Annotated in this window: 48 protein-coding genes and 2 tRNA genes (2 of these 50 running past the window's edge); 24 read left to right on the top strand and 26 right to left on the bottom strand. The window is 64.9% G+C overall.

What is annotated here, in order from left to right:
• The 3 genes from AC1Q7F_RS21675 to AC1Q7F_RS21665 all read left to right on the top strand — a co-directional run.
• A protein-coding gene (locus AC1Q7F_RS21675; protein ID WP_492510620.1) for a peptide MFS transporter crosses the window boundary here: on the top strand, window positions 1-1,242 show its 3' portion. 126 nt of this gene lie to the left of the window's left edge; the window shows 1,242 of its 1,368 coding nt (coding positions 127-1,368); the start codon falls outside the window, past its left edge; it ends in the stop codon at window positions 1,240-1,242.
• Between the two features lie 11 nt (window positions 1,243-1,253).
• Entirely contained in the window at window positions 1,254-2,642 is a 1,389-nt protein-coding gene (locus tag AC1Q7F_RS21670; protein WP_492510619.1) for an aminotransferase, read from the top strand.
• A gap of 157 nt (window positions 2,643-2,799) precedes the next feature.
• Window positions 2,800-5,154 (top strand): TonB-dependent receptor, encoded by a 2,355-nt coding sequence (locus tag AC1Q7F_RS21665; RefSeq protein ID WP_492510618.1) that lies wholly within the window; start codon window positions 2,800-2,802, stop codon window positions 5,152-5,154.
• 32 nt (window positions 5,155-5,186) lie between these two features.
• Here the strand turns inward: AC1Q7F_RS21665 and AC1Q7F_RS21660 are convergent, their stop codons facing one another.
• The 4 genes from AC1Q7F_RS21660 to AC1Q7F_RS21645 all read right to left on the bottom strand — a co-directional run bounded on the left by AC1Q7F_RS21660 (window position 5,187) and on the right by AC1Q7F_RS21645 (window position 8,296).
• Window positions 5,187-6,536, bottom strand: coding sequence for an APC family permease (locus tag AC1Q7F_RS21660; protein ID WP_492510617.1), 1,350 nt, complete (start codon window positions 6,534-6,536; stop codon window positions 5,187-5,189).
• Window positions 6,537-6,587: 51 nt separating this feature from the next.
• Window positions 6,588-6,821, bottom strand: coding sequence for a hypothetical protein (locus AC1Q7F_RS21655; RefSeq protein WP_492510616.1), 234 nt, complete (start codon window positions 6,819-6,821; stop codon window positions 6,588-6,590).
• Window positions 6,822-6,988: 167 nt separating this feature from the next.
• Window positions 6,989-7,065 (bottom strand) — tRNA-Pro (locus tag AC1Q7F_RS21650).
• 208 nt (window positions 7,066-7,273) lie between these two features.
• A complete protein-coding gene (locus tag AC1Q7F_RS21645; protein WP_492510615.1) occupies window positions 7,274-8,296 on the bottom strand; it encodes a polyprenyl synthetase family protein in 1,023 nt (340 codons plus the stop codon).
• A 160-nt stretch (window positions 8,297-8,456) separates the two neighbouring features.
• Between AC1Q7F_RS21645 and AC1Q7F_RS21640 the strand changes: the two genes are divergently transcribed.
• Window positions 8,457-8,672, top strand: coding sequence for a putative signal transducing protein (locus AC1Q7F_RS21640; RefSeq protein ID WP_492510614.1), 216 nt, complete (start codon window positions 8,457-8,459; stop codon window positions 8,670-8,672).
• A complete protein-coding gene (locus AC1Q7F_RS21635) occupies window positions 8,669-9,415 on the top strand; it encodes a tRNA1(Val) (adenine(37)-N6)-methyltransferase (RefSeq protein WP_492510613.1) in 747 nt (248 codons plus the stop codon). Before AC1Q7F_RS21640 ends, AC1Q7F_RS21635 begins: the two co-directional genes overlap by 4 nt.
• Window positions 9,416-9,419: 4 nt before the next feature.
• Here the strand turns inward: AC1Q7F_RS21635 and AC1Q7F_RS21630 are convergent, their stop codons facing one another.
• Window positions 9,420-10,121: a substrate-binding periplasmic protein gene (locus tag AC1Q7F_RS21630; RefSeq protein WP_492510800.1), complete on the bottom strand. Its 702-nt coding sequence runs from the start codon at window positions 10,119-10,121 to the stop codon at window positions 9,420-9,422.
• A gap of 203 nt (window positions 10,122-10,324) precedes the next feature.
• Between AC1Q7F_RS21630 and AC1Q7F_RS21625 the strand changes: the two genes are divergently transcribed.
• The 5 genes from AC1Q7F_RS21625 to AC1Q7F_RS21605 all read left to right on the top strand — a co-directional run bounded on the left by AC1Q7F_RS21625 (window position 10,325) and on the right by AC1Q7F_RS21605 (window position 16,376).
• A complete protein-coding gene (locus AC1Q7F_RS21625) occupies window positions 10,325-11,146 on the top strand; it encodes a S49 family peptidase (protein ID WP_492510612.1) in 822 nt (273 codons plus the stop codon).
• A 52-nt stretch (window positions 11,147-11,198) separates the two neighbouring features.
• On the top strand, window positions 11,199-11,456 hold the full coding sequence (locus AC1Q7F_RS21620) for a hypothetical protein (protein ID WP_492510611.1): 258 nt from the start codon (window positions 11,199-11,201) through the stop codon (window positions 11,454-11,456).
• Window positions 11,457-11,559: 103 nt separating this feature from the next.
• The gene (locus tag AC1Q7F_RS21615) at window positions 11,560-14,595 is read left to right on the top strand and encodes a DUF2339 domain-containing protein (RefSeq protein ID WP_492510610.1); all 3,036 of its coding nucleotides are present in this window, start codon (window positions 11,560-11,562) and stop codon (window positions 14,593-14,595) included.
• Window positions 14,596-14,674: 79 nt separating this feature from the next.
• Complete coding sequence (gene ubiA / locus AC1Q7F_RS21610; RefSeq protein WP_492510609.1) at window positions 14,675-15,733, top strand: 4-hydroxybenzoate octaprenyltransferase; 1,059 nt, start codon at window positions 14,675-14,677, stop codon at window positions 15,731-15,733.
• Window positions 15,702-16,376 carry a class I SAM-dependent methyltransferase gene (locus AC1Q7F_RS21605; RefSeq protein ID WP_492510608.1) on the top strand — a complete coding sequence of 225 codons (675 nt, stop codon included), beginning with the start codon at window positions 15,702-15,704 and terminating at the stop codon, window positions 16,374-16,376. The genes ubiA and AC1Q7F_RS21605 overlap by 32 nt, the downstream gene beginning before the upstream one ends.
• Before the next feature lie 16 nt (window positions 16,377-16,392).
• Here the strand turns inward: AC1Q7F_RS21605 and AC1Q7F_RS21600 are convergent, their stop codons facing one another.
• A complete protein-coding gene (locus AC1Q7F_RS21600) occupies window positions 16,393-17,286 on the bottom strand; it encodes a LysR substrate-binding domain-containing protein (RefSeq protein WP_492510607.1) in 894 nt (297 codons plus the stop codon).
• Between the two features lie 5 nt (window positions 17,287-17,291).
• Entirely contained in the window at window positions 17,292-18,290 is a 999-nt protein-coding gene (locus AC1Q7F_RS21595) for a sodium-dependent bicarbonate transport family permease (protein WP_492510606.1), read from the bottom strand.
• 201 nt (window positions 18,291-18,491) lie between these two features.
• Here AC1Q7F_RS21595 and AC1Q7F_RS21590 point away from each other — a divergent pair, with 201 nt between their 5' ends.
• Entirely contained in the window at window positions 18,492-20,003 is a 1,512-nt protein-coding gene (locus AC1Q7F_RS21590) for a UbiD family decarboxylase (RefSeq protein ID WP_492510605.1), read from the top strand.
• A 93-nt stretch (window positions 20,004-20,096) separates the two neighbouring features.
• Here AC1Q7F_RS21590 and AC1Q7F_RS21585 read toward each other — a convergent pair whose 3' ends face one another.
• Both AC1Q7F_RS21585 and AC1Q7F_RS21580 read right to left on the bottom strand, forming a co-directional pair.
• Window positions 20,097-21,173, bottom strand: a complete 1,077-nt coding sequence (locus AC1Q7F_RS21585; protein ID WP_492510604.1) for an HD domain-containing phosphohydrolase — start codon at window positions 21,171-21,173, stop codon at window positions 20,097-20,099.
• A gap of 182 nt (window positions 21,174-21,355) precedes the next feature.
• Window positions 21,356-21,958, bottom strand: a complete 603-nt coding sequence (locus AC1Q7F_RS21580; protein ID WP_492510603.1) for an NUDIX domain-containing protein — start codon at window positions 21,956-21,958, stop codon at window positions 21,356-21,358.
• A gap of 85 nt (window positions 21,959-22,043) precedes the next feature.
• On the opposite strand from AC1Q7F_RS21580, the gene AC1Q7F_RS21575 reads away from it, so the two are divergent.
• Window positions 22,044-22,805, top strand: coding sequence for a DeoR/GlpR family DNA-binding transcription regulator (locus AC1Q7F_RS21575; RefSeq protein ID WP_492510602.1), 762 nt, complete (start codon window positions 22,044-22,046; stop codon window positions 22,803-22,805).
• Here AC1Q7F_RS21575 and AC1Q7F_RS21570 read toward each other — a convergent pair whose 3' ends face one another.
• Together AC1Q7F_RS21570 and AC1Q7F_RS21565 are read right to left on the bottom strand one after the other, a co-directional pair.
• A complete protein-coding gene (locus AC1Q7F_RS21570) occupies window positions 22,806-23,531 on the bottom strand; it encodes an RlmE family RNA methyltransferase (RefSeq protein ID WP_492510601.1) in 726 nt (241 codons plus the stop codon).
• Window positions 23,532-23,616: 85 nt separating this feature from the next.
• Window positions 23,617-24,675 carry a Ppx/GppA phosphatase family protein gene (locus AC1Q7F_RS21565; RefSeq protein WP_492510600.1) on the bottom strand — a complete coding sequence of 353 codons (1,059 nt, stop codon included), beginning with the start codon at window positions 24,673-24,675 and terminating at the stop codon, window positions 23,617-23,619.
• A gap of 280 nt (window positions 24,676-24,955) precedes the next feature.
• On the opposite strand from AC1Q7F_RS21565, the gene AC1Q7F_RS21560 reads away from it, so the two are divergent.
• Window positions 24,956-25,029: transfer RNA gene (locus AC1Q7F_RS21560), tRNA-Gln, on the top strand.
• Between the two features lie 47 nt (window positions 25,030-25,076).
• Here AC1Q7F_RS21560 and AC1Q7F_RS21555 read toward each other — a convergent pair.
• A complete protein-coding gene (locus AC1Q7F_RS21555) occupies window positions 25,077-26,027 on the bottom strand; it encodes a nucleoside hydrolase (RefSeq protein WP_492510599.1) in 951 nt (316 codons plus the stop codon).
• A 10-nt stretch (window positions 26,028-26,037) separates the two neighbouring features.
• Complete coding sequence (locus tag AC1Q7F_RS21550; protein WP_492510598.1) at window positions 26,038-26,685, bottom strand: hypothetical protein; 648 nt, start codon at window positions 26,683-26,685, stop codon at window positions 26,038-26,040.
• 103 nt (window positions 26,686-26,788) lie between these two features.
• On the opposite strand from AC1Q7F_RS21550, the gene AC1Q7F_RS21545 reads away from it, so the two are divergent.
• Entirely contained in the window at window positions 26,789-27,619 is an 831-nt protein-coding gene (locus AC1Q7F_RS21545; RefSeq protein WP_492510597.1) for a carbohydrate kinase family protein, read from the top strand.
• A 2-nt stretch (window positions 27,620-27,621) separates the two neighbouring features.
• Here the strand turns inward: AC1Q7F_RS21545 and AC1Q7F_RS21540 are convergent, their stop codons facing one another.
• Window positions 27,622-28,875: a NupC/NupG family nucleoside CNT transporter gene (locus tag AC1Q7F_RS21540; RefSeq protein ID WP_492510596.1), complete on the bottom strand. Its 1,254-nt coding sequence runs from the start codon at window positions 28,873-28,875 to the stop codon at window positions 27,622-27,624.
• 345 nt (window positions 28,876-29,220) lie between these two features.
• Between AC1Q7F_RS21540 and AC1Q7F_RS21535 the strand changes: the two genes are divergently transcribed.
• The 3 genes from AC1Q7F_RS21535 (at window position 29,221) to AC1Q7F_RS21525 (ending at window position 33,789) form a co-directional block, all read left to right on the top strand.
• Window positions 29,221-31,584, top strand: a complete 2,364-nt coding sequence (locus AC1Q7F_RS21535) for a TonB-dependent receptor (RefSeq protein ID WP_492510595.1) — start codon at window positions 29,221-29,223, stop codon at window positions 31,582-31,584.
• 61 nt (window positions 31,585-31,645) lie between these two features.
• Entirely contained in the window at window positions 31,646-32,650 is a 1,005-nt protein-coding gene (locus AC1Q7F_RS21530) for a LacI family DNA-binding transcriptional regulator (protein ID WP_492510594.1), read from the top strand.
• Window positions 32,647-33,789 carry an esterase-like activity of phytase family protein gene (locus tag AC1Q7F_RS21525; protein ID WP_492510593.1) on the top strand — a complete coding sequence of 381 codons (1,143 nt, stop codon included), beginning with the start codon at window positions 32,647-32,649 and terminating at the stop codon, window positions 33,787-33,789. Before AC1Q7F_RS21530 ends, AC1Q7F_RS21525 begins: the two co-directional genes overlap by 4 nt.
• 56 nt (window positions 33,790-33,845) lie before the next feature.
• On the opposite strand, the gene AC1Q7F_RS21520 is transcribed toward AC1Q7F_RS21525, so the two are convergent.
• The 4 genes from AC1Q7F_RS21520 to AC1Q7F_RS21505 all read right to left on the bottom strand — a co-directional run bounded on the left by AC1Q7F_RS21520 (window position 33,846) and on the right by AC1Q7F_RS21505 (window position 38,377).
• On the bottom strand, window positions 33,846-35,183 hold the full coding sequence (locus AC1Q7F_RS21520; RefSeq protein WP_492510592.1) for a S41 family peptidase: 1,338 nt from the start codon (window positions 35,181-35,183) through the stop codon (window positions 33,846-33,848).
• Window positions 35,184-35,194: 11 nt separating this feature from the next.
• Window positions 35,195-35,716, bottom strand: coding sequence for a MarR family winged helix-turn-helix transcriptional regulator (locus AC1Q7F_RS21515; protein ID WP_492510591.1), 522 nt, complete (start codon window positions 35,714-35,716; stop codon window positions 35,195-35,197).
• 105 nt (window positions 35,717-35,821) lie between these two features.
• Window positions 35,822-37,699: an ABC transporter ATP-binding protein gene (locus AC1Q7F_RS21510; RefSeq protein WP_492510799.1), complete on the bottom strand. Its 1,878-nt coding sequence runs from the start codon at window positions 37,697-37,699 to the stop codon at window positions 35,822-35,824.
• A 363-nt stretch (window positions 37,700-38,062) separates the two neighbouring features.
• Entirely contained in the window at window positions 38,063-38,377 is a 315-nt protein-coding gene (locus AC1Q7F_RS21505; RefSeq protein WP_492510590.1) for a winged helix-turn-helix transcriptional regulator, read from the bottom strand.
• A 91-nt stretch (window positions 38,378-38,468) separates the two neighbouring features.
• Between AC1Q7F_RS21505 and AC1Q7F_RS21500 the strand changes: the two genes are divergently transcribed.
• The gene (locus AC1Q7F_RS21500; RefSeq protein WP_492510589.1) at window positions 38,469-39,029 is read left to right on the top strand and encodes a carboxymuconolactone decarboxylase family protein; all 561 of its coding nucleotides are present in this window, start codon (window positions 38,469-38,471) and stop codon (window positions 39,027-39,029) included.
• Here the strand turns inward: AC1Q7F_RS21500 and AC1Q7F_RS21495 are convergent.
• On the bottom strand, window positions 39,002-39,208 hold the full coding sequence (locus AC1Q7F_RS21495; protein ID WP_492510588.1) for a hypothetical protein: 207 nt from the start codon (window positions 39,206-39,208) through the stop codon (window positions 39,002-39,004). The two genes, AC1Q7F_RS21500 and AC1Q7F_RS21495, sit on opposite strands and share 28 nt — an antisense overlap.
• A gap of 151 nt (window positions 39,209-39,359) precedes the next feature.
• Between AC1Q7F_RS21495 and AC1Q7F_RS21490 the strand changes: the two genes are divergently transcribed.
• Window positions 39,360-40,625, top strand: coding sequence for a glycosyltransferase (locus AC1Q7F_RS21490; protein ID WP_492510587.1), 1,266 nt, complete (start codon window positions 39,360-39,362; stop codon window positions 40,623-40,625).
• 163 nt (window positions 40,626-40,788) lie between these two features.
• On the opposite strand, the gene AC1Q7F_RS21485 is transcribed toward AC1Q7F_RS21490, so the two are convergent.
• Window positions 40,789-43,362: a glycoside hydrolase family 3 protein gene (locus tag AC1Q7F_RS21485; RefSeq protein WP_492510586.1), complete on the bottom strand. Its 2,574-nt coding sequence runs from the start codon at window positions 43,360-43,362 to the stop codon at window positions 40,789-40,791.
• Window positions 43,363-44,030: 668 nt separating this feature from the next.
• Here AC1Q7F_RS21485 and AC1Q7F_RS21480 point away from each other — a divergent pair.
• Window positions 44,031-47,000 (top strand): TonB-dependent receptor, encoded by a 2,970-nt coding sequence (locus AC1Q7F_RS21480; RefSeq protein WP_492510585.1) that lies wholly within the window; start codon window positions 44,031-44,033, stop codon window positions 46,998-47,000.
• A 170-nt stretch (window positions 47,001-47,170) separates the two neighbouring features.
• Complete coding sequence (locus tag AC1Q7F_RS21475; RefSeq protein WP_492510584.1) at window positions 47,171-48,670, top strand: tryptophan halogenase family protein; 1,500 nt, start codon at window positions 47,171-47,173, stop codon at window positions 48,668-48,670.
• 6 nt (window positions 48,671-48,676) lie between these two features.
• Here AC1Q7F_RS21475 and AC1Q7F_RS21470 read toward each other — a convergent pair whose 3' ends face one another.
• Entirely contained in the window at window positions 48,677-49,651 is a 975-nt protein-coding gene (locus tag AC1Q7F_RS21470) for a magnesium transporter CorA family protein (protein ID WP_492510583.1), read from the bottom strand.
• Between the two features lie 249 nt (window positions 49,652-49,900).
• On the opposite strand from AC1Q7F_RS21470, the gene AC1Q7F_RS21465 reads away from it, so the two are divergent.
• The 3 genes from AC1Q7F_RS21465 (at window position 49,901) to AC1Q7F_RS21455 (ending at window position 51,404) form a co-directional block, all read left to right on the top strand.
• The gene (locus tag AC1Q7F_RS21465) at window positions 49,901-50,476 is read left to right on the top strand and encodes a septation protein A (RefSeq protein WP_492510582.1); all 576 of its coding nucleotides are present in this window, start codon (window positions 49,901-49,903) and stop codon (window positions 50,474-50,476) included.
• Window positions 50,473-50,943, top strand: coding sequence for a MaoC/PaaZ C-terminal domain-containing protein (locus AC1Q7F_RS21460; protein WP_492510581.1), 471 nt, complete (start codon window positions 50,473-50,475; stop codon window positions 50,941-50,943). Before AC1Q7F_RS21465 ends, AC1Q7F_RS21460 begins: the two co-directional genes overlap by 4 nt.
• Before the next feature lie 116 nt (window positions 50,944-51,059).
• Entirely contained in the window at window positions 51,060-51,404 is a 345-nt protein-coding gene (locus AC1Q7F_RS21455) for a hypothetical protein (RefSeq protein ID WP_492510580.1), read from the top strand.
• A 254-nt stretch (window positions 51,405-51,658) separates the two neighbouring features.
• Here AC1Q7F_RS21455 and AC1Q7F_RS21450 read toward each other — a convergent pair whose 3' ends face one another.
• From AC1Q7F_RS21450 to sdhD, 5 genes are all read right to left on the bottom strand, one after another.
• Window positions 51,659-52,441 carry a succinate dehydrogenase iron-sulfur subunit gene (locus AC1Q7F_RS21450; RefSeq protein WP_492510579.1) on the bottom strand — a complete coding sequence of 261 codons (783 nt, stop codon included), beginning with the start codon at window positions 52,439-52,441 and terminating at the stop codon, window positions 51,659-51,661.
• 327 nt (window positions 52,442-52,768) lie between these two features.
• Window positions 52,769-53,050: an H-type lectin domain-containing protein gene (locus tag AC1Q7F_RS21445; protein WP_492510578.1), complete on the bottom strand. Its 282-nt coding sequence runs from the start codon at window positions 53,048-53,050 to the stop codon at window positions 52,769-52,771.
• Between the two features lie 307 nt (window positions 53,051-53,357).
• Entirely contained in the window at window positions 53,358-54,608 is a 1,251-nt protein-coding gene (locus AC1Q7F_RS21440; protein ID WP_492510577.1) for a lipase family protein, read from the bottom strand.
• Window positions 54,609-54,953: 345 nt separating this feature from the next.
• Window positions 54,954-56,744: a succinate dehydrogenase flavoprotein subunit gene (gene sdhA, locus AC1Q7F_RS21435; protein ID WP_492510576.1), complete on the bottom strand. Its 1,791-nt coding sequence runs from the start codon at window positions 56,742-56,744 to the stop codon at window positions 54,954-54,956.
• A 4-nt stretch (window positions 56,745-56,748) separates the two neighbouring features.
• A protein-coding gene (gene sdhD, locus AC1Q7F_RS21430) for a succinate dehydrogenase, hydrophobic membrane anchor protein (protein WP_492510575.1) crosses the window boundary here: on the bottom strand, window positions 56,749-57,098 show its 3' portion. The gene runs 46 nt beyond the window's last position; the window shows 350 of its 396 coding nt (coding positions 47-396); its start codon lies off the right edge, out of view — the gene reads right to left on this strand; its stop codon occupies window positions 56,749-56,751.

Below are 57,098 nucleotides of genomic sequence, written 5' to 3'. Positions count from 1 at the left end.
CAGGCGCTCCTGGTGCTCTATATGGCGGGGTACCTGTTCCAGCCGGAGGCGGTGGAGCAGGTGGCGGGCTTCCACCCGTTCCGCGCGGCGGTGGAGGGCATCTTTGGCCCGCTTTCCACCCAGGCCCTGGCCACCCAGGTCTTCGGGCTTTATGGCGGATTGACCTATCTGACGCCGATCTTCGGCGGGCTGGTCGGCGACCGCTGGATCGGCCGGCGCCGGGCCGTGGCCATCGGTGCCGGGCTGATGGCGTTCGGCCATTTCGTCATGGCGTTCGAGGCGGCGTTCCTGCTGGCCCTGCTGTGCCTGGTGCTGGGCTGTGGGCTGCTGAAGGGCAATCTGGCGGCCCAGGTCGGGGCCCTTTACGACCGCACCGACAGCCGGCGCGATGCCGCCTTCTCCCTCTATTACATGGCCATCAATCTGGGCGCCTGCCTGGCGCCGCTGGTCTGCGGCACCTTGGGCGAGCTTTATGGCTGGCATTACGGGTTCGCGGCGGCCGGCATCGGCATGTTGATCGGGCTGGTGATCTATCTGGCCGGGCGCCACCATCTGCCGCCCGATGAAATCGTCAAGGCTGACGGACCGCGCGCCAGCCTGTCGGGCAAGGACCGGCAGGTCATCCTGGCCCTGCTGCTGGTGCTGCTGACCGCCACCCTGTTCTGGACGGTGCAGACCCAGGTCTGGACCACCTATGTGCTGTGGATCCGCGACCGGGTGGACCGCAGCCTGTTCGGGTTCGACCTGCCCATCACCTGGTTCCAGTCGGTGGACACGCTGGCCGTGCTGGCACTGGCGCCCGTCAGCCTGGTCATCTGGCGCCGTCTGGCCCGGCGACAAGCGGAGCCGGGTGATCTGGGCAAGCTGATCATCGGCTATGCCCTGTTCGCCGCCGCCTGCCTGTGGCTGGCGCTGTCGGAGCTGGTGGGCGGCGGTGACGGGCGGATCGCTGTCATCTGGCCCCTCCTGTTCCATTTCATCTGCGCGTCGGGGTATCTGCATGTGGCCCCCATCGCGCTGGCTTTGTTCACCCGCAACGGGCCGCCATCGGTGAACGCCATGATGGTCGGCGTCTATTACCTGTCCATCTTCGGCGGTTCCATCGCCAGCGGCTGGTTGGGCCGCTTCTATGAGGCGATGAGCCCGGCCGGCTTCTGGACCCTGCATGCCGCCATCGTCGGCGCCGGGTCCCTGATCCTCCTGCTGCTGAAGCGGTCGCTGGGCCGCGTGCTTGCCCGATAAGGATAGTCCCCATGAGCATCCGCAATCACGACATCGCGGCCCTGCGCCGCCTGGACGTCGCGCACCATCTGCCGGCCCAGCAGGATTACAGGCTGATCCGCGACATGGGCGGCAGCCGCATCATCACCAGAGCAGAGGGTGCGACCATCATCGATGGCGACGGCAACCGCATCCTGGATGCCATGGCCGGCCTGTGGTGCGTGCAGGTGGGCTATGGTCGCGAGGAACTGGCCCGTGCCGCCTATGACCAGATGCGCGAGCTGCCCTACTACAACAGCTTTTTCAAGACCGTCCCGGTGCCCACCGTGGAACTGGCTGCCCGCCTGGCCGGCCTGCTGGGACCCGGCCTGCCGCACATCTTCTTCAACAATTCCGGGTCGGAGGCGATCGACACCATCATCCGCCTGGTCCGCCATTACTGGACCGTGAAGGGGGAGCCGGCCCGCCAGATCATCATCGCCCGCGACAACGCCTATCACGGCTCCACCATCGCCGGGGTCAGCCTGGGCGGCATGGGGCCGATGCGGGCCCAGGGCGGGCCGCTGCTGCCGGGCTTCAGCCACATCATGCAGCCCTATGCCTTCAATGAAGGGTTCGGGGAGGATGAAGAGGCGTTCTGCGCCCGCGCCGTGAACGCGCTGGAAGCCCGCATCCTGGAACTGGGGCCGGAGAATGTCGCCGCCTTCATCGGGGAGCCGGTGCAGGGTGCCGGCGGCGTCATCATTCCGCCCGCCGATTACTGGCCGCGCATCGAGGCCGTGTGCCGCAAATACGGCATCCTGCTGGTCTGTGACGAGGTGATCTGCGGTTTCGGCCGGCTGGGCAGCTGGTTCGGTTTCCAGCATTACGGCGTGTCGCCCGACATCGTGTCCATGGCCAAGGGCCTGTCGTCCGGCTATGTCCCCATCTCCGCCGTGGGTGTGGCCGGGCATATCGTGGAGACGCTGCGCGAAGCCGGTGGCGCCTTCATCCATGGCTACACCTATTCCGGTCACCCCACCGCCGCCGCCGTCTCCCTGGCCAATATCGACATTATCGAGCGCGAGGGGCTGGTGGAGCGCACCCGTGACGAGACCGGGCCCTATCTGGCCATGGCGTTGCAGCGGCTGGCGGGCCATCCGCTGGTGGGGGAGGTGCGGTCCATCGGCCTGCTGGGGGCGGTGGAGATCGTGGCCGAAAAAGGCACCAACCGCCGCTTCGGCGGCAAGGAGGGCAAGGCCGGCCCCATCCTGCGCGACATCTGCATCGATAAGGGCGTCATGGTGCGTGCCGTGCGCGACACGGCAGTGATGAGCCCTCCTTTGACCGTGACGCTGGCCGAGATCGACCGCATCGTCGCGGTAATCGGCGAGGCGCTGGAGGCAGGGGCCGGGGCGCTGGCGGAAATCGAGCCAGCTTGAGCCCACATGGTGACCTGAAGTCACCAATCCTGGCCCCATTGGCATCTGTTTGCGCAGCGCAATATCGCGTCATCATCCGGGTCGAAAGAGATGTCCGTGGCCGCCTGGGCCGAACGCGACGTCCCGCCAATAACAAATTCTGAACAGGGGTATCCTCATGACTGTCATCGACAGAAACCTGTCGCGCGGCCGGCTGTTGCGGGCCACCTCCCTGGCGGCACTCTTCGCCGCCACCTCCGCACCCGTTGCCGCGCAGACCGTGGCCACCGCGTCCGACGGGCAGCGCGTGCTGCTGGAAGAAATCATCGTCACGGCCAACCGCCGGGCGGAGCGGCTGCTGGACGTGCCGGCCTCCATCGCTGCCTATAGCCAGGAGAAGATGGACGATCAGGGTGTGCGCCAGGTCGAGGATATCACCCGCCTGACGCCCGGCCTGAACTTCACCCGCCAGAATTATTTCAGCGGGTCGAACACCAACATCTCCATCCGTGGCATCCAGTCCAACGATGGGGCGGCCACCACCGGCATCTATATCGATGACGTGCCCATCCAGGTCCGGGCCCTGGGCTTCTCCTCGGCCAATGTCTATCCCAAGATCTTCGACCTGGAACGGGTGGAGGTGCTGCGCGGGCCGCAGGGTACGCTGTTCGGGGCCGGGGCGGAGGGTGGTGCCGTCCGCTTCATCACCGGACAGCCCGACCTGGATGACATGCATCTCTATGGCCGTGCCGAACTGGGTTTCACCAAGGACGGTGCCCCCAGCTATGAGGCCGGTGCCGCCGTCAGCACGCCGGTGACCGAGGGCAAGCTGGCCTTCCGCGGTTCGGCCTGGTACCGCCGCGATGGCGGCTGGGTCGACCGCATGAACCCGGAGACCAATGCCCGCGCCGACAAGGATGCCAACAGCCAGGACAGCAAGGCTGCCAAACTCGCCCTGACCTGGGCGCCGAACGAGATGCTGCGCATCACGCCGGCACTTTACTACCAGGACATCGATATTGATGACACGACCGGCTATTGGGAAAGCCTGTCGAGCCCCGGCGACGGTGTGTTTCGCACCGGCTATGCCCTGGCCCAGCCGCAGCATGACCGCTACTACCTGCCGTCGCTGACCATCAATGCCGATTTCGGTGCCCTTTCCCTGACCTCTGTCACGGCCTATTTCGACCGTGACCAGGACGAGGTGCGCGATTACACCAATTTCGACAGCGAGATCGCCATTTCCGGCGCCTACGTCACCCTGCCGGGCCAGAAGGCGCCGGGCTTCTTCGGGGAACGCCAAAAGAATTTCAGCCAGGAGGTCCGGCTGCAATCGAACGAAGGCGACGGGAAGCTGACCTGGGTCGTGGGCGGCTTCTATAGCCATGAGAAGCAGCAATCGACGCAGGTGAACCAGGACAGCTATATCGACCAGCTGATCCGCAATGCCACGGGTGGTGCCTTCAATGTCGCGTCCTGGTTCGGGGCACCCATGCTGCCGGGCGACTATCTCTATGACAGCACGACGCGGTCTAAAACGGAACAGATCGCCGGTTTCGGCCAGATCGATTACGCCTTCACCGAGAAGCTGAAGGCCACCATCGGCCTGCGCGTGGCGCATCTGAAGATCAGCCACGCCCAGGATGCCGCCGGCCCCTTCGTGGGCGGCACGCTGCAAAGCCAGGGCTCCACCTCCGAAACCCCGGTGACGCCGAAATTCGGCCTCACCTATCAGGTGGATCCCGATATCATGGTCTATGCCTCGGCATCCAAGGGCTTCCGGGCCGGCGGGGCGCAGACAGCAGTGCCGCCCAGCTTCTGCGGTACCGATCTGGCCAGCCTGGGCATGACCGCGTCCCCCACCTCCTATGACAGCGACAGCGTCTGGTCCTATGAGGCCGGCACCAAGGGCACCCTGTTCGGTGGCCGCGCCACGGCGGAGGCCAGCGGCTATTACATTGAATGGAAGAATGTGCAGCGGTCGGTCTGGCTGCCGACCTGCGGATCCAGCTTCATCAACAATTCCGGCTCCATCACCTCGCAGGGGTTCGATCTGTCCCTTCAGGGGCGGGTGACGGATGATCTCAGCCTGGGCGTGGTGCTGGGCTATAATGATGCCAGCTTCGACCAGACGGTGCTGGGCGGGGCGGGGGCCGTGCTGGCGGAGAAGGGGGAGGCCGCTTTCGACGGGCCGCGCTTCACCCTGACGGTGACGGGCCAGTATGATTTCATCGTCGCCGGTGACCGCGACGCCTATGCAAGGGCCGATTACACCTTCTCCAGCAAGGCGCCGCTGGACAATCCCAATGTCTATTCCTACGACCCGGTGCTGACCAATGCGCCTGTCGTCAATCAGGTGAATGTCCGGGTGGGTGTGAAGTTCGACGGGCTGGACCTTTCCGTCTTCGCCAACAACCTGACCAACAGCCACCCGGAACTGGGCCGTTTCCACCATTTCTACGGCTCACCCCTGACCACCAACGCCACCTTGCGGCCGCGCACGGTAGGGGTCACAGGGACCTACCGGTATTAATTGAGTGGGGCTGGCGCTTGCCGGCCCCATCCTCACTCCACCGGCACCTCGTCCGCACCGTCCAGGTTGTCGACGCATGTCGGGCGCATCACCAGATACAGCACGACGATGCCGGCCAGCAGGCCGACGGCCAGGGCCGGTGCCCGCCAGTCGCCCGTGACCAGGCGGTTGCAGAACATCAGCGCGCAGATGATGGCCCCGCCGATGGGCACGAAGGACGGCACCTCGAACGCGCCCTTGGCCTCTCCCGGACGGCGCTTCAGCACCAGCAGCGCGATGTTGACGACGGTGAATACCGCCAGCAGCAGCAGCACGGTGGCCGATGCCAGCTGCGCGATATCACCCGACAGCATCAGGGCCGTGACGATGACCAGCAAGGCTGCGATGGCCACATGCGGCGTGCGCCGCCTTGCATGCACCCGGCACAGCGGCCGGGGCAACAGCTCCAGCTTGGCCATGCCATAGGCCAGGCGTGAGGCCATGATATAGTTCAGCAGCGCGGTGTTGGACACGGCGAAGACGGTAATGACCACGAAGACGGCACCGGGGATCCAGGGGGCGGCACGGTTCACCACCTCCACCAGCGGACCGGACGCCGTCGCCAGTTCCTGCCAGGGCACGACGGAGACCGCCGTGACGGCCACGGCCAGATAGATGATGGTGGCGGCCACCATGGCGATGATGATGGCCCAGGGCAGGGTGCGCTGCGGGTCCTTCACCTCCTCGGCCACGTTGAACGTGTCCTCGAACCCGATGAAGCTGAAGAAGGTCAGCACGGCCCCTTGCAGGATCATCGCGGCATCGATGCCGCCCGTCGATGGCGGCACCTCCAGCAGGTCCACCCCACCCCAATAGGGCAGGCCGACGGCGATGACAATCAGCAGGCCGCCCGCCTCCATCGCCGTGCAGGCCATGTTGACCCACATGCTTTCCTTGATGCCGCGATAGACGATGCCGGCGATCAGCAGCAGGAAGCCCAAAGCCAGCGGCAGCACGGGCACCCCGTCGAACAAAGGCAGGCGGGTCAGCGTCTCCGCCACCACCCGGCTCTGCGTGGCGACCGACGTCAGGCCCGACGCCATCACCGTCAGCCCCACCAGATATGTCAGCAGCGGCAGCCCATAGGCGCGCTGGGTGACATAGGCGGCACCGCCGGCGCGCGGATAGCGCGACCCGAGCGAGGCATAGGACAGGCCGGTCAGCAACGCGGCGACCATGGAGACCAGGAAGGCCAGCCAGACGGCGTTGCCCATCTCCCCCGCCGCCTTGCCGATTAGTCCGTAGATGCCGGCGCCCAGCATGCTGCCCAGGCCATAAAGCGCCAGTTGCGGAAGGTTGACGTTGCGCGCCAGGGTCGGTTCGCGCTGCGTCTGATCCGTCATTCAATGCCTCCTGCTGCCCCGCCGCCGGAAATCGCGGCCCCCGACGCCAATCTAGCGTGAAGGGTTGGCATTAACCAGTTCGGCGACGAGCCTTTCCGCCTTCTTTTGCTTGGATATTTTGGCCTTGGCCTGATGCGCCTCGGCCTGCTGCACCGCGTCGGCCTGTGGATCAATATCGCTGAAGGAGGGCGCATGGATCAAGATTGCGGCCGCCAGGGCCGATGCGACGATGGCGGCGATGCAAGATTGGCCGCAGATGCCGTCCTTCCTTTCGTGGGTGGACATGGTGTCTCTCCCGAGGTGACGATAAGCGGGGCCATGATGGCACCCCTCTCCTTCACAACGTATCGGGGGGCACAAAGGTTGCGGCCACATACGGGGGGACTCGTGACAACGCTATGGCCGAAAACAAAAAGACCGGCTTCGACATTGTCGAAGCCGGTCTTTTTGAATGGTCGGAGTAAGAGGATTCGAACCTCCGGCCTCTGCCTCCCGAAAGCAGCGCTCTACCAGGCTGAGCTATACTCCGTCACATATTCCGCAACCCGCGCCGCAGGGCGTCGTTTGCGTGGGCGGCTGTATAGCGTCATCGAAGGGACCATGCAAGCACTAGATCGCACTTTGCTGTCTCTGCCGCCCCGCATGGCAGCCGCGCGCCCGTCAGCCTGTCTTGTGGATATGAAAAGGGCCGGGTGGTGTCCCATCCCGGCCCTTTTCAACGACGTCTCGACGGGGGATCAGTAGTCCCGGTCCACAACGAATTCCAGCACATCCAGCAGGGCGCGCTTCACCGGGCCGGCCGGGAACAGGCCCAGGGCGTCACGGGCGACCGACGCGTAATGGCGGGCGCGTTCCACGCTGTCGCGCAGCGCATTGTGGCTGTTCATCAGGGCGATGGCCTCTTCCAGGTCGCCTTCCCCCTGGTCCAGATCCTCCATGGTCCGGCGCCAGAAAGTGCGTTCCGCGTCGTCGCCACGGCGGAAGGCCAGGACGATGGGCAGGGTGATCTTGCCCTCGCGGAAATCATCGCCGATGCTCTTGCCCAGCCGTGCCTGGGCTGCGGAGTAATCCAGCACGTCGTCGACAAGCTGAAAGGCGATGCCCAGGTTGAGGCCGTAGGAGCGCAGCGCCTCCTCCTCCGCCGCTGAACGGCCGGCCACGACGGCGCCGATGCGGCAGGCGGCGGCGAACAGCTCCGCGGTCTTGGCCTTGATCACCTCCAGATAGGCTTCCTCGCTCGTCTCCGTGTCGTTGGAGGTCATGAGCTGAAGCACCTCGCCCTCGGCGATCACGGCGGATGCGTTGGACAGGATGCGCAGCACGTCCAGCGACCCCGCCTCCACCATCACCTGGAAGGCGCGGGAGAACAGGAAATCGCCGACCAGCACCGACGACTTGTTGCCATAGACGGCATTGGCGCTGGCCTGGCCGCGGCGCAGGTCGCTTTCATCCACCACATCGTCATGCAGCAGCGTGGCCGTATGGATGAATTCCACACAGGCCGCCAGTGGTTTGTGCGTCTCTCCGGTATAGCCGCACATCTTGGCGGCGGCCAGCGTCAGCACGGGGCGCAGGCGCTTGCCGCCGTTGGCGATCAGGTAACCGGCCAGCTGCGGGATCAGCGCGACCGGCGATTGCATCCGGTTGACGATGATCTCGTTCACGTCGGCCAGATCCTGGGCCACCAGGGCCACAAGAGTGTCGAGCGCGTTGGTTTCCGGCTTCCGGCGCTTGGGATCGAGGGTGGTCACGGTGGCCACGGGTCAAGGCTCCATCGCGAGAAGACGGCAAAAGACGACAAGCCCGGTTGACGGGCCTGGGGATCGCGGGGGAGCATAGCGGGGAAGGCTGCCGGGTCAAGGCCCTGCCGCGTCCGCGTGCGGCATGTCCGCCTTGAAACTCCATGGGATGGATGCCCGCATGCAGCCGCTGATCCGCAGCAACGATCCGGTCGAACTCAGTTTCGCGCAGTCGGTTCTGGCCGATGCCGGCATCCTGTCCATGCTTTTGGACCAGCACATGGCGGTGCTGGAGGGCAGCATCGGGGCGATTCCCCGCCGACTTTGCGTGGCGGATGAAGATTTGGTGACGGCGCGTGAACTGCTGCGCGCGGCCGGGCTGACGGTGACGGCGTGACCGGCGGCATTGATATCGATCGCACGCCTCTGTTGGGGGGGCGCGTCACTTTGTTCCAGCCGGTAAAGGGCTATCGTGCCGCCATCGACCCGGTGCTGCTGGCGGCATCGGTGCCGGCCGTGGCGGGAGAGGCGGTGCTGGAGCTGGGCTGCGGCACGGGGGCGGCCTTGCTGTGCCTGGCGGCGCGGGTACCGGGCCTTGCCGTCGCCGGGCTTGAGATCCAGCCGCTGGCCGCCGATCTGGCCCGGCAGGGGGCGGTGGCCAGCGGGCTGGCGGACCGGGTGGCGGTACTGGGGGGCGATGTGGCGGCCCCGCCGGCGGACCTGCGGATGAATGGCTTCGACCATGTCTTTTCCAACCCGCCCTTCTGGCCGGCCGGCCGGCACACACCCTCGGCCAGCGGTCACAAGGCGGTCAGCCATGGGGAGGGGGTGGGTGATCTGCAGGGGTTTGTGCGGACGGCGCTTCGGCTGTTGAAAAGCCGGGGGCGTCTGACCCTGATCTATCCGGCCGAACGGCTGGACCATCTGCTGTCGCTGCTGATGGGGCGTTTCGGGGATATACGCCTGCTGCCGCTATGGCCGCGCGCGGGTGTGCCGGCCAAGCGGGTGATCGTCACGGCCCGGCGGGATGCGAAGGGGCCGCTGCTGCTGCTGCCGGGGCTGGTCCTGCATGGCGACGGGCAGGGATATACGCCGCAGGTGGAGGCGATCCTGCGCGACGGCGCGGCGCTGGACGTGTGAACGCTCAGTAATGAAGTGCGTATTTGGCCAGGACGTGGTCGGCGGTGCCGTCGTCGCGCAGACTTTGCAGGGCACTGCGCAGGGTCGCGACCAGGGTTGGGTCGCAGTCGCGTGAACAGCCCAGCTGGATCTGGTCGATAATGACCGGATCACCGATGATCAACGCCTCCTGCCGTCCCTCCCGCTGCCAGCGCCAGCGGATCTGCTGGGTGCCGCTGTACCAGCCATCGACCCGACCGCTGGCCAGCATCTCCGCCTCGCGCGTGCCCAGCGGCGTGGTGACGATCAGCTCGGCCGGATAACTCATATCGCGCAACTGCTGGTCCTGGGCGCTGCCGGCCCCGACCACCAGGATGCGGCGTTCGGCGCGGGCCTGCTCCAGGCTGTCGATGCGGTATTTCAGGCTGGCAATGGACCGTTCGATACGGCAGATCGGGGCGATCCAGGTGAATTTGTCGGCCCGTGACGGCAACATGGTCAGGGGCGCGATCAGCATATCCTTGCCGCCGGTCACCATTTCCTGCGCGCGGCGCCAGGGGAGAAAGCTGACATTGGGCTTCAGGCCGGCGCGCTCCACCGCCGCCAACACCAGGGCCAGCACGGCCCCGGGCTCATCGGCATCGTCCATGGCCATGGGCGGCGTCTGCACCGCCATCAGGTCGATGGTCGGCGGCTCTGCACGCGCATAAAGGACCACAAGATTCACCGACAACAGGCCGCAGAATGCCGCCAATACATATATCAATAGTCGGGTTGTGGATCGGACGTTCGTCATAGAAGACAAGTTGCACTCGACCGGCTGTCCGGTCAAATCCTCAGGCGAATCTTTCGTATGGGGTGGGGCTACCGGAGCGGGACCATCGCCCCCATCTGTCCTTCACGTTACCCCGTTGGAGGATGTTACCGCCCATGATGCGCCGCTTCAGGAAATTCACCGGCCTGCCGGTTTCTCCGCTGGTGTCGGTGCTGCGCCTGTCGGGACCAATCGGCATGGGGCGGCGGGGATTGTCGCTGGAAACGCTGGCCGATGACATCGACCGGGCCTTCGCGCCGCGCGATCAGGCGGCCGTGGCCTTGTCCATTAATTCCCCCGGCGGGTCGCCCGTGCAGTCGGCCCTGATCGCCCGGCGCATCCGGGCGCTGGCGGCGGAGAAATCCGTGCCCGTCCTGGCCTTTGTGGAGGATGTGGCGGCCAGTGGCGGCTACTGGCTGGCGGCGGCGGCTGACGAGATCACGGCAGACGAATGTTCCATCGTCGGGTCGATCGGCGTGGTGTCCGCCGGGTTCGGCTTCACCGGCCTGATCGACAAGCTGGGCGTGGACCGGCGTGTCCATACGGCCGGCACGTCGAAGGGGATGCTGGACCCGTTCCAGGCCGAAAAGCCCGACGAGGTGGCGCATCTGAAAGGGCTGCAGGCCGACATGCATGCGGCGTTCAAGCAATGGGTGCGCGAACGCCGCGGCCCCCGCCTGACGGCGCCGGAGAATGAGTTGTTCGAAGGGGCGTTCTGGACCGGGCGCCGGTCGCTGGAACTGGGGCTGGTGGACCGGCTGGGCGACCTGCGCGGCACGCTGCGGGAGCGGTTCGGGTCCGAGGTGCAGATCCGCATGGTCAACCCGCCGCGCCGGCCGGGCCTGGGCCGGCTGATCGGGCTGGATGCTCGCACCATGGCGGAAGGCGTGACGGACACCCTGGCCGAGCGCGCCGCGTTCGCGCGGTTCGGCCTGTGATTTCGCTTGCCCATCCCGTCGGCTTGACCCAATTTTGGCGCCCATGATCTCCTTGTCGAAAATCATCACCCTGGTCGGCCTGCTGGCCATCGTCTGGTTCGCCTTCCGCCTGCTGGGCAAGATCCAGCGCCAGCGGGAGGAGGCTTTGCGCCGCAATGGCGGGGCCCAGGCCAATCCCAAGGGGACCACCAAGGCGGGCGGGCGAAAGTCCCCGGCCGTGGACGCGCAGGACATGGCGAAATGCCCCGTCTGCGGCGTCTATACAGCGGCCGGCAGCGGCCGGTGCGGCACGCCGGGCTGTCCAGGGTAGGGGGATATTTCCGATTAAACCCCAAGTGTCTGCACACGCTGCTTGACGATAAGGGTGGAGCACAGCAACCATTCCGTCAGTGTGGAGAGCTACGGAGGGCATGTTGGAGGTTCTTCTGTGGCTGGCCGTCTTCGCTCTGTTGTTCGTTGCCATCGCCAAGGCGGCGCGTGCCCAGAGTGAGGTTGAAGAACTGCGGCAGCAATTGGCGGCGGTGAGCTTGGCCGTCGCCGATCTTCGGGCACGTGCCGCAATGCCCCAGGAGGCAACTGCTCCCGTTATCATTGCGCCACCGCCATTTGAGCCGGCACCGACGCATGGCACGATGGCCGTGCCGGCCCCACCGCAGGTGGCGGAACCTGAGCCTTCGGTTCCGCTCATGACGGAAACAGTCATGGCCGATCCCGCAGAGGGTGCCATTGAGACGGTCGCTGGCATGGCGCAGGGGCCGCTGCCGTCCGATCCAAGCTTCGAACAGACGTTCGCCACCCGTTGGCTGGTTTGGTTGGGCGGTGTTACCATAGCCCTGGCCGGCATCTTCCTCGCGAAGTACGCGGTGGAGGCGGGATTGCTAGGGCCTGCGGCGCGTATGATATTGGCGACGCTGGCAGGCTCTGCCATGATCGGCGCCGGGGAGTGGCTGCGGCGTCGCCCGATGGCGAGAGCCGTCGTGCGCCTCAGGCCGGACCAAGTGCCCTTGGCACTGACCGCAGCCGGACTGGCGGTCATTTTCGCTGCGATCTATGCCAGCTTCGCCCTGCACAGCCTGATCGGGCCCGGCGTGGCCTTCGCGCTGCTGGCTGCCCTGTGCGGTGGTGCCCTGGCACTTGCCTTTCCGCAGGGGCCGTTCGTTGGCTTGCTGGGCGTGGCTGCGGGCATGCTGCTGCCGCTTTTGATCCCCAGCGAGGATCCGTCGCTGGGCGGCTTGGTCGGGTGGGTGCTGGTGCTCTATGCGGCGACGCTGGCCGTCGCCTGGAGGATCGGCACGCCGTGGCTGCTGTTCGTGGCGGTTGGCGGCTATGCGCTTTGGGGCTTCCTGCTCATGCTCGTGGTGCCGGGAGCACCCTTGAAGGCTTGGTGGGCCTTGTTGCATCTGCTGGGAGGACCCGGCTTGTTGCTCGCCATGCGACAATTGGAATGGCCCGATCGTATGCCGCTTCAAGCAGCCCAGGCCATCGCCGCCGTCCTGGCGTGTTGCTTCGCCCTGGCCATGGCGCCTTCCTATATGGGCAGTCCGGCCCGCTGGATCGCGGTGGTGCTCACTTACATGATATCGGTCCATCTTTCCCGCGACGATTACTCGCGTGAGTGGCTGGCGCTGGTCGGCGCCGCGCTGGCCTTGCTGGCGGAGCTGTTCTATGTGGACAGCCTTCCGCCTGGGGGGATGGACATCTATGGCTTCATCGCCCTGACCGGCATCTGCCTTCTCCATCTGGGCGTGGGCGCCGCTGCGGCCACCAACCCTGCTGGTGGCCGTCCGTTGTTGATGACGGCGGCCGGCGCGGCTCCCGCTATCACCCTGCTCACGTTCGCGATGTTCCGGATGCGCGAAGGGAGCGGGGGAATGGACCCTTTGCTTAGTTTGGCCTTGGTGGTCATCGGTGCCGTCGCCCTATTCCTGACCCGCTCCGTTTATCGGCAATTGCTGGAAGAGCATATCGAAGGGGAAGAGCTGGGCCGAACAGTAAGCCCCTTTGCCTTCCTGACCATGCTGGCTGCTGCGCTGTTGGCCTGGATATGGCTCTCGGGTCCGCTGCTGACCCTGGTCCTCGCCGGACTGGTGGTTGTCGCGGCGATATGGGGCCGCTCTGATCCCTTGCCGGGCCTACGGTGGGCGACAGGAGCTCTTTGCAGTTGTGTGCTGCTGCGGTTTCTGGTCAATCCGGCCGCGCTCGACTATGCGCTGGTCCCGCCAGTGCATTGGCCCCTTTGGGCCATGGGGGGTGCCGCTGCCCTGATTTTCGCCGCCGCGCGCCTTTCCGCCGGCACGGTACGGGACAAGGTTGGCCAGGGGATGGAGGCGACAGCTTTCACCCTGCTTATGGTCGGCCTGACGCTGGAGCTGAAGGCTTGGACCGACGGCACGCTGCGCGGCGACAGTATGGACTTGTTCGAGACATCGTTGCGCAGTTTGGTCTGGCTCGGCGGTGCCGTTGCCGTCGCCTATCGGGGAGAATTCCTGGGCAGTCGCAGAGCGGCCCTGGTCTGGTCAGGCCTGCTGATCGTCCTGGCAACGGGGCAGATCATCATGGTGCAGGTTCTCTGGGCCAATCCCGCTTTCACCTGGCATCCCGCCGCCGGGTGGGCCCTGGCCGTGCAACTCACCCTGGCCTACTTGCTTCCCGTACCCTTGCTGCTGGCGGGCGCCCGCCGTCCGCCGTTGCCCGCATTCCGGCCGGCGATGGAACTTGTGGCCCTGCTGCTGCTGTCGCTCTATCTGCCGCTGGTCACGAAGGTGATGATCGACGACACGATACAGGATCCGTGGCTCGACCTTCTGGAGACCGGGCTGCGCGGCGTGATCTGGTTTGCGTTGGCCGTGGTGGTGAAGCGCTGGGGTGGTCGCTTCCTCGCTCATCAGACGGTGGAGGTGGCTGCAAAATTCCTGCTGTCGCTGAGTGTTGTCCATGCCGTTGTGGTGACCGGCATTCTTTGCAACCCGGTGACGCCGTTTGTCTACCCCTGGGGGCCGGCGCCGGTTATCGTGCAGCTACTCCTTTGTTATCTGGCGCCGGCGGTTCTGCTGCTGTTGGTGCCGGGCCGGGGAAGGGCAACGCGCTTCCTGTCCTTCCTGTCATTCATCGCCTTCGTGACGATGGTCATCCGCCATGTCTTCCATGGCGAAGAGATGGCTCGTGTGGCGGGGCTGCCGGCCGCTGAACTGTACACTTACTCCGGGGCCGGAATCGTGACGGCCGCGGTGCTGCTGGTGACGGGTTTGGTGCGGCGGCAGGCGGACCTGCGATTGGCCGGGTTGGGCTTGCTGCTGGTGACCGTGGTCAAGGTGTTCCTCTGGGACATGGAAAGCTTGGAAGGGGTTTTGCGCATCCTGTCCTTCCTCGGTTTGGGCCTATCGCTGATCGCGGTGGGCGCGCTATATCGTAAGACCATGCCGGGTCTGCCGCATGAGGTGCGGGCGTAAGCTTGAACCGTGGGTGATCTGGGGCCATGCAATCCGCCCCCTATGCGCCCGCACGGGGAAACGATAAGATGCGCGCATCATGACGCACGCCACCGAAACGAACGCCGGCCATACTGATATCAGGGCCGGTGGTTGGATCGACCGCTACCTGCCGGTGGCGTGGCGTCCCTATACGCGGCTGGCCCGGCTGGACCGGCCCATCGGCACCTGGCTGCTGCTGCTGCCTTGCTGGTGGTCCATTGCCCTGGCCGCACCCGCTGGCGGCTGGCCGGACCTGTGGTTGATGGCCCTGTTCGGCATCGGCGCCGTGGTCATGCGCGGTGCCGGCTGCACCATCAATGATATCCTGGACCGCCACCTGGACGCCCGGGTGGAGCGCACCAAGGTCCGCCCCATCCCCAGCGGCCAGGTCAGCGTGAAGCGCGCTGTCGCCTTCCTGGTGGCGCAGTTGCTGGTCGGGTTGGTCATCTTGCTGCAGCTGAATGGATTCGCGATTGCGCTGGGGGTGGCGTCGCTGCTGCTGGTCGGTGCGTATCCCCTGATGAAGCGGATCACCTGGTGGCCGCAAGCCTTCCTGGGTCTGACCTTCAACTGGGGGGCGCTGCTGGGGTGGGCTGCGGTGCGCGGTGACCTCGGCTGGCAGCCGGTCCTGCTCTATGCCGGCGGCATCCTGTGGACGCTCGGCTATGACACGATCTATGCCCACCAGGACCGTGACGATGATGCCCATGTCGGCATCAAGTCCACAGCCCTGCTGTTCGGCAATGATTCGCGGCGCTGGGTCGGTGGCTTTTATGCCGGGGCCTTTGTGTTGTGGTTGCTGGCGCTGGAGCCGACGGGCATGTTCTGGGGCATCGCCGTGCCATTGCTGGTGACCGGCACCCTGATGGTCATGCAGGTGCGGGGCTGGGACATCAACGATCCGGCCGACAGCTTGGCGCAGTTCAAGGCTGCGCGCTTTGTCGGCATGGCGCTGCTGGTCGCCATCATCATCGGCATCGCCAGTCTGCCGCCCGCCCCGCATGGCGGCGGTGGTTTCGCGCCCGGTGGCAGCCGCGGCCTGCCCAAACCCTATATGCAGCAGCCGATGCTGAAACTGGCCGATCTTGATCTTGCCCCCAACCCCAGCCTGCCCTGATCCCACCGCCTTCATCCGCGCCCATACCGCGCCGGCACCCGTGCCGTTGCACCCCGATGTCATGCTGTGGCAGGCGACGGAGATCACGCCCATCTGGCACGCGACGGCCGACTGGCTGGAGGCCAACGGCGTGCCGCCGCCCTTCTGGGCCTTTCCCTGGGCCGGCGGACAGGCGGTGGCGCGACTGATCGCCGATGATCCGGCGCTGGTGGCCGGGAAAAGAATTGTCGATTTCGCGGCCGGTTCCGGCCTGATCGCCATTGCAGCGATGAAGGCGGGGGCTGCCGGTGTCACAGCCCTGGATATCGATCCTTTTGCGGCGGCGGCCACGCAATTGAATGCGGCCCTGAATGGCGTTGCGGTGACGTCGGTTAGCGAGGACTGGATCGGCCGGCCGCTGCCGGGCGTGGATGTCCTGCTGGCCGGCGACGTCTGCTATGAACGGTCCTTTGCCGAGGCTGCCCTGGCCTGGTTTCGCGATCTGGCGCAGGCCGGGGTGACCGTACTGGTGGGGGATCCGGGCCGGGCCTACCTGCCGTCGCAGGGGCTCGTGAAGTTTGCCACCCATGACGTGCCGACCAGCCTGGAACTGGAGGACAAGCCGGTCCGACGCACCGACGTCTGGCGCGTGCTGGCCCGCTGATGTCAACCCGCTGATATCAATGAGTGCCGGACCTGGCCGCCGGGCTTTGTTCCAGGGAGCGGACGATATGGCTGGCCAGCAGGTCCACCGCCTTCGACGGGGCACCGGGCCGCCGGTGCAGGGCGATCTCCATATCGGTCAGGTCGGGCAGGCCCAGGCTGGCATCCACCACCTGGAACCCCGCCGCCAGCATGTCGCGCGACAGGATGGTGACGCCCAGGCCGGCGCTGACGGCGGCCTGAATGCCGGCCAGGCTGGGGCTGGTATAGGTGATGCGCCAATGGATGGCTGATCGATCCAGCGCCTCCAGCGCGCGACGGCGATAAAGGTCGGGTAAGGGTGCCAGCACCAGCGGCACCGGCTGGTCCGGCGACAGCAGCAGCCGGGGAGAGGCCGCCCAGACCAGCGGTTCGCGCCAGACCCGCAACCCGTCGCCGGGACCCTGTGGTTCCCGCTTGCACAGGATCAGGTCGAAATCACCCTGGGCGAAACCGTCCAGCAGGTTGGCCGTGAAGTCGCACCGCACCTCCAGCGCCACCTGCGGATGGGCGCGGGCGAAACGGAACAGGATGTCCGGCAGGTGGGTGGTGGCGAAGTCCTCCGGCGTGCCCAGGCGGACCGTACCCCCCACCTCCGGCTCCATCAGCGCCGCGCTGGCTTCGCCGGCCAGACTGAGAAGCCGGCGGGCATAGGTCAGCAATCGCTCTCCCTCCGCCGTCATCTCGAACGACTTTCCGTCCCGCTGGAACAACCGGCGGCCCAGCCCCTCTTCCAGCCGCTTCACCTGCAGGCTGACCGTGGATTGGGTCCGGCCCAGCCGTTCGGCGGCGCGTGTCACGCCCCCCGCCTCCACGATGGTGACGAAACTGCGCAGCAGGTCCAGATCGAAGGGCGGCAGGGGGACGGGCATGAGGCTTATCCAAGCAGGGTCCGGCAGACCATTAGGTAAAGCGGAATGCCGACCAGGATGTTGAAGGGAAAGGTCACGGCCAGCGACAAGGGCAGCGACAGGCCCGGATCGGCGTCCGGCAAGGCATGGCGCAGGGCGGCCGGAACCGCAATGTAGGAGGCGGAGGCGCAAAGCGTTACCAGCAACGTCGCGTCACCCAGCCCCAACCCCAGCGGCAGGGCGGCCGACAGCCCGATCGCCGCGCCCAGCAGAGGCATGACCAGCCCGAAACCCAGCAGCCGCAGGTTCAGGGCCGCCGCCTGGCGCATGCGGCTGGCCGCCAGATGGCCCATGTCCAACAGGAACAGGCACAGCGCCCCATCCCAGGGTGCCACGAACAGGCCCGACAGCTTGGCTAGGCCCGGCGTGCCAATGGCCAGACCCACCAGCAGCGATCCGGCCAGTAGCAGGATCGATCCGTTGAACGCGGCCTCCCGCAGGGCCGATGACAGGCCCCCGCCACCGCCCATGCTCATGGCCATGGTGCCGTTCCCCTGCCCGGTTCCGTCGCGGGCCAGCATGCCGACGTGGCCGGAAAGCAGCAGGCCGGTGATGATGGCCGGCGCCTCCATGATGGCCAGTGCTGCCACCATGTGGCCGCCGAAACTGATCCCCTGTGCCTCCAGCAGCTTTGTCGCCGTCACGAAGGTGACCAGGCTGACCGATCCATAATGGGCGGCGATGGCGGCGGCGTTGACACGATCCAGCCCCACCGGCCCGCGCAGCAGCGCAAAGGCCAGGGCCGGCATGGCGAAGCTGATCATCGCTGCGGTCAGCAGCAGCGGCAGCACCGCCGCCATGGAGGCGCCGGCCAGCGCCACCCCGCCCTTCAAACCGATGGCGACCAGGAGATAGGCCGCCAGCGCCTTGCCGAACCCGTCCGGAAAGGGAAGACGGGCGCCGGCCAGCGCCATCAGGGCGCCCAGGCCGAAAAACAGGATCGGCGCCGACAATAATGCATCCATCTCTCAATCTCTCCCACGACGTGACCGGCGCGGACCATAGGGAGGGGAATTCATCCTGTGAAATTGATATATTTTCCGATTTTGATTGAAAAAATCAATGATTTAGGAAGTCACGCCGCGACGGGCTGTCCGCTTGACCCGGCGGCCCTTGCCACCGATGTTACCGCCCAACCTCATACCGGAACCTCCGAAGGCGCCATCATGCCCTATGCCTCGCTCCGCGACTTCATCGCCCGCCTGGAACAGGAGGGGCGGCTGGTGCGCGTGACGGAGCCTGTCTCCACTGAACTGGAGATGACGGAGATCCATACCCGCCTGCTGGCGGAGAAGGGGCCGGCCGTGCTGTTCGAGAATGTGATCAAGGCGGATGGTACGAAAAGCGCCATGCCCGTGCTGATCAACCTGTTCGGCACGGTGGAGCGGGTGGCCTGGGGCATGGACCGGGAACCGCATGAGTTGCGTCAGGTGGGGGAGACGCTGGCCTTCCTGAAGCAGCCGGAGCCGCCCAGAGGGTTGCGTGAGGCCTTTGCCATGCTGCCGCTGGCCCGCCAAGTCATGGCCATGCGGCCGGGGTCGGTCTCGAAGGCGCCGTGTCAGGAGGTGGTGCTGACCGGCGATGATATCGACCTGTCGATCCTGCCCATCCAGTCCTGCTGGCCGGGGGAACCGGCGCCGCTGATCACCTGGCCGCTGATCGTCACCAAGGGGCCCAGCGAGGCGCGGGAGGATAATTTCAACCTGGGCATCTATCGCATGCAGATGCTGGGCAAGAACAAGACCATCATGCGTTGGCTGAAGCATCGCGGCGGGGCGCAGCATCATCAGCGTTGGAAACAATCGGGCAAGCGTGATCCGCTGCCGGCCGCCGCCGTGCTGGGTGCCGATCCCGGCACCATCCTGGCCGCCGTGACGCCGGTGCCGGAGACCCTGTCCGAATATCAGTTCGCCGGCCTGCTGCGCGGGAAGAAGGTCGATCTGGTCGATTGCAAGACGGTGCCGCTGAAGGTGCCGGCAACGGCGGAGATCGTGCTGGAGGGCTATGTCAGCCTGGACGAATATGCCGATGAGGGGCCGTATGGTGACCATACCGGCTATTACAACTCGGTCGAGCCGTTCCCGGTGTTCACCATCACGGCCATTACCATGCGCCGCGACCCGATCTATCTGTCCACCTTCACCGGCCGCCCGCCGGACGAGCCCAGCGTGCTGGGCGAGGCGCTGAACGAGGTGTTCATCCCGCTGTTGCAGCAGCAATTCCCGGAGATCGTGGATTTCTGGTTGCCGCCGGAGGGCTGTTCCTACCGGATCGCGGTCGTGTCGATGAAGAAGGCCTATCCCGGCCATGCCAAGCGCGTGATGATGGGCGTCTGGTCCTTCCTGCGGCAGTTCATGTACACGAAATGGGTCATCGTGGTCGATGACGACATCAATGCGCGCGACTGGAAGGATGTGATGTGGGCCGTCAGCACCCGCATGGACCCGGTGCGCGACATCACCATGATCGAGGGCACGCCCATCGACTATCTGGATTTCGCCAGCCCGGAAAGCGGCCTGGGCGGCAAGGTCGGCATGGACGCCACCAACAAGCTTCCGCCCGAAACGCATCGTGAATGGGGCGAGAAACTCTATATGGACCAGGGCGTGGTGGACAAGGTCAGCGCCATGTGGGGCCGTCTGGGCCTGCCGGGGTCGGGCAAACCGATCTGGAAATAAAAGCGGCACGGATGGAACCGTAGGTCAGGTCGAGGGGCGGAGCGCCGAGCCTTGAAGAGCGACCGTACCAATAAGTGTCAGGGCCTCGGCGCCTCAATCCGCCATGTCCACCCGGATCGCCACCATCTCCTGCCGGTTGTCCAGGAACAGCTTGGCCAGGTTCGGGTCCAGATGGCTGCCGGCCACGTCGCCGATATAGGCCAGGGCCTTGTCCATGGGCCACGGGTCCTTGTAGGGCCGGTGCGACAGCAGCGCGTCGAACACATCGCAGACGGCGACCAGCCGGCCCGACAGCGGGATATCATCGCCGGCCAGCGCGTGAGGATAGCCGCTGCCATCCCATTTCTCATGATGGGTCAGCGCCACCTCCGACGCCAGGTCCAGCAATGGCATCCCGCTATCGGCCAGAATCTGCGAACCCAGGGTGCAATGGCTCTTCATGACGGCCCATTCGTCGGGGTCCAGCTTCCCAGGCTTCAGCAGTACGCGGTCGGGAATGCCGATCTTGCCGATATCATGCAGCGGGGCGGCGGCGGCCAGCCGTTCGGCGAAATCCTGCCCCTCGCCCGCCAGTTCGGCCAGCCGTGACGACAGGCGGCCGATACGGGCGACATGGCGGCCCGTATCCTCGTCCCGGAACTCCCCGGCATTGCACAGGCGATGGATGATCTCTGCCCGCGTCCGTTCCAGTTCCGCCGTGCGTTCGCGCACCAGCTGTTCCAGCCGCTTGGACTGTGCCCGCTGGCCGCGGTGCAGCATGTGCAGGCGCAGCAGGTTGCGGGCGCGGATCAGCAGTTCCCAGTCGGTGAAGGGCTTCAGCACATAGTCGATGGCGCCCATCTCCAGCGCCCGGCGGCGGTTGGCGGCAATGTCATGCGCAGTGATGATCAGAATGGGCGGAACCTCGTCTCCCAGCAGGTCCGTCAGTTCCGCCATGAACCCCGGTCCATCCAGGCCCGGCATGCAATAATCCAGCAAAATCAGATCCGGCGGCGCCAGCCTGCAGAGTTTCAGACCCTCCCGCGGATCAGTCGTCGCCGATATATGTGCCAGCCCTGCACGTCGCAATGTGCAGATGAGATAGTCTACACTGATCTGCATGTCGTCAATGACAAGAACGCGCGCAGAAGAGAGGTTACTATCGGCAATCTGTGTACCTAGATATCCCATCCTTCAATCTCCAGCGGGGGAGAAGATCAGGAATGAACCAGTTCATACACCCTGTCGCTGGTATTTTGTCTCCGTAGACAACCCAAGCATATTTGCTGCGGTGAAGCATGAACATGGAATCATTGCTCGCCACCTTATCCTGCATCGGCCCGTCTTTCAAATGGGTTGTCATCACCTAAAGTTCATACTACTCCTCGGCCGATGCCGGGCAGGAGATATAGGCCTGCATACAGTATCAGGCAGATCGTCTTCCCGTCACGGATGCCGCCATCGTTGATCCGGGCCAAGGCCTCGTCGATGCCGATCTCCAGCACGCTGATATCCTCTCCCTCCTCGACATTGCCGCCGCCATGGCCCTGGCGATCGGCCGGGTGATAGGGGGCGGCGAAGAAATGCAGCCGTTCGGTCACCGATCCCGGGCTCATGAAAGCGTCGAACAGGCGCTGCGGCGGGCCGATGACATAGCCCGTCTCCTCCGCCAGTTCCTGGCGGATGCGGTCGGCGGGGTCGGCGCCCTCCAGCAGGCCGGCCGGCGCCTCCGTCAGCAGATCGTCATGACCATTGACGAAGGCCGGAAAGCGGAACTGCCGCGTCAGCACGACGGTACGGCGGTCTGGGTCGTACAGCAGAATGGTGGCGCCATTGCCGCGATCATAGGTCTCCCGGCTCAGGCTCTGCCAGGTGCCGTCGGCGCGGCGATAATCGAACCGCGTCTTCTTCAGCACATACCAGTCGTCGGACAGCAGGGTCACGTCCTGGATGCGGACACGATCGGCGATGGACATCGGTGATCTCCAGATAGATTTCGCGCATTATCGTGCAAAATCGTGCAGAGTCACGTATATTCGCGTGAGATGATTGGGGGCGAGGATGCTGACGCGGCAGCGCAAGGCGATGATCCTGTCGACGCTGAGGCGCGACGGACAGGTGGTGGCGAAGGATTTCGCACAGGCATTGGGCCTGTCGGAGGATACGGTGCGCCGCGACCTGCGGGAGATGGCGGCCGAGGGGCTGTTGCAGCGGGTGCATGGCGGGGCGCTGCCGGCCTCACCCGCCATCGCCGATCTGGCGGCCAAGCGCACCCAGTCACCCGATGCCAAGCGGACGCTGGGCCTGGCGGCGGCACGGATGATCCGGCCGGGGCAGCTGGTGTTCGTGGATGGGGGCACGACATGTCTGGAACTGGTGCGTGCCCTGCCCTGGGAGTTGCGCGCCATGGTGGTCACCCACAGCCCCACCATCGCCACGGCCCTGATCGACCATCCGTCGGTGGAGGTGGCGCTGCTGGGGGGGCGGCTGTTCAAGCATTCCGGCGTCTGCGTCGGCGCCCAGGTGATCGATGGTATCCGCCGTTTCCAGGCCGATCTTTATGTCATGGGGGTCACGGGCGTGCATGCCGGTCTGGGCCTGACCACCGGCGACATGGAGGAGGCGGATGTGAAGCGCGCCCTGTCGGTGGCCGCCGCCGAAACCCTGGTGCTGGCCACACCGGAGAAGATCGGGGCGGCGTCCCCGCACATCATCGGGCCCGTCACCATGATGCAGACGCTGATGGTGGCGGGCGAGTTGGGGGAGGGGGTTCTGGTGCCGTTCCGTGCGGTCGGTGTGGGGGTGGTAAGGGCGTCGGACTGATTATGCCTCGTCAGCTGCATCTACCGCCGGGGTGCCACCGCGGAAGCCCATGGCCACCAGATAGGTCTCTGAGCTGTCCTGACGGCTGGCGGCCGGCTTGGCGTGGCGGACATTGGTGAAGTCCTTCTTCATCTGGGCCAGCAGCCCGCGTTCCGCCCCGCCCTGGAACAGCTTGCAGATGAAGGCACCGCCGGGTGCCAGCACTTCGGTGGCGAATTCATAGGCCATCTCGGCCAGCCCCATGATGCGCAGATGGTCGGTCTGGGTATGGCCGGTGGTGTTGGCGGCCATGTCCGACATCACGATGTCGGCCGGGCCCTGCAACAGGGCCTTCAGCCGCGCCGGAGCCTCTGGAAGGGTGAAATCCATCTGGAAGGTGGTGGCGCCGGTCACGGGCTCCATCTCCAACAGGTCGATGCCAATCACCAGGCCGGTGCCGCCCTTGTCGGACTTGGACCGGTCCACAGCGATCTGGGTCCAGCCACCCGGCGCCGCCCCCAGATCCACGATGCGCTGGCCCCGCTTCAGGAAGCCGAACTTCTCATCCAGCTGCAACAGCTTGAAGGCGGCCCGGCTGCGGAAGCCGCGCTTCTTGGCCTCCACCACATAGGGATCGTTCAACTGCCGTTCCAGCCAGCGGGCCGACGACACCGTCCGCTTCTTGGCGGTCTTCACGCGCACGGCCTGATTACGGCCGGTGGGGATGTTGCCGGAGGACTTGGTCATGGGGAAACGCCATTGAACGGGGAACAAGCGGTCACCATCGCCGGAACCGGCCGGAGTGGCAAGCGGCGGCTTGGCAACCCAGCCCCTATCCGCGTCTCCGACGATGGCGCGCGGTGGCGGCCAGTTCGCACAGGATCCCCTCGCGCACGCCGCGATCGGCAATGCGCAGCTGCTGCACCGGCCATTGCCGCCAGATGGCGTCCAGGATGGCGCAGCCGGCCACCACCAGATCAGCACGATCGCGGCCGACGCAGGGCTGTCCGGCCCGACCCATGTAATCCAGGCCCAGCAAGGTTTCCGAGATCGACCGCGCCTTGTCCCGGTCCAGGAAGGCGCCATCGACACGGCTTCGGTCATAACGGACCAGGCCCATCTGGATGCCGGCCAGGGTGGTGACGGTGCCCGATGCGCCCAGCATCTGCACACGTCCATCCTCCACGGCCATGGTGATGCCGTTGCGCGCGTCGAAATCCCCCAGGCCCTCGGCCATCCGGTCCATCATGCGGCGATAGTCCAGTGGGCAGACCCGGTCGCCGCCATAGGTCTCCGTCAGATTGACGACACCCAGCGGCACGGAGATCTGGTCAATCACCCGCGGCCGGCCGCGCACCAGCTCCGTCCAGATCAACTCCGTCGATCCGCCGCCGATATCGAAGACCAGGGCATAGGGGACGGTGGCATCCAGCAGGGGGGAGACGCCGGCCAAGGCCAGCCGCGCCTCCTCCTTGGTGCTGATGATCTCGATATCCAGGCCGGTTTCGTCCTGCACGCGCCCCAGGAACTCGTCGCAATTATCGGCACGGCGACAAGCCTCGGTTCCCACGGCGCGCAGCAGGCTGACGCCGCGCCGTTCCATCTTGGACCGGCAGACCTTCAGCGCCTGCACCGTGCGCGACATGGCGTCGTCGCACAGCCTGTCGCTGCGCGTCAGCCCCTCACCCAGGCGCACGATGCGGGAAAAGGCGTCGATGACCCGGAACCCCTCGCGGCAGGGTTTGGCGATCAGCAGCCGGCAATTGTTGGTTCCCAGATCAAGGGCGGCCAGCACCGGCGCACGGCTGGCGCAGGCGGCGTCCGGGGCGGGGGCTGTCGCCCCACCCGGTACCGGGTCGATCCCGGTTCTGCCTGCCGCACCATTATCCACGTCGCCTGATCCTTAAGACTTGCTGCCTGTTCCGTCCTGCAACGAATATGGGTGATGTTCGCACGTTCGTCACCCTATCGTAACCGATGCCTGCCCGCCCGCAAGCGCCGTTCAAGCAGCCCATCCCTCTGGCGGGCACTTGTTGGCGGTGGACGGGCGCGTTGCCGACCCTTGATGCGTTTTTTTGTGAAGAAAGGGGTTCACAACCTGAAAACCCGATGCTATAAGCCCGCCCACCCCGACGGCGGGTCGCGAACGAAACCGCGGAATGCTGTACGGATGGGGGATCGTCTAACGGTAGGACAGCGGACTCTGACTCCGCCAGTCTAGGTTCGAATCCTAGTCCCCCAGCCAACCTCTCCAAGCATTGATCGTGAAGCGTTTCGCCCCCGCCGACGGCGTCAGGCGATGTGAGGGGCAGCGGCTGCGGTGGTGACTGCTGACAGGAAGAGATTGACCACCCTGTCTGCATCGACCTCGACACAGATCCGATGCCGCCCCATCGGATCGGGGACCAACCGGGTGCGCCCGGCTTCCGGTCCATCCACCGTGACGGCCACCCGTCCGGACCGATAGGTGAAGAGATCGGGTGCGGCCAGCAGGGCCAGGGCGGCGACGTCATGCAGGCAGCATCCGTCCACGCCGTCAAATCGTGCATAGGCGGCCGCGTAGAAGCGCGAAAGATCCCACAGCAACGCGCCCGTCCCACCAGCCCGCCGCAGATCGGTGGCGCGGGCGGTGGACAGGATGCATCGGGCGGTGACGTCCAAACCGACCAGCGTTACCCGCCAGGGTGCTGACAGCACGATCGCGGCGGCGTGGGGGTCGTTATGGATGTTCGCCTCGGCTGTCGGTGTCACATTGCCCCAGCGTCCATCCGTGCCGAAGGCGCCGCCCATCACCACCACCTCTTCCACCAGCTCGGCGATGGTGGGGTCCAAACGCAGGGCCAGGGCCAGATTGGTCAAGGGGCCGATGGCCAGCACGGTCACACGCTGCGGATGGGCCCGGACCAGGGAAGCGATGATCTCGGCTGCGTCCGGGCTTCCGGCCGGGAATGCCGGCATCGCTGGCGGCACGATATCGCCCAGGCCGTGATGACCATGCACATGTGGTGCGCCGGAGCCCCGCGGCCGCACCAGGGGGGTGGAGGCCCCCCGGTACAGCGGCACGTCCAACCCCAGTTGCCGGCACAGATAGGCGGCATTGCGGGTCGTTGTCTCGACATCGGCATTGCCGAACACTGTGGTGATGGCCAGCAGGTCCAGGGCCGGCAGGCCCGCCAGCATGGCCATGGCAAAGGCGTCGTCGATGCCGGGGTCGGTATCCAGGATCAGCTTGCGTTGTGTCATCACCGGGGCTTCACCCATAGACGGCGCGGCACACCGCCTCGCACCGGGCAAGGTCGAAGCGGCCTTCCCGGCGTACGCCCGATTCCATATCGATCCAGAAATCGGCCGGTGCCGGCGGGTTCAGCGCGGTCAGCAGGCCCGCGACATTGTCGGGATTGATCCCGCCGGAATAGCCACAGAAGGGCGAGACTGCGGCTGGCAGTGCCGGCCAGGAGCCGGGCTGGCGCCCCGTTCCGAACGAGACATCGTACAGCCAGTCCACTTGTCCGTCGGCGGGAAAAGGACCGCCACATTGCAGGACGGCGCGGATGCCGTGGCGGCGGGCATAGTGTCCGGTGGCCGCCACCTGATCGGGGCTGGCGCCGTTGAAGCCATGATTGACCTGGACGCGACGGAAACCCGCCGGATCGAACCGGGCCCTGTCGGGATTGGCAACGATCTCCTGTGCCAGGGGGCCGCAGACATGGGCGGCCAACCGCAAGCCCGATGCCAGAAAGGCACCACAGGTCGCCGCATCCGGGAACAGTGGCGTTCCTGCCCGCGCCGGATCGACCAGCACCCCCCATTCCACTGGATATCGCGCCGACAGGGTCCGCATGCCGGGCAACAGGCCCGCATCGTCGATCCCGGTGAAAGCAATGAAAAGAGGGCAGGCCATGGCGGTTGTTCCGATCTGAAGACCCGCGCAGAATGGTTAAATGAAACGTTTAAGTCAATATTCATTCGTGATATCGAAATCGTGTGGGATGGGGAGGAGTGGAATGGCGACAGTGGTGATCTGCGGCTTTGCCACGGTGGACTATGTCGTGCAGGCGGCCGCGCGCTTCATGGGACAGGGCACGGTGGCGATGCGCATGCCACCGGATGGCGAATGGCCGCGGCCCGGTGGCGCGGTGCTGTATGCCGGACGGCAAATGGCAGCGGCGGGGCATCGCACCTTGCCGCTGACCTGGATTGGGGGCGATCAGGATGGCGCCTGTTACCGGCGGGCGGTGGTGGTGGCGGGGATGGAACCGGCCGGTATCGCTATTGTGCCGGACACCCAGACCACCCGATGCCTGATGATCTATGATCCGGGAGGGGACCATGGCTGCCTGCTGCGGGCTGGAGAGGCGATCCTGTCTGACGGGCAGCAGGACCTGCTGAAGGGGGCGGATACGCTGGTGCTGACCGCTGGCCCGGTGGATGCCGGCCGGGCCCTGCTGGCGGCCCTGCCCGATACGGCCCGTCTAGCCTGGATCGTGAAGCCGGACCCGTCATGCTTTCCCCCGGATCTGGCGCGGACCCTCACCCGACGGGCAGACTGGCTGTTCTGCAACGCGTCGGAACGGCTCTGGCTGGAGGCGCATCGCCAGCCTGGCCGGGCGGGACAGGTTCTGTTCGAGACGCGTGGCGGCGATGGGGTGGTGGTGGAAGATGGCAACAGCACCGTCCTGCTGCCGGTGCAGCCGCTGCTGGTGACTGACCCGACCGGCGCCGGCGACAGTTTTGCCGGGGCGGCCTTGGCCGCCCTGCTGGACGGGGCCGCACCTGTCGCGGCGGCCCGCCGGGGTATGGCTGCCGCCGCCGACCTGCTGTGCCGGCGCGGCTGATCTCAGCCCAGCAACAGTCCCATCAGGGTTCCCGTCATGCAGGTGGTCAGGAAGGCCGCCAGCAGCGCCTTGAAGCCCAGTTGCACCACATCACCCACCTTCTCCGGCGCCATGGAGGAAAGTGAGCCGATCAGGATGGCGACGGAGCCGATATTGCCGAAGGAACAGAGCGCATAGGTCAGCATCAGCACCGTCTTGGGCGTCAGCAGGTCGGGCGGCAGCGCCATCATATCGGCATAGGCCACCACCTCATTGCTGATCAGCTTGGTGCCCAGCAATGCCGCCGCCGGCTCGATATCGGCCAGCGGCACGCCCATCAGCCAGGTGACGGGCGCCAGCAGCTTGCCCAGGATCAGGGCCAGCGTCACCGGCTGTTCCCCCAGCGGCAGCAGCGCCAGCCCCTTGTTCACCAGCGCGATCAGCGAGACGAAGACGATCAGCAGCCCGGTAATGTTCACCGCCATCCTGATCGCCTGCAAGGTGCCCATGGTCAGGGCCTCCAGGCTGGATCGGTAATGCAGGTCGAGCGCCAGCGGTTCCCGCACGGCGCCGTCATCGTCCGGCGGGATGATCACGCGGGCCAGCGCGATGGCCATGGGTGTGGAGATCAGGGAGGCGATCAGCAACTGGCTGAACGCATCCGGCACGCGCGGCGCCAGCAAGGTGCCCAGCAGGATCATCATCGACCCACCGATCACCGACAGGCCGTCGACCATGATGATGAACAGGTCCCCCCGTGACATGCGCGCCAGATAGGGCCGGACCAGCATCGGGGCCTCCACCATGCCCAGGAAGATGCAGGCCGAGGTCGAGACGCCGACCGGCCCGCTGACCCCGAACAGCCGGCCGAAGATCCAGGCGCTGCCCCGGACCAGCCAGATCAGCACCCGCCAATGCCAGAGCAGGGCCGCCAGCCCGCCGACCAGCAGGATGGCGGGCAGGGCCTGCAGCGCGAAGATGAAGGTGGAGGCGCCCGGTTCCGGCCGGAAGGGCAGGGGGGCGCCGCCCAGATAGCCGAACATGAAGCTGGTACCGGCCTGCGTGGCGGACTGCACCGCATCCACCCCATGGGCAATGGCGGCGAAGAAGCCCGTGACCGCCGGCACCTGGGTCAGCAGCAGGGCCAATGCCAGTTGCGTGACCAGCCCCACCAACACGGCCCGCCAGGGGAACCGTCGCCGCGCCTCGGAAAACAGCCAGCACAGGGCGATGAAGCCGGCCATGCCGGCCAGGGCGCGCAGGGTTTCTTCCGCCATGTATGTCTCGATCCGGAGCGGGGCTGGCGGATGCCAGGATGTTGCAGCCTATATCACTTAAACGTTTCATGTAAACATGATCGTATGCAAGCGGTCGGGGTGATGATGAAATATCAATTAAATCATACAGGTAGATTGAAAGGAGGGTGATTGGCGGGGGAGCAGCCGCCCTTGCCTTGTCCGTGGCTGGTGAAGGGGTAGAGGGAGGGATGGCTGAAATAATGAGGGGCTACGTGGTTTTGTCGAGCAGTTGTCAAAAAATCGTTATTGAAAATCGTTATGAAACGTTTCACTTTTAGCGAGCCGCGATCGGCCTGCGCAGCGATCAGATGAAGGGGTATGGAGATGACGAAGCGGATGATCCGGCCATTGTCGGTGGCCCTATGCGCCTTGACGGGCCTTCTGCCCGTGGCCGATCAGGTCCAGGCCCAGGAGACGGTGGAACTGGAGGAGATCGTGGTCACGGCGCAGCGTTTCGGCTCTGGCCTGACCCGCGCTGCCTTTGCGCTGGGGGCAGACGATATCGCCACCCGCCCGCTGGGGGCGGATGTCACGCAAAGCCTGGTCAAGGTGCCGGGTATCCAAGTCTCCACCGGTGACGCGCGCGGCGGCAGCTTCTCTTTCGAGATCTATCTGCGCGGCCTGACCGACGAACAGATTGGCCTGACGCTGGACGGCATCCCCACGGGCGACAGCCGTTTCAATGGCGGGTCGCCGCCGCAGCGCTTCATCGAAAGCAGCAATATCGCCCGCATCAATGTCTCGCAGAGCGCCGGCGATATCGGTGCCCCGTCGCGCTTCGCCCTGGGCGGCTTCATCGATTTCGTCACGGTCAACCCGAAGGCGGAGGCCGGTGTGACCGTGGAGGCGGGTGTCGGTTCCTTTGATTTCCGCCGTCTCTATGGCCGGGTCGATACCGGGGAGGTGGCACCCGGCCTGTCCGCCTATCTCTCCGTCTCCGACCAGCGCAACGACATCTGGGCCGGACGCGAGAGCCGCGACAGCCAGCGCCAGCATGTCGAGTTCAAGGCCGTGAAGCAGTTCGACCAGGGCTCCCGGATCAGCGCCCGCGTCTCCTACAACGACCAGGACGACAATGACTTCAACATCGTGACCCGCAACGAATATCTGGCCGACCGCGACAGCGACCGCGCCAATGATGTCCTGACCGGCATCCCGGCCCGCGATATTGATTTCGGCGGCGCCCTGGGTGGCACGCGTCAGGATTGGCTGGCCTATATCAACACGCATCTGGTGCTGGATGAGGGGCTGAGCCTGTCGATCAATCCCTATTACCAGACCCTGGACGGGGAGAGTTTCCGCTATCAGGACCGCTCCCGCATCCTGACGGGCGGTAATCCCTATGCCGTCACGGGCTATAATGCCAATGGCGGCGCCATCCGGCCGGCCCTGACCACGCTGCGCGACAGCAACCGTGTGGGTGGCCCCGCCGACATGCGCGTCACCCCGCGCGACCGGGAGCGCTATGGCGTCACCACCGAACTGAAGGCCGAAGACCTGATCCAGGGCCATTCGCCGCGCATCGGCCTCTGGTATGAAGGTGGCGACAGCTCGGAGGAGCGGGATTTCTACGCTGTGACCAATCCGGCGACGTCCATCGCCTATGACCGCTCCAAGCTGAACTATGTCGAATATGACCGCCACGCCTCGGTGGAGACGCTGTTCCTTTATGCCCAGGATCAGATGCGGTTTCTGGAGGACAGGCTGAAGCTGGATGTCGGCTTCACCTATTACGACATCACCTATGATGCCCGCTCCCCGCTGGAATACCGGGCCAATCTGAAATTCTCGCAAGAGTCCGGCATCAATCCCAAGCTGGGCCTGTCATATCGTCTGGATGACGCGGTGGAAATCTATGGCGGCTATGCGCAGAATTTCGCTGGCATTCCGGAGGATGCCTTCCTGGGCTCCACCGCCGCCATCAATCCCGGTGATCTGGACCCGGTGGAGACGGAGAATCTGGATATCGGTCTGCGTTATGTGGCGGGTGACAGTGCCTTCTCCCTCCAGGCCTATCTGGTGGACCTGAAGAACAATATCGGCATCGTGCCGCGCGACAGCACCACGCCCCTGGACCCCGATGAGGTGATGCGCGGCAATGTCGCCACCCGTGCGGCCAATACCGCCGGCCAGAAGACGCAGGGCATCGAGGTCACGGGCTACCATGATTTCGGCGATCTGGATCTCTATGCCGCCTATAGCTATCAGCGCGCCAAACATGACAACCCGGCCACGGGCAGTGCTGCGCGCAAGGCCCTGGCGTCGCTCGCCATCATCGGCGGGGCCGATGTGCGCGATATCCCGCGCCATTCCCTTTATGCACAGGCCGGCTGGACTCCGCTGGACGGTCTGCGGCTGGAAGGCAATGGCCGCTATGTCGGGCGGCGTGCCGGCGGCCATATCGTGGCACCGACCACGTTCCAGGAGGCGAGCGTGGAATATCTGGGCGGCTACACCTTGTTCGGCGTTACCGCGCAATATGATCTGGATGCGGTGGGGGTGCCGGGGGTGCGCCTGCAATTCAACGCCGACAACCTGTTCGACAAGCATTATATCGCATCGGTTTCCGGTGCCACGGCCACACAGCCGGAATTCGGCCTGACCAGCGGGCCGGCTGTGCGCACGCTGGACCGGTATTTCATCGGGGCGCCGCGCACCCTGACCTTCTCGGTCCGTGCGGAATTCTGATCGTAGATGGCAGGCCGCTTGGCTATCCTGGCCGTCCATGATCAGCAGCGCGGAAGAACCCATGTCCAAACCTATGCCGGGCCATCGGGCGACCCTGAAGGAGGTGGCGAAGGCGGCCGGCGTCTCCGTGGCCAGTGCCTCCTACGCCATCAACGGTACCGGCTCGGTGGGGGAGCAGACGCGTGAGCATGTGCTGGCCGTGGCGGCCAGGCTGGGCTATCGGCCCAACCAGAATGCCAAGGCCATGAAGACGGGGCGCACCGGCACCATCGGCCTGGTGCTGCCCGACCTGACGAACCCGTTCTTTCCGGCCCTGGCCCAGGCGGTGATCCAGGCGGCGCGGGGCCATGGCTATTCCGTGCTGCTGACCGACACGGAAGGGGAGCCGGAGGCCGAGCGTCACGCCATCGACCTGCTGACCGGGCGTGGGGTTGACGGGCTGGTCTGGTTCCCCATCGCCGATGACGGGACCCTGCCATCGCTGGCTGACAATATTCCCGCTGTCGTGTTGGACCGCGCCTTGGCCGGATATGACGTCATCCAGGCCGATTATGCCGAAGGCGGCCGGCTGGCGGCGGAGCATCTTCTGTCGCTGGGCCACCGGCGGATCGGCGTCATCTCCGGCCCGCATGCCGCCTCCAGCGCGCGGGCGCGGGCCGAGGCCGCCATGGAGGCCATCCGCCGCCAGGGTCAACTTGCCTGGCATGTCCACAACGCCTTTGCCCTGGACCTGGAACCCGCCGTGACAGCGGCGCTGGACAGCGACACGGCCACGGCGGTCATTGCCGGTGCCGATCTGATCGCCATCGGTACTGTCCGCCACCTGCAAGCGCGCGGATTGTCGGTGCCGGGTGATGTTTCGGTGATGGGTTTTGACGATATCCCCTGGGCGCAGCTGAACAGCCCGCCCCTATCCACCATCGAAATGCCAGTGGAGGAAATGGCAGTGGAGGCGGTGGACACCCTGCTGCACCGGATCGCCCATCGTGGGGAGGCACGCCGTCGTGTGGTCTTCAATGTCGCCCTGGTCGCACGCGGTTCCACCGGCCCGGCAGGGCGGACATGAGCGTTTGGCGGCGCCTGCTGATCCTCGCTCCATTTGTCTGGCTGGCGGCATGCGGTACGGCGGGCGATCCGCCATCCGGCCCGGATGTGCGATTCCTGGGCCAATACGACATCCCGTCCGGCCTGGACCTGTCGGCGCTGGGCATGCCGGGTGTTCCCTTCGGCGGCATTTCCGGCATCGACCGTGATCCCGCCACCGGGATTTTCCATCTGATCAGCGACGACCGGTCCCAGCGGGGTCCCGCCCGGTTCCTGACGGCGCGGATCGATGCCGACCTGTCGGGCATTCAGGGGGTGACATTGCTGTCCGCCACACCCTTGCGCGATACCGAAGGACGGACTTTCCCTTCTTCCGGTCCGGGCAGGCCAGCTGTCGATCCGGAATCCATCCGCGTCGATCCGGTGACCGATGGCCGGTTCTGGACCAGCGAGGGGGACCCTGCTGCCGGTGGCGATCCGTTGCTGATGCTGGCTGCCCCCGATGGCGGCCGCAGCACTGCCATACCGCTGCCCCCGACCTGGCATTTCGATCCAGCGGGTCGCACTGGTCCCCGTCCCAACATGACGTTGGAAGGGTTGGCCCTGTTCCCCGATGGCAGCCTGATGCTGGCGATGGAGGGACCGCAGGTCCAGGATGGGCCACTTCCGTCACCCAACCATGGCGCCCTGATCCGCCTGACCCGTCTGACGCGCACTGGCCAGGTGCTGGCGCAATGGGCGTATCCCTTGGACCCCATTCCCAGGCTTCCGGACACTCAGCCCGTCGATAATGGTGTGTCGGAGATCGCCCGGCTGGACGAAAGGCGCTTGTTGGTCCTGGAACGGGCGGGGCTGAAGCGGCCTGACGGAAGCTTCACTTTTGATGTGAGGCTCTATCTGGCTGACCTGACCACCGGTGACGATATCGCCGCCGTTCCCGCATTGACGAATCGGCCGGATGTGCGTCCCATCGCCAAGCGCTTGCTCTTCGCGTCGGGCCATCTGCCCGGCGGCTTTCTGCCCCAAAATCAGGAGGGCATGGTGCTGTTTCCTGATCCGGAGACGGGCCGTCAGTTGTTATTGCTTGTGTCGGATGACAATTTTGAGAGGGACCAGCGCAGCCGGCTGCTGCTTTTCGTGATCGGCGGTGATGCCGGGTAGGTGGGGGCTCCCAGCCACTCCCTTCAAACGCACCCGACCTGGTCGATGCGCCCTTTTCATTTCCGGTCGTTCCCGATCATCCGTGCCAAGGCTGTCACGGCTGCCATCGGGTCCGCCTCATCCTCCGCCACTGTCAGGTCGGGCATCACCGGCAGGGGGCAGCCCTGACCAGAGGGGCGTGTGAACAGCACGTCGGGGACGAAGGCGGCCAGGCCCGTGCCGTCCAGGGCCACGCGCCGCACCCGGCCGGTGCTGCAGGACCGGCCGCCCGTCGGTTGCCCGGCGATGGTGGCGACGCCCTGGTCCTGCATAGCGGTCAGCATCAAGATGGCAGACGAATAGCTGCGCGTGCCGGCCAGTATCCAGGCCCGGCCCGGAATATGGGCGGGATTGTCAGGAGAGGGCTGGTAATAGCGCTTGCCCTCGATCATCTTCACCGTCCCGATCACCTCATCAGGTTTGGCGATAGATTTGTGGAGTTTCAAGGCGGCGCTGGAAAAGGTCCGATAGGGCTTTGTGGCGAAGTAGGGCGCCAGCCCTTCGATCCACAGCTTGTCGTCGCCGCCGGGATTGAAGCGCAGGTCGATGATCACGTCGCGGACACCGGCGGTGCGGAAACGGGCGAAAAGCGCCGCCGTATAGGCACGGAATGCCTCCAGCCCCGCCCCGTCGAAACTGTCGACCCGCAGATAGCCGACATTGCCGGGCAGGATGGTGTCGGCTACCGTGTCGGCGAAGGCCGGTTCCGGGTTGATCGCGGCGGGGATGCTGTCGCGACCGGGCAGGGTGACGGTATCGCCGGGTTCGAAGGTGATCCGGTATTCCGCCCCGCCATCGAACATCAGCCAGTGATAGAGGGCGAACCGGTCCCCGGCCAGGGCACGGCGCAGGGCGGGGCTGTCGCCATGGGTGCGGGCCAGGATGGCGCCGACCATGGCGCTGGCGGGCCGGCCGTCGATGGCGGTCACCAGGGTGCCCGCCGGCCGGCCGGCCACGGGCTTTGCCAGGAGCAGCCGGTCGGCGGTATCGATGCGGATATCGATGGGCAGCAGGCGACCGCCGGCCTGGATGTACTCCGTCAGGCGGGCCATGCGGTCGGGAAAGGCCACCAGCAGGTGCCCGTCGCCGAACAGCGGGTTCAGCCGGGCCAGGGCCCGCCATGCCTCGCGCCGGGTCATCGGGCCCGACAGGTCGGCTGCGATGTTGGCGGCCATGGCGGCGACCGCTTGGCGGTCCATGGTGAAGGCGGGGTCTGGGTGCAGTTCCTCGATCGATGCCAGCACGCGCTTCAGGTCGGCACGTACGGTGTCGGCACTGATGGTCGGCTCGGCAGCCTGCGTGACGGCAGCCCAAAGGGTGGCACTGGCCAGCATGGCAAGCGCTGTGCGTCTCATGGCGGTTCTTCCTATGGGGTTTCGCGGCCCAGCGTGTCGATGCGGCGGGATAGCGGGTCGCGGTGCAGATGGTCGATGGCGGATTGCAGCAACGCCGGCAGGTCGGCGCCCAGTTGAGCGGTCAGCCCGTCCAGTGCCCTGGTCATCAAACCCAGATGGGCCGACAGCCGTTCTGCCTCGGCTTTACCTGCCGGCGTCAGCAGGATCAGCCGGCGGCGGCTGTCCTTGGGGTCGGGCTGGCGCAGGGCCAAGCCCTGTTCCTCTAGCGCCGCGATGCGCAGGGTGACCAGCTGATGCTGCTGGCCATAGGCCTGGGCCAGTTCGGTCAGCGATGCCGGCCCCTGATGATGCAGGTACATGACGGCCGAGACACAGATGGCCGGTGTGCGGAAGCCGAGCCGGGCCAGATGCTGGGCACTGTCCTCCGTGATCTGCTGGGCCAGCCGGTCGGCCAGCAGCGCCACGAAGGCCGGGCGGCTTTCGGGGTCCAGGAAGGACAGGGTGAAGGCGGGGGGAGTTTGCGTTGGTTTCATAATGCGCAAATATTTGCGCAAATCTTTTCTGATGTCAATCGGCCATAAAAAAGGGGACGGACCTCGCGATCCGCCCCCCGGAGTGACCCCGTCTCAGCCTCGGGGTTATTCCGCCGCCGCCAGGAAGCCACCCGACTGCCGGTGCCAGAGCTGGGCATAGCGCCCGCCCATGGCCAGCAATTCATGGTGGCTGCCTTCCTCCACCACCTGACCGCCTTCCAGATAGAGGATGCGGTCCATTTCGGTGATGGTGGACAGGCGGTGGGCGATGGCTATGACCGTGCGGCCTTCCATCAGGGTCCACAGAGCCTCCTGGATCAGATGCTCCGACTCGCTGTCCAAGGCGCTGGTCGCCTCGTCCAGGATCAGGATGCGGCTGTCCTTCAGCAGGGCGCGGGCGATGGCCACACGCTGGCGCTCCCCGCCCGACAGTTTCACGCCCTGTTCGCCGACGATCGTGTCGTACCCGGTGGGGCGCTTCATGATGAACTCGTCGGCATGGGCCTTGGTCGCCGCGGCGCGGATTTCCTCCAGGGAAGCGCCCGGCTTGCCATAGGCGATGTTCTCCCCCACGGTGCGGTGGAACACGCCCGGCTGCTGCGGCACCTCCGCCACCGCTTCGTTCAGGCTTTCGCGCGTGACATGGGCGATGTCCTGCCCGTCGATCAGCACGCGGCCATATTGCGGGTCGTACTGGCGGCGGATCAGCTTGACCAGGGTGCTCTTGCCCGCACCCGACCGGCCGACCAGCCCCACCTTCTCACCGGGCTTGATGGTCAGGTTCAGGCCGTTGAACACCTTGGTGCCGTCACCGAAGCTGAAATGCACCTCCCGCAGCTCGATCCCGCCGGCCCGTATGCGCAGCGCCGGGGCGCCCACCGTGTCGGTGATCTCATGCGGGGACGAGACCAGTTCCAACGCCTCCGACAGGGTTCCCAACTCCTCGAAGAAGGATAGCATGCGGTCAGACAGGTGCCAGACCGTATTGGAAATCTGGAAGGCCAGGGTGAAGACCAGCGTGAACTCACCCACCGTCATGGACCCGGCCAGGGTGCGCGCGATGGCGACCCAGACCAGGGCACCCAGCAGCGCCACGATGGACAGCATCTGGAACAGGCGCATGGCCACCAGGAACCAGCGCAGCCGGCGCGAACGGAACCGTTCCTCATTAATGTAATGGCCCAGGAACGACCGCTCGAACGCCGTGCGGGCAAAGCCGCGGATCAGGTCGGCATTGGTGATGGCGTCGATGATCCGGCCAGACGAGCTGGACACCGCCGCACTCATCTTCTCCGACAGGTGGAAGCAATGCCGGGCCAGCCAGCCTGACACGCAGACATAGACCAGCATCCACCCTGCCAGCACCGCGGAGAAGACCGGCGATGCCGTCCAGAGCAGGGCCAACGCCACGGCCAGCAGCACGATGACGCGGATCACGTCCCACATCAGGATTTCGATCACGCCCAGGACGGCATTCGCCCCCTGCTTGATCTTCTGGCCCAGCTTGCCGGCGAAATTATCCTGGAAATAACGGGGGCTGTGCCCCAGCAGCCAGGAGAACATGCGCTTCTGTGCCAGCGCCCGGATGGAGGGCGAGGTGTAGATGTCCATGATCTGATAGACGCGGTACATGCCCATGCTGCCCAGCCAGATGGCCAGCAGCAGCACGAACCAGCTCATGACGCCCAGCCCATGCACGCCCTCGGCCGGCGTGCCACCAGTGGCAGCCGTCAGCGCATCGACCACGGCCTTAAGGGCATAGGGCTCGAACGCCTCGATCCCCTGACCGATGATCACGGTCAGGGCCATCAGGCTGAGGCGCCCGGCAAACTTCTCCCGCACCAGGCCCCACATGAAGGCGAACGGCTTGGGCGGCAGGGGCCTGGTCGGCTCCTGATCCTCCCAGGCGAAATCCTGGTCCTGTCTTTCCAGACTATCAATGCGAACAGCGCGCATCCCGGCGCGCAGCATGGCGGCGAACATCGTCAACCCCGTCTCCGGCACAGGGCCATCCCCGCACCGCACAATACATCCGATATCGGAAGTGATGCGGTATGGTTAGGATTCTGTCAACGGGGAAAAAACTTGGGCGACGGATCAATTGAGCTTGGGGGTGGGGCCAATTCGGAGCGGGGTGGGGCGCCGCTCCGGGCGTATGCAACATCATGCAACGGAAAATCGGGGATGTTTCAGAGCCCGGCGCCTTGCCCCTCCGAATGAAGGGGCCTTACGCAACCATGTGAAACAGGAAAATCGCGATGTTTCAGAGTGTCTGAAAGCATCGCTCCGAATGGCCGACATGGCTATGGCGTGATGGACGCAGCATAGCATGAAGCGTCGCAAAAGTCAGCTTTCGGGCGTATCCCCGAAATGCCCCTCCGCCCAGTAATGCAGCGGCACCAGCAGGCAGGCCAGTTCCCGGCCTGCGTCCGTGAGGGCATAGCCATCGGACTGCTCCACGATCCGCGCCTCACGCAACTCCGCCAGCCTTGTATTCAGCACCGACGGGGAGATGGTCTCGCACCGTTCCTGCAGCGCGCGGAAGCTGATGCCCGGCTGCTGGTACAGTTCCCACATCACCCGCAAGGCCCAGCGGCGGCCCATCAGGTCCAGCAGCTGCATGATAGGGCGGCCGGTGGTGGTGCCCTGGATTGCTGACATGCCTTCTCCGGTCGCTACGATTTTCGTAGCGAATCTTACTTCGTTGCGCTACGAATTCTGTAGCACACCTGATGAAGCAGGAGAAATGCCCATGTCCGCGCGCCTTGCCCCTGTCAGCACCCCCTTCGATCCGTCCGTTGCCGCGCAGATCGACCGGCTGCGGCCGCCCGGCGCCCCGCCCTTGGCGCTGTTCACGACGCTGGCCCATAATCCGCGCGTGCTGTCGCGGCTGTTCGCGGGCGGGCTGCTGGATGCGGGCAGCATTTCGGTGCGGCAGCGCGAACTGGTGATCCTGCGCACCTGTGCCCAGGCGGGGGCCGATTATGAATGGGGGGTGCATGCGGCGCTGTTCGCAGGGCAGGCCGGCCTGACGGCGGCACAGGTGGCGGCGACGAAGGCGGAGAATCCGCTGGGGCCGGATTGGTCTGAGGATGATCTGCTGTTGCTGGACACGGCCGACGCGCTTTATGCGCAGGGCGATCTCAACGACAGACAGTGGGCGGAATTGTCGGCCCGGTTCGATGAGGGCCAGATGGTGGAACTGCTGGCGCTGGCGGGATATTATCGCAGCATCGCCCTGATCTGCCGCACGCTGCGGCTGCCGGTGGAAGGTTTCGCCGCGGCTTATTCGCCCGTGCCGGCCTCGGCATAGGCGGTGGCGGGAAGCTTGGGCTGGTAGTAATAGCCGGACTCCATCTTTTCCCGCTCCGCATGGGCGGCGATGCGGTCGATGACGGGCAGGGACCAGGCCGCCGCCAGCAGGCCCGTCCACAGCGCCGCCATCATCAGACGGTCCTTCATCGATTGAATTTTGACCAGCACACGGGACATTTTTGCCTCCATCGCTACCCTTCACCCTGGGCCTTCACCCAGGGTATGCATTAACTGTACCGTCCAATGTTTGCCGGGTTCTTAACGGACCGGTGCCCAAGCGGCGGCAAGGTTGTGACATTGTCAGGGCAAAGGGATAGGGAGGCCGGAATTGCGGATCGTCATGATGGCGCTGGGCTCCCGCGGGGACGTGCAGCCTTTCGCGGCGCTGGCCGCCGGGCTGGCGGCGCGGGAGCACACGGTGCGGCTGCTCACCGATGCCGGCTTTGCCGATCTGGTGGCGGGCAGGGGGGTGACCCTGGTCCCCGTGGCCGGTGACATCCGCCAGGATCTGGGGAGCGATGCCGCCGCGAAGATGTTCGACGAGGGGGCGAGCCCGCTGGCCGTGGCCGGCGCCATGCGCGATGTCAGCGAACGCTACGCCCCAGGCTGGGCCAAGGCGCTGCTGGAGGCGGCAAGGACTGCCGACCTGATCATTCCGGCCGGTGCCACATCCTTCATCGGCGCCACGGTGGCGGAGAAGCTGGGCATCCCCTATGTTCAGGCCTATCCGCAACCCAGCCTGCCCACCAGAGCCTTCCCCAGCCCGTTGGCGCCGCCGCCCAAGGGCAAGGCGCGGGGCCTTGCGAACTGGCTGCAGGGCTGGGCCGTGGCCCTATTCTTCTGGCAGGTGTTCCGACCGGGCGTGAACCGTATCCGGCGGGAGGTTTTCGATCTGCCCCCCTATCCGTTCCTGGGGCCCTACTGGCGGATGCGGCGGGATGGCGGACCGATGCTGTTCGGGCACAGCCCGTCGGTGCTGGCCAAACCCGCCGACTGGCCGGCCGCCGCCCATGTCACCGGCTATTGGTTCCTGGACCATCCGGACTGGCAGATGCCGTTCGAACTGGCGGAGTTCCTGGCCGGCGGGCCGCGGCCGATCTATATCGGATTCGGCAGCATGATGCCGGCTGACGCGGCGGTGAGCAGCGCCAAACTGGTGGCCGCCGTGCGCCGGGCCGGCTGCCGGGCCATCCTGGCCGGCGGCTGGGGAGGGTTGAAGCCGGCGGCCCCGACGCCCGACATCTTCTGGCTGGACGGTGCGCCGCATGACCGGCTGTTCGGCCATGTCGATCTGGTGGTCCATCATGGCGGGGCCGGTACCACGGCGGCGGGTCTGCGCGCCGGCGTGCCGGCCGTGGTGGTGCCGTTCCTGGCCGATCAGTTCTTCTGGGCCTGGTGGCTGGAAAAGATGGGCGTCAGCGGCGGCACCGTCCGGCACCGCGAACTGGATGCCGAAAGGCTGGCGGCGGCCATCCGCCTGGCCCTGGACGATCCCGCCATCCGCCAGCGCGCCGCCTTCCTGGGACGGCGCATCCGGGATGAGGAAGGAGTCGCGGCGGCGGTGCGGGTGATAGAGGGGGTGCTGGGAGCTTGACAGCCCAGACTTCGGCGATACTTCCGCTTCTGCCTGAGGGAACATTGAAGAGAAAAATGGGCCGCCCGGTGAGGAGCGGCCCGAAGTGGGGTGACAAGAAGAGAGAGAACCGTCGCCGTCCCCCTCCCGTGCCGAACGGGGACGTAACGGGTCTGGCCGGCAATCACTTGCCCGGACAGACGGCGCCGCCCGGATCGGCATCCAGCTTCAGGTCGGTGACCGTCAGGCCCAGCCGACCCTCGGTGCTGATCACCACCGGGGCATCGATCGTCGCCATCCGCGCACCGGCGGCGGCGAAGCATTTCAGGGAAATCTTGGTGGTCTGGAAGGTGCCGGGCTTGGCATCCGCCAGCAGCTTGGTGATGTCCAGGCTGGCGCGGCAGTCGCTGCCGCAGATCATCGAGACATGGGCCTTGGCCGTGGGCGCCTGGTCCACGCGATAACGCAGCGACAGGGTGACGTCGCCATTGGACTGGCGCGACAGGTCGATGGGGCGGCCGGAGATGATCAGCGAGCCCAGGCCCGACCCGTCCCAGGTCAACTGCTTGGCATCCTCCTGCGCCGCCACGTCCACCGATTTCAAGTCCACGACCTTGCCCGGGCTGGTGCCGGTGGTGGTGGTGACGCGCAGGTCGCCCACCTTGTCGGCGATGGCCAGCGACCAGGGGGCTGGTGCTGCGCCACGGCGGAAGAAGATGCCGGAGGCAGCGCCCGCACCGGCCGGCACACCCGACACTTCCGACAGGGGGGCCAGATCGCCCTTGTCCTTATAGGTCAGGCCATAGCCATAGGCGAATTGCGGGTCATAATTGGCATCGCCGCGGTTCAGCGGCGTCTGGATTGCGGTCTTGGGCCAGGAGAAGGAGAGCTTGCCGTTGAAGTCACGCTTCACCTTGCCATCCGCGCCCTTGAACAGCACGTCTGCGACGCCATTGCCCTCTGTCCCCGGCAGCCAGGCGGCGACAAACGCATCCGACGCATTGATCTCCGGGTTCACCCACATCGGGCGCCCCGACAGGAACACGGCGACGGTGGGGATGCCCTGGGCCTTCAGCTTCTTCAGCAGGGCCAGATCGGATTTGTCACCCGGCTGATATTCCAGCGTTTCCACATCGCCCTGGAATTCGGCATAGGGTTCCTCGCCGAACACCACGATGGCGACGTCGGGCTTGTCCTTGAAGGCGCCGTCCTTGTCATAGGCGACGGCGCCGCCGGCGGCCGCCACCGCTTGCTTGATACCGTCCAGAATGCTGGTGGCACCGGGAAATTCATCGTTGCGGTTGCCCGTGCCCTGCCAGGAGATGGTCCAGCCGCCCGTCTGCTTGCCGATATTGTCGGCCCCGTCACCGGCGACCAGAACCTTTGCCTTGGGCGACAGCGGCAGGACGCCTCCCTGGTTCTTCAACAGGACCAGCGATTTGGCGACGGCCTCGCGGCCCACGGCGCGGTGCTCGGGGCTGCCCAGGGTGGAAATGGCGGGCACGTCCTTGCGGTCCTTGGGTGCTGGCTTGTCGAACAGGCCGGCATGGAACTTCACGCGCAGGATGCGGCGCACCGCATCGTCCAGCCGGGCCATGGGGATGGTCCCGTCCTTCACCTGGGCCAGGGTGTTCTTGTAGAGCAGTTCCCAGCTGTCGGACGCCATGTACATATCCAGACCCGCGATCAGCGAGGTCGGGCAGTTGAACTTGGTGCAGCCGGGCACCTGGTCATGGGCGTTCCAGTCGCCAACGATGAAGCCGTTGAAGCCCATGCGGCCCTTCAGCACATCGGTCATCAGCTGCTTGTTGCCGTGATGCTTGATGTTCTGCCAGGAGCTGAAGCTGGTCATGATGGTCAGCACGCCGGCATCGATGGCGGGCGGATATCCCGCATTGTGCAGGCGGACCAGATCCTCTTCGCTGATCTTGGCGTCGCCCTGGTCGCGGCCCTGGTCGGTGCCGCCATCGGCCAGGAAATGCTTGGCGGTGGCCACCGTGCGGCCCGGCTTCATCCAATCCTTGGCGCCCAGGGTGCCCTGGATACCCTCCACCACGGCGCCGGCATAGGCGGCCACGATCTCCGGGTCCTCGGAGAAGCCTTCGTAAGAGCGGCCCCAGCGATCATCGCGAACCACAGACAAAGCCGGCGCGAAGGTCCAGTCGATGCCGGTGGCGGCCATCTCACGCGCCGTCACTTCGCCGGTGCGGCGCAGCAGGTCGCGGTCGCGGGTGGCACCCAGCGCGATATTGTGCGGGAAAATGGTGGCAGCACCAATATTGCCGTGGCCATGCACAGCGTCCACGCCGAAAATAACCGGGATCTGGGTGTGGCCGTCACGCTTTTCCACGGAAACCCGGTAGAATTCGTCCGCCAGATCCAGCCAGGCCTGCGCCGGGGCGCGGTCATCGCCATTGGGACCGGAATTGCCGCCCGCCAGGATCGATCCCAGCGGATACTTGCGCAGGTCGGCGGGCTTGATCGTGGAAATATCGCCCTGGATCGTCTGGCCGACCTTCTCCTCCACGCTCATTCCCGATATGAGGGCGTCGATCTTCTTCTCGATCACGGGATCGATCAGGCGCTGGGCTTTGGCGGCGGGCCACTTCTCGGGATGCAGGGTCTGGGCCGGCGTCGCCGGACCGTCGGCGGAAAGGGCCACATTGGCCGAGAGTACCCCACCCAGGCCAGCCACCAGGGCAAGCGCGCTGACAAGGCCAAGGGCGCGGGCCAGCCGCGCGGTTCGCTTCGACGTCACTCTAGGATCCTCCCGATCTGCGTTCGTTATCACGGCGGGTCTTTTCGACCCTTTCCGTGGCTTATGTCTGACATCGTTGTCAGATGAAATGACATCAACCCGCCGGGCTGTCAACGCCCAAGTCTCAACAAATTCGAACCCTCTGGCCCGGATGACGGGGCGAGTGGAAACCCGAGGCTGTCATCCACACTGTCAACGCTGTCATCCCAGATGTCCGATGGTCATCCAGTACCGCCCCTGTCGGGCATCCACGTTACCGCTACCACGAATTCACTATCCTGTGCAAAGCCTTAGGGCGATGGCGCGCAGGCTATGGGTGGAATTTTGTATTGAGAATTGGCAGCGATGTCAATTGACGATCGGGTGCATCGGCGCAGACCGTGTTTCGCTGCGCCTGCGAAGAAACGCCAATGTTTCAGCCATATTCTCCACCTGCATTCAGGGATATGCGGGACTGTGCAATTGATGACAGCGTTATCAAACCCTATTGACTGCGCTGTCAAGATTGTCCAAGGTATGGCCGGGCCATTAATCAAACCATAAAGGCTAATTCGCCCAGAGCCGTGAGGGAGGAGGTAGGCATGGACCCGCCTGAGGTGCGTCCCCATTATGGGGATTAAATAAATCAAAATGCCTTAATGGCCTTAAGTTCTTGTGGGAGGTAAAAGATGTCAATGAAGTTCAAGCCCGGATTCTACCTGGGCTCCGCCGCCGCCATCGCCCTGGCGGTATCCTTGCCGGCCATGGCGCAGCAGGCGCCGGCCCAGCCGGCCGAAGGCGGCGTGCTGGACGAGATCATCGTCACCGGTTTCCGCGCCTCGCTGGCCAATGCGCTGCAGACCAAGCGCAATTCCAACGAGATCATCGAGTCCATCACCGCCGAGGATATGGGCAAGTTCCCCGATCAGAATATCGCGGAAAGCCTGCAGCGCCTGTCGGGCGTGCAGATCGACCGTGACAATGGCCAGGGCACGAAGGTCCGCATCCGCGGCCTGGACCAGAATGTCACGCTGCTGAATGAAGAGATTTTCCTGACCGGTCTGGAAATCTTCACCCTGGGTGAAGGCCAGACTCGCAGCACCGACAGCCTGGAAGGTGTGCCGTCGGAACTGCTGGGCGGGGTGGATGTCTACAAGTCGCCGAACGCCCGCCTGCTGGAAGGTGGCCTGGGCGGCACGGTGAACCTGAAGACCCGCAACCCCCTGGTCCTGGACCCCGGCTATACCATCGCCGGCAACGTGCGCGCGGCCAAGTCGTCGGGCGCCGATGGCGGCTGGAAGCCGCTGGGTGCCTTGGCGCTGGGTTACAACTGGGATGACAAGGCGGCCTTCATCGCCACCCTGTCCTACGACAAGCAGAACAGCCAGACGGACGTCCTGGGGGGTCAGAACCGCGGCAATTGGCGCTTTGCCGAGCGCGGCGACAAGGCCACGGTGACCAAGAACTACTACGCGCCGGAATATCGCTACGTCACCGACCGCGAGCAGACCCGCGAACGTATCGGCGGCTCGCTGGCCGGTGCGGTGCAACTGTCCGATGCTGTGGAAGTGTCGGGCGAATGGTTCCATTCCGAACTGGACATTCTGACGTCGGAAGCCTCGCTGAAGTTCCCGTTCGCCATCGAAAGCCCTGGCCTGGATACCACCAAGCCCTACACGATCGATGAGAATGGTGTTCTGATCAACGGTACCCTGATCGCCAATTCGGCGGAAGCCATCTCTTATGTCCAGAATTCCAAGATCGACAGCGACAATTTCGGCCTGAAGCTGAAATATGACGATGGCGGCAATTTCCGGGGCTCGCTGCGCGGTGCCTATGCCAAGGCCGATCTGTTCTCTGACAGTGCCAACAACGACGTCCGCTATACCCAGTACAGCGTGCCGACGGCCGATGCCACCAGTCCCACCGGCTTCAGCCACAGACCCGCCAACCCGACGGCGCCGGCCAATTACCGGTTCAATTACGCCAACAATGGCGGCACGCTGCCGTCATTCTCCCTGGCCACCACGCCGGACCTCTATACCAACCCGGCTTATGGTTATTTCAAGTCACACTGGGTGTTTGGTGATCGCGCCGACCTGGAGAATTACTCCGTACGTGCGGATGGCGAGTATGACCCGGAATTCATCCCCGCCAGCAACGTGACCCTGTCCACCGGTTATCGCTATGCCTCGCGCGATATCGATTACACCCGTGGCCGTTATCTGGCCGACCTGACCAGCAAGGGTGAGTTGGACGGCACCAAGTTCGGCCAGAAATGGACGCCGTATGGCTATTTCATGGATGGCGCCATCGGCTTCAAGTCCTGCGAACTGCCGGCCGGCACGCCGGGCATTCCGAACGGCTGTAACAACCGCTTCGGCAATTCCGCCCCGCTATTGACCCCGTTCCAGACCATGACGGGTTCGGCCGGCCGGGTGGAGACGATCAACAACTTCTTCTCCTCCGGCGACATGGTCGGCGGCAAAATCCTGGTCCAGGACCGCAGCCAGATGAAGGACGGGGCCGCATGGATCCAGTCCCTGTATCCGTCCACGCCCTTTGCCTTCTATGAGGAGCCGCTGGAAAGCTTCCGTGTCAAGGAAAGCACCCATTCCGGCTATCTGATGGCCGACATCGGCGATCCGGGCGATGGTTATCACATCAATGTCGGCGCCCGCCTGATCCATACCAACCTGACCGTCTATCAGAACCGCGCCACCGATCCGGATCCGGTCTATCTGGGTACTGACAGCTGGAACGGCGTTCTGCGTGACAGCGAGACCGTCGCCAACGAGCGGTCCTACACGGACATCCTGCCCAGCCTGAACATGGTCTTCGACCTGGATGAAGGCCAGAAGGTGCGCTTCGCCGCCTCGCGCGTCGTGGCCCGCCAGAACCTGTTCGAACTGGGTCGTGGTTTCCGCGTGGACTTCACCCGCAACCCGACCACCAACCTGTTCGAAGCTGTCAGCGGCTCGGCCGGCAACCCCGAACTGGATCCGTTCCGCGCCTCGCAGTTCGACCTTGGCTACGAATATTATTTCGGCAGCCAGGGTCTGGTGTCGGCGGTCGGCTTCTGGAAGGAAGTGGACAGCTTCATCGCCAATGAGACCAAGCCCGAATTCGTCCTGGATCAGGCCGGGGGCCGCAACACCCCCATCACCCGCCCGATCAATGGCGAAGGTGGCCGTATCAAGGGCTTCGAGCTCAGCGCGCAGTACGCGTTTGATTTCGGTGCCGGTTTCAACCTGAATTACACGTTCTCCGACAGCAAGTCGCCCTTCTTCAATGATTTCGACACGGGCCTGCCGATTCCGGGCGTTGCCAAGCACGCGTTCAATGGCCAAGTCTATTACGAGTATGAAGGGCTGGAGGCGCGCGTTTCCTACACCTGGCGCAACAAGTCGTTCGCGGGCAATTTCGGCTTCGGCGACGGGGCGGTCACCCGTACGCTGGGTATCTGGAACCGGTCTTACGGCCAGCTGGACGCCCAGATCGGTTATCAGCTGACCGAACAGATCGGCCTGACGCTGGAAGCGATCAACCTGACCAAGGAAGATCAGAGCCAGTATCTGCAGTTCGACAATCTGCCCTTCACCTATAGTTCCGGTTCGCAGCGCATCATGGCGGGCGTCCGGTTCAAGCTGGGCGAGTAGGGGCCGACGGGAGGGCCCGGCGGCGGGGGCACCCGTCGCCCGGTTCGTTTAGGGAGGAAAATGCCCCGCCCCGCCCCCATTCTCCGGCCCCCACCGGAGGATGGGGGCGGGGTGAAGGCATTACAGGGAAAGACGTCCGTGAACGGGCGCGAAAGCAGGGAGTGGTCACTATGGCGGGCAATCTTCCGGGCAGCATCCTGATCGTGGGTGGCGGTACCGCTGGCTGGATGGCCGCGGCGGCACTGGCGCGGGCCGTGGGCCGGCATACGCGCATCCAGCTGGTGGAAAGCAGCGCCATCGGCACCGTCGGCGTGGGCGAGGCGACGATCCCCGCCATCCGCGGGTTCAACCATATGCTGGGCCTGGACGAGGCGGATTTTCTGCGTCAAACCCAAGGCACCTACAAGCTGGGCATCGAATTCCGCGACTGGACGCGGATCGATCATAGCTATTTCCATCCCTTCGGTGTGCATGGTGCCAGCCTGGACGCCAACTATACCCACCAATACTGGCTGCGCCTGAACGCCATGGGGGAGGGCGGGCGGCTGGAGGATTATTCGCTCTGCACCGTCATGGCGGAGCAGGGGCGCTACATGGCGCCGGTCACCGATCCGCGCAACATCATGTCGGTGGTGGGATCGGCCTATCATTTCGATGCCAGCCTCTATGCCGCCTATCTGCGCCGCTATGCCGAGCGCCTGGGCGTCATCCGCCTGGACCGCAAGGTGGTGGATGTGAGCTTGCGCGGCGAGGATGGTTATGTCGAGGCGGTGATCTGCGATGGCGGGGAGCGGCTGTCGGCGGATTTCTTCATCGACTGCACGGGCTTTGCCGGCCTGCTGATCGAGAAAGCGCTGAAAACGGGATATGAGGATTGGACGCACTGGCTGCCCTGTGACCGGGCCTGGGCCGTGCCGTCATCGGGTGACGGGCGCATCACGCCCTTCACGCGATCGACGGCCCGCACTGCCGGATGGCAATGGCGTATCCCGCTGCGCCACCGGGTGGGCAACGGCCATGTGTTCAGCAGCGCCCATATCGGGGAGGGGCAGGCGCGCGAGATCCTGCTGGCCAACCTGGATGGCGAGGCGCTGGCGGAACCCAAGCTGCTGCGCTTTGCCACCGGGCGGCGGCGGCAATCCTGGGTGAAGAACTGCCTGTCGCTGGGATTGGCGTCGGGGTTTCTGGAGCCGCTGGAAAGCACGTCCATCCACCTGATCCAGACGGGGATCACCAAGCTTCTGGATTTTTTCCCCGGCCGGCAGATCGATGGAGCCGAGGTGCGGGAATATAATGCGCTCGCCCAGGCCGAGTTCGAGGCGGTGCGAGACTTCCTGATCCTGCACTATCACGTGACGGAACGGTCCGACAGCGCGTTCTGGAACCATTGCCGGACCATGGACATCCCCGACAGCCTGAAAAGCCGGATCGAGCTGTTCCGCCGGCGGGGTCGGGTATCCACCCGGGCCCGCGCCCTGTTCACCGATACAAGCTGGATCGCGGTGATGCTGGGGCAGGGGATCACGCCGGAAGGGTATGATCCGCTGGTCGATCTGCACCCGCTGCCGGCGGTGCGCGACCGGATGGCGACGATGCGGGCCCGCATCCGGCAGGCGGCAGACGCCATGCCCACGCATGAGGCATTCCTGGGCAAGCTGGCGGCGGCGTGAGGGGAGTTACAACCATCCCCGCCGCTTGAAATAAAAGAACGGCACGATCACCGACACGATCATCAAACCGATGGCCAGCGGATAGCCGAAGGGCCAGTCCAGTTCCGGCATGAAGTGGAAATTCATGCCATAGATGCTGGCCACCAGCGTCGGCGGCAGGAAGACCACCGCGGCGATGGAGAATATCTTGACGATATTGTTCTGCTCGATCCCCACCACGCCCAGCAGCGCATCCAGCTGGAAGGCGATGTTGGAGGACAGGAAGGCCGTGTAATCGGCCAGCGACTGCGCATCCTGGCTCAAGGTCTTCAGGCGCGCCCGCAGGGTCTTGTCGGCCGCCAGTTCGCGCACCGTGGCGGTAAACGCGATGATGCGGGTCAGGGTCACCAGGCTTTCGCGCGCCTTGCCCGTCAGGTCATGGGCCCGCGCGATGCGCTTCAGCAACTGGTGCTGCTGGTCGGAATTGAGATGGCCCTGGTGATCCTCGATCAACAGTTCGCGGGCCACCGCCGTCACGTCGCGGCCCGCCCCCTCCAGTACATCGGCGATTCGGTCCAGGATGGCATCCAGCAGCGCCAGGAAGCTCGACGCGCCATTCTCCAGCTTCACGCTCTGGCGGGTGACCTGGTGGTGGAAGCCGTAGAAGGGCTTGGGATCGTCGAAGCGCAGGGTGATCAACGTCTCGCCGGTCAGGACGAAGGTGATGTCCATCGTCTCCGGCACGGGCGCGTCGGCGCGACACAGCACCGTGGCCGTCATGAAGGCGCCGCCGGCGTCGCGGTAGACGCGGCTCGACAGCTCGATCTCCTTCATCTCCTCTCGCGTCGGCAGGACGACGCCGAAGGTCTGTTCGACCAGATGGCGTTCACTGGCGCTGGGAGCATTCAGGTCGATCCAGCAGGCCTGACGCAGGATTTCCACGGACGGCACGCCATCCATGGGCTCGTTACGACCTTCGATCATGCGGTAGGCGCGGATCATCGGCCTTCTCCCCCGCGTCATAAGCTGCTGACCGTTCCGGCTTTACCCTGTCCGGGGCGTGGGGGGAAGCGAAGTTTCGCCGCAGGTAGGGGCTTTGCGCCCTCAATCGCCGGGCGCCGCCATCCGGCGGCTTGGCTGCGTGGCATGGGCCGCGTGGCGGCAGTCGCCGCCGGCCCCGGAACCCGATGCGATGAACGCACCGGGTTTCGGGGCAACTCAACGCTGGCGTGGCGCGCGCGTTACAGGTACATGCTGGCACCCATGAATCCGCTGCTGAAACTCGCCCTCGAAGCAGGTCCCCTGGCCCTGTTCTTCGTCATCAATTCCCGCTACGGCCTGATGGCCGGTACGGGGGTATTCATGGCCGCCACGGTGGTGGCGCTGTCGGTCAACTGGCTGCTGGAAAGACGGCTGCCAGTGATGCCGCTGGTCGGCTGCTTCTTCGTGCTGGTGTTCGGCGGCCTGACCCTGTGGCTGAATGATGAGCTGTTCATCAAGATCAAGCCGACGGTGGTCAATCTGCTGCTGTCGGCCAGCCTGTTCGTGGGTCTGGCGCTGAAACGCAACCTGCTGAAAGTGGTGCTGGGTGCGGCCCTGGATTTGACCGACGCGGGCTGGCGTGTCCTGACGGTGCGCTGGGCCTGGTTCTTTCTGCTGCTGGCCGTGCTGAACGAACTGGTCTGGCGCAATTTCGGCACGGAGATCTGGGTGAATTTCAAGGTGTTCGGCATCATGCCGCTGTCCATCGCCTTCTCCCTGGCCCAGATCCCGGTGATCATGAAGCACCAGAAGCCGGAGGTGGGCGAGGGGGCCGGGGCACCGTGAGCGGCGAGCGCACCTTCTTCGACGATCTGGCCGTGGGGGAGGTGCAGCGCTCCCGTACCCTCACAGTCGAACGCGAGGCGATGCTGGATTATGCGCGGCGCTATGATCCCTGGGACTTCCATGTCGATGAGCAAGCGGCCGCCGGCACCCATTTCGGCGGCCTGATCGCCAGCGGCGGCTACACGATCTCGCTCTCCTACATCCTGGGGCACGAGACCATGGCCAAAGGCGGCAAGCCCTGGGCCTTCCTGGGCGGTTTCGACTGGCAGCTGAAATTCCAGAAGCCGGTGCGGGCCGGGGACAGTCTGCACCTGACCGACACGATCATGGAACTGACGCCGTCGCGCAAGGGCGGGCGGGGCATCGTGAAGTTTCGGCGCGAACTGTGGAACCAGGCGGCTGAGGTGGTGCTGTCGATCGACATTGTGGGGCTGGTGGCGGCCCGCGACCAGGCAACGCCCGCGTAACAGCGAACCCTTTCCATTTCGCAATGAATTCAGTTGGTAACACCGGAGTAACGTCGGTTGCGCGAGGCCGTCGCCGGTTCCAATGATCCCCCTGTCATTTCCTGATGGGGGTAATCATGTCGCGTCTCGTCCGTGCATCCACGCTCGCCCTGCTGGCCCTGTCGGCGGGTGGGCTGCTGGGGGCCTGTTCGATCAATGTCAATGACGGGGAATATGAGGACGGCCATTACCGCATGCCCCGTACTGCGACCGACCTCTGCCGGCGCGAGGTGGACCGGTCGTTCGGCGACCGCTATCGCATCGCCTTCGAACTGCCGGAACTGTCCACCAGTGGCAATGTCCAGACCGTCAGCCAGCCCTTCACCATGGCCAGCCGCAAGGACGCCTTCGAAGGTCCGCAGCGCCGCAGCCTGCGTTGCACCGTCGTCGATGGCGTGCTGACCCAGGCCGTGCAGAACTGAGGGCGATAGCTGGGAAAACCCGCCCCGCTCTCCCAGCGAAGGCCGGGACCCGGGGGCCATGGGGAAGACGGAGACGCCGCGCTGATCGACGCAGGCTGACAGGTCGGGCCCGTGATCCTGGGTCCCGGCCTTCGCCGGGAAGGCGATTGAGGGGGGCGTTCGGTGAAGCCCGACTGACTGTGGTGTCGCCGTAAAAAGAAAGGCCGCCTTGGGCATCCCCACGGCGGCCTTCATCTTTTACAGCCAACTCTGCCTTACGCGGCGCGGGCGGCCATCAGCTTCTTGATCTCGGCGATGGCCTTGGCCGGGTTCAGACCCTTGGGGCAGGTCTGGGTGCAGTTCATGATCGTGTGGCAGCGATAGAGGCGGAACGGATCCTCCAGCGCGTCCAGACGCTCACCCGTCATCTCGTCGCGGCTGTCGGCGATGAAGCGATAGGCCTGCAACAGAACGGCCGGGCCCAGGTAGCGGTCGCCATTCCACCAGTAGCTGGGGCACGAGGTCGTGCAGCAGAAGCACAGGATGCACTCATAGAGCCCGTCCAGCTTCTCGCGCTCTTCCGGGCTCTGCAGACGCTCGCGCGAGGGCGCGGTGCTCTGCGTCTGCAGCCAGGGCTGGATGGAGGCCAGCTGGGCATAATTCTGGTTCAGGTCGGGGACCAGATCCTTGACCACCGGCTGATGCGGCAGCGGATAGATCTTGACGTCGCCCTTCACCTCGTCGATCGGCTTCAGGCAGGCGAGCGTATTGCGCCCGTCGATATTCATGGCGCAGGAGCCGCAGATGCCCTCACGGCAGGACCGGCGGAAGGTCAGGGTGCTGTCGACATCGTTCTTGATGTGGATCAGCGCGTCCAGGACCATCGGACCGCATTTGTCCAGGTCGATCTCGTACTTGTCCTCACGCGGGTTCTCGCCCGAATCCGGATCGTAACGGTAGATGCGGAAGGTGCGGGTACGCTTGGCGTCCGCCGACGCCGACTTGATGGTCTTGCCGGGCTTGACTTTGGAATTGGCGGGCAGGGTGAATTCGGCCATGGGTCTAACGCCTGTTCAGCAGATGGACTGTCCATACCCACCCGGTTTTGCCGGGCGCGCGCGGGGGTACCCCAGACGCCGGACAACGCCTGGGCAAAAGGACAATAGAAAGCTTGGGCGCAGAAATCCATGACCGATTTGTGCATCGCGGGAATGGACGGGGTGCGGCAAATGCTCCCCTCCCCGCGCGGAACGGGGGGCGATTGCATGCGGTCCGCGCCAATCACCAGGAACCGGACCAACCCCGTCATCCCATATCTGTTCGCCCGTCACGGGATCGCCGCCGATGCCGGGGCGCCGACCTGCTGATCCCGCCGGTATCCGGCTTCAGGTACCGATGGCAAGCCAGTTCACGAAATAGTTGGTGGCGCCGTTGGAACTGGTGATCACAAATCCCTCATTGTTCACATGCGTGACTGTCTCGACATAGGAGGCGCTGTAATTATTCTCCCAGTTCGGCGTCAGTATGACGACGGGTGTGGAATTGAATGGCTTCTGGAAGGTGACCTCGACACTGCCCTGTTGGAATTTTCCCTTGGTCCCGTACTGCACGACGCTTGACGACCCCATCACGGCTTCGGATGGGATGGAGGGATGATTGTGGCTCATTGCGGTCTCCATCGAGTTCGATATATGCCATATACAATTTTAAAGGAGAATATATTACTATTATATATCGTTGAGAATGGAAAGTTAAATTTTTCACCAAGGCAATGGGTGACTTAATGGTGTTATTCAATCAATGAAATCAATGAACTATGGAGATTGATTACAAGTGTAAAGGCCAATTGCAAGTACCCGCTCCCGAACGGCATGGGCTTTATTCCACCTGCGGCGGGCGGACAGGGTGCGGTCTCGCGACCGGCCGCACCCTGTCATCCAGATTATTGAAGGGCTGGTGGGGAACTGTCGATCCTCAGTCCTGATAATTCACGAGCGGATAAGGAATGACGCCTGAAACGGCGCCCACCAGGGCATGATAGCATGGCGGAAAATGCTGCCATTCCAGCATTCCCCAGCCATTGGTTGCCGTCTGCGCGGCATTCTTGGCTCCACCTGCCTCCAGCAGTTGATAGATGGTCTGCGGTGTCGGCAGAGGCGATGGCGCGGTCATCGCATGCTGTCCGTTGGACGGCCGGGCGTAGTGCAGAAGGGCGATTTCCTGACCGGGCAGACCATTGGCCAGCGTGGTGAAATCGGACGGCACCGTCGGGCCGGAGGTGCCCGAGATGTCGGTGTTCGTCGCCGGGTCGGTGGAACCGGTGGGCCAGGTGTAGGTTTGCCAGAGGCTGTTCAGCGTTTGCAGGCTGCTGAAGCCGCACGGAACCACGTCCAACGTGTTGAACCAGTACTGTCCGTAAGGCATCACACCGTCATAGTAGCTGGCGAACGTGCGGTCGCCGGCCGTGGACGGGGCGAACGGGTTGGGATAAACGGCCTGCGCCTTGCCGCTTGCCGTTTCCGCGACCTGCCATTGCAGATAAGCGGACATGATCTGGGTCTGGCAGCCGCCCAGGCTGTGGCCCGTCACGACCAGGGGAACGCCCGGATAGGCATTCAGATAGGCAAGGACGGCGTCTGCGACCGTGCCGGTGACCGTATCGGCATTCGCTACCGCGTAACCCGCTGTCAATTGTGCCATGCGGTTGAACCCGGCCGACGTGCCGCGGGAGACAAACCCGCCATTGCTGACGGTGCCGCTTCCGGCCGGGTTCGGCGCGCCGCTGAAGGCGTCCTTCAGCGAAACCACGGTGAAGGCGTTGAAATCCTGCAGGATCTGCTGGGCAACGGCCGTGGGATCGGCAGCGATGTCCGTGCCACGGATGCAGACCGCGAAAAAGTAGGGGTCCCCTTGGGTGCCGCCGGCTGTGGGCCGGGCGCCTTCGCGGAAACTGACCAGGAAAAGCAGGTTGGAACGGTCATCGGTGATGGCGGGTCCCCAATCCACGTTCCAGTAGCCCGACAGCAGGGTCTTGCCGGTGCTGTCGCTGGGATTGGGCGGCGCCTGAATCGAGCCGTTGATGAAGGCGCCCTCGATGGCGTTGGCAATGGCGTTGGCGTCGGAATTGTTTTCCTGGATGTACGCCGCGGTCGCCAAACCGAGCCAGACGAGGCCGAAAGCAGGCCCCGTGAAATTGTCGGAGGAAAGGGGGGGTGTGTAGGTCATCTGCTGCTCCTATCGGGCCGAGTGGTGGCATAGCCGAAGTGCGCGCGCAACGGATGAATAATGGATAGACGTGCATATTGTCAAATAAAAACTGGTTAAAATATCGTTTATATTGAGTAATTGATTGATAATGAAATATTAATGGATAAGTTAATGCATTAAAAATGCAAATCTGTAAACACGTTAAAATCAATCTGGTAACAATTATTCTGGGCCTGGAACGAGAATTTACCGTAGGTCGCGGATGAGAGTCAGCGACCTACGGAGCAGGCCGCTTTCTGCAGAAAAAAAGGGGCGCCCGGGAAGGCGCCCCTTTCGTACAGTGAATTGTGCCTGGTTATCGCCTCAGTACACACGCTTCTTCGGCGGGAACACTTCCACCTCGTTGGTCAGGGTGTAGAGATGCACCGGGCGATAGTCGATGGACGGCTTGCCGGTTTCATCCACCCAGACGGTGGTGTGCTTCATCCAGTTCTCGTCGTCACGCTCGCTGAAATCCTCACGCGCATGGGCGCCGCGGGATTCCTGGCGGTTGGCGCCGGAATTGATGGTGGCGACGGCCTGGTACATCAGATTGTCCAGTTCCAGCGCTTCCACCAGATCGCTGTTCCAGATCATGGAACTGTCGCTGACCTGGACGTCCGGACGCTTGGCCCAGACTTCCTTCATCTTCTCCACGCCCTCGTCCAGCACCTCGCCCGTGCGGAAGACGGCGCAGTTGTTCTGCATGATCTTCTGCATTTCCAGGCGCAGATGCGCCACGCGGGTGCCGCCCTTGGCGAAGCGGGCCTTGTCCAGACGGGCCAGCGCCTTGTCGGTGCTGTCGTTGGAGATGGTCTTGTGCGGTGCGCCCTTGGTGACGATCTCGGCGGCGCGGATGGCGGCCGACCGGCCGAACACCACGAGGTCGAGCAGGGAGTTGGAGCCCAGGCGGTTGGCGCCGTGGACCGACACACAGGCCGCTTCGCCGATGGCCATCAGGCCCGGGACCACCTGGTCCGGGTTGTCGGCGGTCGGACGGATGACCTCGCCACGATAATTCGTGGGGATGCCGCCCATGTTGTAGTGAACGGTGGGCAGAACCGGGATCGGTTCCTTGGTCACATCCACGCCGGCGAACACGCGCGCGCTTTCAGCGATGCCGGGCAGGCGGGCATGGATGACGTCGGGCGCCAGATGCTCCAGGTGCAGGTGGATATGGTCCTTGTGCTCGCCGACCCCGCGACCCTCGCGGATCTCGATGGTCATGGAGCGGCTGACCACGTCGCGGCTGGCCAGGTCCTTGGCGGACGGGGCGTAACGCTCCATGAAGCGCTCACCCGCACTGTTGGTCAGGTACCCGCCTTCGCCGCGCGCACCCTCGGTGATCAGACAGCCGGAGCCGTAGATGCCCGTGGGGTGGAACTGCACGAACTCCATGTCCTGGAGCGGCAGGCCGGCGCGCAGCACCATGCCGCCACCGTCGCCGGTGCAGGTATGGGCCGAGGTGGCGGAGAAATAGGCGCGGCCATAGCCGCCGGTGGCCAGCACCGTCTGGTGGCCGCGGAAGCGATGGATGGTGCCGTCATCCAGGTTCCAGGCCAGGACGCCGCGGCACACGCCTTCCTCGTCCATCAGCAGGTCGAGGGCGAAATACTCGATGAAGAATTCGGCGTGGTGGCGCAGGCTCTGCTGATACAGCGTATGCAGCATGGCATGGCCGGTACGGTCGGCCGCCGCACAAGTGCGGTAGGCCTGGCCCTTGCCATATTCGGTGGTCATGCCGCCGAAGGCGCGCTGGTAGATCTTGCCCTCGGCCGTGCGCGAGAAGGGCACGCCCTGATGTTCCAGCTCGATGATGGCGGGGATGGCCTCGCGCACCATGTACTCAATGGCGTCCTGGTCGCCCAGCCAGTCCGACCCCTTGACGGTGTCGTACATGTGGAAGCGCCAGTCATCATTGCCCATGTTGCCGAGTGCGGCCGAGATGCCGCCCTGGGCCGCCACGGTATGGCTGCGGGTGGGGAACACCTTGGTGATGCAGGCGGTCTTCAGCCCCTTTTCGGCCATGCCGAAGGTGGCGCGCAGACCGGCGCCACCGGCACCGACGACAACCACGTCATATTCGTGGTCGATGATCTTGTAAGCGGTCGCCATGATGTCAGGCTCCGAATGCGATCTTGAGGACGGCGAAGGAGGCGGCCAGGAACAGCACCAGCGCCAGACCCTTGGTCAGGGCGATGGCGGCAACCTTGGCCAGCTTGCCGTGGATATAGTCCTCGTACACTTCCTGCATGCCATAGGCGGCATGGTGGAAGGTGAAGCCCAGGAACAGCACCGTCAGGATGACGGGGCAGGGCTGCTTGAAGGTGGCGATCACCTCGTCATACGGTGCGCCGATCAGGCTGATCACCAGGATGGTGAACAGGACCGTCAGCACGGCAAGCGCGGCAGCGCCGATGCGGTAGGCCAGCCAGTGCTGGGCACCCACCTTGGCGGAACCCAGGCCGC

This window comes from Niveispirillum sp. GW835-FHT14G11, assembly GCF_058793615.1.
This window is presented reverse-complemented; position numbering and strand designations above follow the sequence as displayed.

What these genes read in the sequence shown, in the direction of transcription:
- AC1Q7F_RS21670 (WP_492510619.1), top strand. Translation starts at nt 1,254, where the DNA reads ATGAGCATCCGCAATCACGACATCGCGGCCCTGCGCCGCCTGGACGTC.
- AC1Q7F_RS21665 (WP_492510618.1), top strand. Translation starts at nt 2,800, where the DNA reads ATGACTGTCATCGACAGAAACCTGTCGCGCGGCCGGCTGTTGCGGGCC.
- AC1Q7F_RS21660 (WP_492510617.1), bottom strand. Translation starts at nt 6,536, where the DNA reads ATGACGGATCAGACGCAGCGCGAACCGACCCTGGCGCGCAACGTCAAC.
- AC1Q7F_RS21655 (WP_492510616.1), bottom strand. Translation starts at nt 6,821, where the DNA reads ATGTCCACCCACGAAAGGAAGGACGGCATCTGCGGCCAATCTTGCATC.
- AC1Q7F_RS21640 (WP_492510614.1), top strand. Translation starts at nt 8,457, where the DNA reads ATGCAGCCGCTGATCCGCAGCAACGATCCGGTCGAACTCAGTTTCGCG.
- AC1Q7F_RS21625 (WP_492510612.1), top strand. Translation starts at nt 10,325, where the DNA reads ATGATGCGCCGCTTCAGGAAATTCACCGGCCTGCCGGTTTCTCCGCTG.
- ubiA (WP_492510609.1), top strand. Translation starts at nt 14,675, where the DNA reads ATGACGCACGCCACCGAAACGAACGCCGGCCATACTGATATCAGGGCC.
- AC1Q7F_RS21600 (WP_492510607.1), bottom strand. Translation starts at nt 17,286, where the DNA reads ATGCCCGTCCCCCTGCCGCCCTTCGATCTGGACCTGCTGCGCAGTTTC.
- AC1Q7F_RS21595 (WP_492510606.1), bottom strand. Translation starts at nt 18,290, where the DNA reads ATGGATGCATTATTGTCGGCGCCGATCCTGTTTTTCGGCCTGGGCGCC.
- AC1Q7F_RS21590 (WP_492510605.1), top strand. Translation starts at nt 18,492, where the DNA reads ATGCCCTATGCCTCGCTCCGCGACTTCATCGCCCGCCTGGAACAGGAG.
- AC1Q7F_RS21585 (WP_492510604.1), bottom strand. Translation starts at nt 21,173, where the DNA reads ATGGGATATCTAGGTACACAGATTGCCGATAGTAACCTCTCTTCTGCG.
- AC1Q7F_RS21580 (WP_492510603.1), bottom strand. Translation starts at nt 21,958, where the DNA reads ATGTCCATCGCCGATCGTGTCCGCATCCAGGACGTGACCCTGCTGTCC.
- AC1Q7F_RS21575 (WP_492510602.1), top strand. Translation starts at nt 22,044, where the DNA reads ATGCTGACGCGGCAGCGCAAGGCGATGATCCTGTCGACGCTGAGGCGC.
- AC1Q7F_RS21570 (WP_492510601.1), bottom strand. Translation starts at nt 23,531, where the DNA reads ATGACCAAGTCCTCCGGCAACATCCCCACCGGCCGTAATCAGGCCGTG.
- AC1Q7F_RS21555 (WP_492510599.1), bottom strand. Translation starts at nt 26,027, where the DNA reads ATGACACAACGCAAGCTGATCCTGGATACCGACCCCGGCATCGACGAC.
- AC1Q7F_RS21550 (WP_492510598.1), bottom strand. Translation starts at nt 26,685, where the DNA reads ATGGCCTGCCCTCTTTTCATTGCTTTCACCGGGATCGACGATGCGGGC.
- AC1Q7F_RS21545 (WP_492510597.1), top strand. Translation starts at nt 26,789, where the DNA reads ATGGCGACAGTGGTGATCTGCGGCTTTGCCACGGTGGACTATGTCGTG.
- AC1Q7F_RS21540 (WP_492510596.1), bottom strand. Translation starts at nt 28,875, where the DNA reads ATGGCGGAAGAAACCCTGCGCGCCCTGGCCGGCATGGCCGGCTTCATC.
- AC1Q7F_RS21535 (WP_492510595.1), top strand. Translation starts at nt 29,221, where the DNA reads ATGACGAAGCGGATGATCCGGCCATTGTCGGTGGCCCTATGCGCCTTG.
- AC1Q7F_RS21530 (WP_492510594.1), top strand. Translation starts at nt 31,646, where the DNA reads ATGTCCAAACCTATGCCGGGCCATCGGGCGACCCTGAAGGAGGTGGCG.
- AC1Q7F_RS21525 (WP_492510593.1), top strand. Translation starts at nt 32,647, where the DNA reads ATGAGCGTTTGGCGGCGCCTGCTGATCCTCGCTCCATTTGTCTGGCTG.
- AC1Q7F_RS21520 (WP_492510592.1), bottom strand. Translation starts at nt 35,183, where the DNA reads ATGAGACGCACAGCGCTTGCCATGCTGGCCAGTGCCACCCTTTGGGCT.
- AC1Q7F_RS21515 (WP_492510591.1), bottom strand. Translation starts at nt 35,716, where the DNA reads ATGAAACCAACGCAAACTCCCCCCGCCTTCACCCTGTCCTTCCTGGAC.
- AC1Q7F_RS21510 (WP_492510799.1), bottom strand. Translation starts at nt 37,699, where the DNA reads ATGTTCGCCGCCATGCTGCGCGCCGGGATGCGCGCTGTTCGCATTGAT.
- AC1Q7F_RS21505 (WP_492510590.1), bottom strand. Translation starts at nt 38,377, where the DNA reads ATGTCAGCAATCCAGGGCACCACCACCGGCCGCCCTATCATGCAGCTG.
- AC1Q7F_RS21500 (WP_492510589.1), top strand. Translation starts at nt 38,469, where the DNA reads ATGTCCGCGCGCCTTGCCCCTGTCAGCACCCCCTTCGATCCGTCCGTT.
- AC1Q7F_RS21495 (WP_492510588.1), bottom strand. Translation starts at nt 39,208, where the DNA reads ATGTCCCGTGTGCTGGTCAAAATTCAATCGATGAAGGACCGTCTGATG.
- AC1Q7F_RS21480 (WP_492510585.1), top strand. Translation starts at nt 44,031, where the DNA reads ATGTCAATGAAGTTCAAGCCCGGATTCTACCTGGGCTCCGCCGCCGCC.
- AC1Q7F_RS21475 (WP_492510584.1), top strand. Translation starts at nt 47,171, where the DNA reads ATGGCGGGCAATCTTCCGGGCAGCATCCTGATCGTGGGTGGCGGTACC.
- AC1Q7F_RS21470 (WP_492510583.1), bottom strand. Translation starts at nt 49,651, where the DNA reads ATGATCCGCGCCTACCGCATGATCGAAGGTCGTAACGAGCCCATGGAT.
- AC1Q7F_RS21465 (WP_492510582.1), top strand. Translation starts at nt 49,901, where the DNA reads ATGCTGGCACCCATGAATCCGCTGCTGAAACTCGCCCTCGAAGCAGGT.
- AC1Q7F_RS21455 (WP_492510580.1), top strand. Translation starts at nt 51,060, where the DNA reads ATGTCGCGTCTCGTCCGTGCATCCACGCTCGCCCTGCTGGCCCTGTCG.
- AC1Q7F_RS21450 (WP_492510579.1), bottom strand. Translation starts at nt 52,441, where the DNA reads ATGGCCGAATTCACCCTGCCCGCCAATTCCAAAGTCAAGCCCGGCAAG.
- AC1Q7F_RS21445 (WP_492510578.1), bottom strand. Translation starts at nt 53,050, where the DNA reads ATGAGCCACAATCATCCCTCCATCCCATCCGAAGCCGTGATGGGGTCG.
- AC1Q7F_RS21440 (WP_492510577.1), bottom strand. Translation starts at nt 54,608, where the DNA reads ATGACCTACACACCCCCCCTTTCCTCCGACAATTTCACGGGGCCTGCT.
- sdhA (WP_492510576.1), bottom strand. Translation starts at nt 56,744, where the DNA reads ATGGCGACCGCTTACAAGATCATCGACCACGAATATGACGTGGTTGTC.